Genomic DNA, 56,718 nt, shown 5'->3' on the forward strand with positions numbered 1-56,718 from the left:
TGCTTAATCTCAAATATTTTCATCATTTGAAGTTTGTCTTTTCTAAACTCAGCACTGCTGAGCCATTTCTTGCTGCTTAGTCTAAACTCCAGTAACTAGAGTGATCGCCTGCAAAACTCCAGCGTGCGATCGCTCTTTTCTTCCTATGTGTCCTCTGCGCCTAGAAAGGTTCGTTAAAAAGAGCGATCGCTCTGCAATATAATTAAGACTACGGTGTAACACTGCGCGGATCAACAACTAAAATCGCAGAAAAACGTTTAAAGTCATCAATATTAAATGTAAGTAGATGTGTAATCTGGTGTGTTATCATCGCCGCAACTAAACGTGCATCATGCACCTTTTTTCCCATGACTTGGTATTTAACAATTAGAGATTCCCACTCACCAAAAATAGCAGGTGTATCAAGGTGTAGTATAAATATTTTTTTGAGTTTATCAGTTTCTTCTACTGCTTGAGCCGTGGATAAACCTAAACCATTACTATTAATTGGTCTTGTCACAACAGCCCAAAACTCAATGAGATTCTGTGGAATTATATATAATAATTCCCCTTGTCTCTTAAGTATTAATATCGCTCTTTGAGTATCAAAGTGCATTGGGCTATTCTTCTGCACCAAACGCAGCAAAATATTAGTATCCACCAAATAGCTCATAACATTTCATCTTCTCTGGTGTAAATACTATCTCGACTAATTGCTTCATCTGAAAGTGCTGGTGCTAAAGAAAAAGCAGGACTATTTATTAAATCTGTTAATATAGCTTCCCATTCTTCCTGAGTTGATACTTGATAAAAAAAACTTTTTTCATGGCTGGTTAAACTGTTTTCAATCAGAGATGCAAGATAAGCTTCTACCGATAAACCTTGTGCAGCAGCTTCAGCAATGAGACGAGCCTCTATTTCTGGTTTCAATTGTAGCTGTATGGTCATTTGTTGTCTCCTAATTCCTTAAGTTGTAGAAGTCTTCATCTGGATAATCGCAAAAGTCTTCTCCCTCTAACTCTGAGAATATATTTAATTCACTACCAGGTGCATAATCTGCAATAGCTGTGATTGCGGCTAGTGTTGATTGGCATTTTTGCTCATCTTTGGTAATTGAGTGTTTTTCTTGAAGAACCAATTGCAGGGCTGATTCAGCTATCTTCAGGCGATCGCTTATGCTCAAGCTTGGGAGTGCTTGGAGAATTTCTTTAGTTTCCATATTAATTCATAGAGCAACTTATATTACTAATGGTAGTGAAATTATGATAAGCGATCGCCTGCAAAATCTTCACCGTGCGATCGGCTCTTCTGTTCTTCCTTTGTGTCTTTGTGGTTCGTTAAAAAAGCGTAGGCGAAGTCCGCCGTTCGCGTAGCGTCTCGTAGAGAAGGCATTGCCTGCAAAATCTCCACCGTACGATGGTCTCTTCTTCCTTTGTGTCTTAGTCTGTTTGTGGTTCGTTAACAAATAATTTGGTAACTGAGATAAACCAGTTGTAAGACGCGAAAAGGTAGTGATGTGATTAGACAAAACACCCCACTCCACATTAGCCTCAGCCAAAGTGAAATGAGGTGCTTTTATTATCGGTAATTAAACAGACTTTAAAATTAATCCAATGACTTGCCAGCCCTACTTAAAAGCTTACCCAATCTTTGAATTGGTCCCTTAAATCCCCTTGGGGCTTCAGTTGCAGCTTGTTGAGTTTGTTCACTCAGTTTCGTCAGCACCTCGGCAAAGTCAGCAGCTTTGGCGGTTTTGCGCTTCAAGAGTTGCTTAAGTTCTTTAAGTCCATTAGCAACTTCTTGGAGATTCTCGTTTTCAGACTTATGCAATAAGGTGTACCACGTATCAATCGCACCTTGCGCCGCCTCCGATTCAATTTTAGTCAAGTCTCCTTCAAGGGTTTCTATTACTGATTCTATGTGTTCAATCTGTTCGCGGTCTTCCGCCTTACCTAGTGAAACACCTATATTGCGAAGTTGCTTACCCAACTTCTGTAACGGAGTTTTTAGTTCCTTATCAGTATCAGAAGTAACATTACTTGTTTGCTCACCAATTTCAGTTAGCACTTCACCAATTTCATGACCTGTGGCCTTACCACTTTTCACTAGTTGCTTGAGTTGCTTGAGGTTATCGGCAATTTCTTTGATTTCTGGCTCTTTAGCTTTGTGTAAATAAGTATACCACTCATCGATTAAGCCAATAGCAGTTTCGCTATCAAGAGCAGTCAAGTCTCCTTCTAGTGCAGAAACAAGTGAATCTAAATCCAAGTTATCAGCTTTATCAGCTTTTTTAGCTGCTGTGCTTTCTTTCTTGGCAGCAGTCTCCCCTTGTTTACTATTGGATTTTTGTTGAGAACTCATGGTGTAATTTCCGTAACAATAACTGTACAGGTATTACTTTATAAAGACTCTACGGAATTGCCCTCATTCTTAAGTAAGACTTACGCACTATATAAATCTATAATTATATATATTAATAAGAATCAAACTTTTCTGACCCTTAGTGAAAGCGCAACAATAAGTAGTATTCACTTTTTCTGTAAGCTTTCCTATAGAGTAGCTGTTCTTGAAACTAGGGGCTGATTGTAGCATAGGTGTAAAAGTACTAATAAATATTTCTACCTGTGAGCGAAATATAAAAAAATTATCGTCATCTGACAGTGCTGTGTTGGGCTTGGAGTTCTTCTAGCTAACTCACAGTTTACTGGGAATTTGGATACAGAACTCAGAGCCGTTACCAGGTTCAGAAACATACTTGAGTTGGCCGCCGTGTTTTTCCACAATAATTTGGTAGCTAATAGATAGACCTAAACCAGTACCTTGACCAGGTTGTTTGGTGGTAAAGAAAGGTTCAAAAATACGCGATCGCACAATCTCTGGAATCCCACAACCATTGTCAGCAATCCAAATCAGAACAGTATTGCCTTCTATGACTTCTGTACGTATGCAAATTTTAGGATTTTCAATTATTTTTCCACTAGTTACTGAGTTTTCCAGTGCATCGATCGCATTGTTGAGAATATTCATAAACACCTGATTCATCTGGGCTGCATAGCAGACTACTGGAGGTAATTCACCATACTGTTTAACTATCTCAATAGCAAAAGAATTAGTTTGGGGTTGCAGTCGATGTTGTAAAATTAGCAAAGTACTATCGATACCTTCATGAAGGTCAACGTGCTTCATTCCTGCTTCGTCAAGTCGAGAAAAACTTCGTAACGACAAGACTAATTGAGAGATCCGCTCTGCCCCCAACTTCATTGAAGTCAGAATTTTGGGCAAGTCATCACTAATGAAATCTAAATCTACTGCTGCTGTTTGTTTTTGAATTTCTCCTGTTGCTTTAGGATACTGTTTCTGATAAAGGCGCAGTAATTTAAATAAATTTTCGGTATGTTCAGTAACATAAGTGATATTCCCATAAATGAAACTAATCGGGTTATTAATTTCATGTGCTACACCAGCAACTAACTGCCCTAAGCCTGCCATTTTCTCACTTTGAATTAACTGGCTCTGAGTATGCTGTAATTCTTTAAGAGTCTGGGTGATTTCTTCTTTTTGAAGTTGAGTTTGTTCCAGTAATTCTGCTTGCTGAAGTCCTACGCCTAACTGAGTACCAATTTGCATCAACAAATCTACCTCATCTTCTTGCCAATCACGGGGTTTGATATTTTGATAAGCTGCTAGCAATCCCCAAAGTTTCTCACCCTGAAAAATTGGCACAATCATATATGCCCTAGCCTCCATTAGTTCAATCAGGGCAATATAAGGAATAGAATCATCGGTGCTGTAAATATCCTTAATCACAAGAGTTTTACCATTAGCAAAATCCCCGCCTTGGTTTTCTTGCAAGTAATTACCTGAGGCAGCTACGCCCGCACTTCTCTGCGAGACGCTCCGCGTAGCTTGCTTCCACGAAGTGGTACGACTTGGCTCAGTGACCATCGTAGACATCGCAGGTACAATTTCCTTTACTGGTATCCAACCTTGGGCTAAAGACTCAGCAACAAATTCGCCACTCCAATCAGTCCCGAATCGATAGATTGTCACTCGGTCAACTTCCAATAGTCGTCGGACTTCTTCTGTACTGGTAGCAAAAATGGTGTCAATATCAAGAGAGTGGCGAATTTTCTCCACCGTTGCGGCTAGGGCCATCTGCCTTTCGGCTACTTTCCGTTCTCGTTCGGCGGCTTTAGCCAGTTTTTGGGCTTGCACCTGCATCTGTGTCAAGGACTCAGCTTGCTGTAATGCTACCCCCAATTGAACCCCAACTTGTGCTAGCAAGTTGATTTCTTCATCTTGCCAATAACGAGGCTGGGAATTTTGATAAGCTACTAGCAATCCCCACAACTTCTCGCCCTGAGAAATTGGGACAAAAACTTCATTACGTGCATATTTACCTACTTGTTTTCCTTGCACAAGAACGCGTTCTGTCACAGGCTGCGGCTTAACCATTGGTGTCCAGCCATCAACAATAGAATCAGCCACAAATTCGCCACTCCAATCAGGATAGAAGCGATAAATTGCAACTCGTTCAACTTCTAATAACCGACGAACTTCTTGAGTAGTGGTTTTAAATATGGCTTCAATATCAAGAGACTGACGAATTTTTTCGACCGTGTTTGCTAATGCCCTTTGCCTTTGGGCAGCTTTACTGATGTCTGCTGCTTGGATTTGCATTTGTTGGATAAATTCTGCTTGCTGCAAAGCCACACCTAGTTGTGTGCCCACTTGAGTAAGCAAGTAAACCTCATCTTTTTGCCAATCACGACATCCAGCATTTTGGTACGCTGCTAGCATGCCCCAGAGTTTCTGACCGTGGTAAATGGCAATGATCGCATAAGCTCTTGCTTGATATATCTCTAAGATTTTAATGTAGCAGTTGCTAAAGCCTGCACTGTAAATGTCATTACAAATCCGGTACACTTCACACTGACTGAAGCTACCACCCTCTGTATCTTGTAAGTAGGTATCAGCAACTGGGGGTTTAGCTAAATCTTTGGTGCTACATTCGCTGACGTTCTCTTTCAATTCTGGCCGTTGCGACTGTCTCTCTATGAGGGAAACCCAACCCTCTGCGACTGATTCAAACACGAATTCACCACTCCAATCGGGATTGAAGCGATAAATAGCCACGCGATCGGCATTTAGCAGCTGCCTAAGTTCTGCAGTGGTTGTGTGGAAAATGCTTTCCAAATCTAGGGACTGACGAATTTTCTCAATGGTAATGGCTATAGTTTTCTGCCATTGGGCTGCTTTTTCTCTAGCTTTTGCTTGTGCTAGTTCTGCTGATTGTAGTTTGACTTGTTCCAGGAAATCTGATTGCTGTAAAGCAACTGCTAGATGTTCGGCGATTAATTGCACAAACTCAATTTCTGATGCTTCCCATTGTCGAGGACTACCACACTGATGAATACACAACAATCCCCATAAATCTTTACCTTTGATCAAGGGGGCAGTTATATTGGCACGTACTTGAAATTTTTCTAGAATCTGGATGTAGCAATCACTGGCATTAACTTGATAAATATCAGCTATTGCTCTAATTCGACCTTGCTGATAAAGTTCTGCGAACTCCTCACTAAAGCAGTGGTCACGCAGTTTGGCTGCTAATGCCGAATCCCATTCTGTTGCCACATCTTCATAGATAAATTCTCCTTCCCATGCCAAATCAGGATAAAAACGAAACACGCTAACCCGATCGCTTTTCAGAAGTTGGCGGACTTCAGTGACTGTAATTTTGAAGATAGTTTCTATGTCTAGAGACTCCCGAATACGGGCAATAACTCCAGATAAGGCTTTTTGTTGCTCATTCTGACGCAAGGAGAATGTCACGTCTGAATAAGATTCTTGCCGTTGTGAATTTGGTTGTATGGGTTGAGTAGTAGAGGAGTTTTCCATTCCCAGTGGGACTTTAAATATTGAAAGTCTTCTATCTCATGATTCCCGTTGCGATCGCAAAGGTAACAGTTATTTCCTGGGAATGTCATAAAAAACATTGTAGGGACACGATAGTATCCAGTGGTGTCAACTTAACGTGAAATGGGCGGTTAGAAACCGCACGCCAGGTGCTTCTCCCAAAGGGAGACGCTGCGCGAACAAGTGAGGCATTGCCCGCCCAACGCACTGGCTCGTCTACACAAACAAAACCCACCTCCGTGGGTTTCAAAACTTTGATTTTCCGTTAGTTTGCGGTGGCGGACGAGAGCCTGTGTAGCCGCCAATGGAATGAGCCTTGGCTTAAGTTGACACGTATAGATAGTATCGCGTCCCTACAAAAAGATTTTTCAATCACGAGAAAATTATCGCCGCTTGGGAGTGGCGCTGCGGGTGGTGCGTTTTTCTTCATCTCGGCGACGGCGATCGCGCCAATCTGCCAGGGTCAAATAACCAATACCACCAGTGACTACTACGAGCAGCACTACAGCAAATAAAGCCAAAATACTCAAAAATGGACTTTCCACAATGCCTCTACAGTCCGTTACGTCCCCACACTACCATTGCAATTGACCAAGTGAACACAACTAACAACGATACCCAACCTAGTGTCAAAATCTCCATAGTCCCATTTTTCAAATAATTACAAAAGGTTTCTAATATTTATCATACAGGGATTGGGCAGGCTGAGATTTTTTTATCAATGACATTGTAAGTTTTGCGATCGCAAACCAGACACCATCTTTTATTGATACCTCGTACTCTACGTAATAATGAAAATTAATATAAAAAAGTAGCGATCGCGCTTTTCCACTTGATTATTTGGGAATACTAGAGTCCTGGGTATATCTTTCAAATCCAGCAATCCCTAATATCATGCCAATATTTTTTAACTATCCTTTCCACTCTAACGGTTTTATTCCCCACGGACATTGTTATCTCTGGCAAACTGGATTAGTTTGGCTGCACATTATTTCTGATGCCACGATCGCTCTTGCCTATTATTCCATTCCCTTCCTACTAATTTACTTTATTTCCAAGCGCAAAGACGTTCCTTTCAATGGAGTCTTTTTGTTATTTGGTGCTTTTATCATTGCCTGCGGTACTGGACACTTGATGGATATTTGGACGCTTTGGCATCCAGACTATTGGATTACAGGTGGTTTAAAAGCTCTAACTGCCATTATTTCGATATATACGGCATTTGCATTATTTTATCTCATGCCTCAAGCTCTGACGCTACCTAGCCCTGCCCAGTTAGAAGCTATCAATTGTGTGCTTTCAACTGAAATTGTCGAGCGCAAGCGCATTGAGCAAGAACTACGCCTTGCAGAAGAAGTCGCTCAAAACTCCAGCCAAGCCAAGAGTGAATTTCTCGCCAATATGAGTCATGAACTACGCACACCTCTCAACGGCATCTTGGGCTATACACAAATTCTCCAACGCACAGAATCGTTGAGTGAGAAAGGACGTAAAGGAGTCAGTATTATTTACCAATGTGGTTCCCATCTTTTAACTCTAATTAATGATGTCCTGGATCTCTCCAAAATAGAAGCCCGGAAACTAGAATTGTATGCTGTTGATTTCTACTTGCCTGCCTTTATAGATAGCGTGGCTGAAATTTGCCGCATCCGGGCAGAACAAAAGGTGATCGCATTTCACATTCAACTTGATCCTGATTTGCCAACGGGTATTCATGCTGATGAAAAACGCTTGCGGCAAGTATTAATTAACTTGCTTAGTAATGCGATTAAATTTACTCATCAAGGCAGTGTCACTTTCAAAGTTCAGGTGATTGGTCAAGAATCAAACGCCAATGGACAAACTAACTACAAAATTCGCTTTCAGGTAGTAGATACCGGCACGGGTATAAGCCCTGAACAAGCCGAGAAAATCTTCCAGCCCTTTGAGCAAGTGGGAAATCAAAAACGACAATCTGAAGGTACAGGCTTGGGATTAGCAATCAGCCAAAAAATTGTTTTGCTGATGGGTGGTGAAATTCAGGTGCAAAGTGAATTTGGTAAAGGTAGCACTTTCTGGTTTGAAGCAAAATTGCCAGAATCTAAAGACTGGGCAAAGGTTTCTAGAGTGGTTGAGCAAGGAACTATTATTGGTTATCAAGGACAAAGGCGCACCATTTTGATTGCAGATGACAAATGGGAAAACAGATCGGTAATTGTAAATTTACTAGAGCCTGTTGGGTTTACTGTGGTAGAAGCTAGCCAGGGTCAGGAAGCATGGGAACAGGCTCTAGCCTACAAACCAGATATGATTATCACTGACCTCGTGATGCCTATTTTGACTGGATTTGAATTGATCGAGCGTTTGCGTAAGCCTGGGCCATTTAAAGAGATTGCTGTCATAGCTTCGTCAGCTAGCGTGTTTGCAATCGACCAGCACAAAAGTATTGATGTCGGTGCAGATGCATTTTTACCAAAGCCTGTAGAAGCTGAAACGCTGTTGGAAATGTTACGACAATTTTTGCATCTAGAATGGATTTTTGATGTTAAGGTAGACGCAATCAAAAAAACCTATACAGGTGGTTTGGATCAACAAAATGAGGAGATGATTTATCCTGCCAAAGAGGTTTTACAAAAGTTACTCGAACTGACAGAAGACGGCGATATCCAAAAAATATTGGAGCTGGCTGAGGAACTTTCTGCATCCGATCAGCAGTTAAGCGTTTTTGCCCAGCAACTCGTCCAGCTTGCTAGTAATTTCCAACTCAAACGTTTGGAAAGTTTTATTCAAGAATACATCAATTAATTGGAGTAGAATTTTAATTTTTAATTCATTATGAACAAAATTCAAAATGACGGATTTATTTTGATTGTGGATGATAATCCGACAAATTTATCTGTCGTATGTGAAGCACTCAATAGTGAGGGTTTTCGCTTTCGGGTTGCAGTCGATGGAGAAAGTGCGATCGCTCAAGCCGAACGCAATCAGCCAGAGTTGATTTTGCTGGATGTACAAATGCCCGGTATTGACGGATTTGAAACTTGTCGCCGCCTGAAAGTCAATCCTGTTACCCAAAACATTCCGATTATTTTCACTACTGCTTTAGCAGATACAGAAAGCAAAACGAAGGGATTTTCTCTTGGTGCAGTAGATTATATCCCTAAACCATTTGCACAAGAGGAAGTCATTGCGAGAGTGCGCGTACATTTACAACTCAAACAATTGACTGAATCTTTGGAACAACAAGTTAGCGATCGCACCAAAGCTTTGCAAAAAGCCCAAGTCCAACTAGTGCAGCAAGAGAAACTATCAACACTCGGAGAGTTAATCGCTGGTGTTGGCCATGAAATTAATAACCCTATCAACTTTATTTCCAGCAATATTCCACCCTTGCAAGAACACATTGCAGGAGTAACCAAGTTGTTCCTACTATATGAACAAGAGTATCCAAACCCAACTGCTAAAATTACCAATGTCATTGAGGACTTGGATCTAAATTTTGTTCTCGAAGATATGGTAAAAATCTTGAACTCACTCCAGCTAGGAAGTGAACGAATTAGGAACATTTCTGATTCACTCCGCAACTTCTGTCGTTCAGACAGGGATGCCAAAATATCTGCTGATTTGCACCAAGGACTAGATAGTACACTAATGATTTTGCAACACCGCCTCAATGCTAATGGCAATCGTCCCCGCATTGAAGTTATTAAAAGTTATGGAGTATTACCAAAGGTCAGATGCTATCTAGGGGAAATGAATCAAGTATTTATGAATATTCTGGCAAATGCAGTTGATGCCCTTGATGAAGCTATAATGCAAGGCAAAATGAACGATCTAATTCCTCAGATTAAAATTGCAACAGAAATAGATTCTGAACAATTAGTTATAATTCGGATTGCTGACAATGGGATTGGTATTCCTGAACGGCTTAAAAAACGCTTGTTTGAGCCGTTGTTTACGACAAAAACTGTTGGAAAAGGCACTGGACTTGGCTTGTCTATCGCATATCAAATAGTTGTAGAGAAACACAAAGGTATTTTAGAAGTGAATTCTCAACCTGGTATGGGAACCGAGTTTATCATCAAAATTCCTACATGAGAACAATATTTAATTGATTACAAAACTGCTCTAGCATTTATCATATTGGAGACTGGGAAAGAGTTTTCCCAATACCCAATACCTAATTTATATATAGAGTGAACCCAACTTTAGATCCTCAATTCATGGCAGAACGTATAGAATCCCTCAAGGCTGGAATAATTGGGGGATTATCTATGTGTCTTAGCTTTGCGATTGCTAGTCTGTTGAATACTTTAGTACTAGCAACGTATTTTCAGATACTTGTATGTCTGCAAAGTGATCTTAACTGGCACTTGTGGGTAAGTGGTGCAGTTGCAACTTTTACTGGTTTCCTATTTGGTGTCACCTACCGCTATATCATCCGCTCAGATCAAAATCCCCAACTCAAAGCCGGTGGTGTGCTGGCCTTTGGCTTGGTGCGGGGATTAACTCAAATAGAACTTGGGTGGAATTCTCACAGCACAATTTGGCCTTTTTTAGTGTTGGCTTTTGAAAGTGTGTTGTGGTTTGGAATAGCTGCGAGCGCTCTTAATATCGCTATTCAATTCCGTTGGGTTAAACCTTTTTCATCAATCTAAATTCCCTTTCCCTAAGTTGTGAAGTTGTGGTCTATTCTCTGTGAAGTTACACATTATTTTCACCCCTCCCAACCTCCCCTTACCAAGGGGAGGTGCCGTAGACGGTGAGGTTATTTCTATGCATCTTTATAAAGAATTGGTCTTACAGCTAGCTGTAGTTCAAATAAATCAAAAAGGCTGTAAGCATCACACTTTTGTAATATAATAAATACAATAAGCTTACACACTTCATTGTGTAATTATTCAAAATAATGTATAAATAATTACTAACTTTAATTATCATTACTCTATTACATAATATGAATACTAAAATATCCCACTATTATCTGATAGTTGATTTGGAAGCTACATGCTGTAACAGTAAAACTATTCCCCGTCACCAAATGGAAATTATTGAAATCGGTGCTGTGATGCTCAATCGAACAACATGGGAAATTGATTCAGATTTTCAGCAATTCATCCAACCTGTGAGACATCCGCAACTGACAGGTTTTTGCACAGAATTGACTAGCATTCGACAGCAAGATGTTGACGAAGCACCAAAATTTTTAGAGGCAATTTCTCGCTTCAAAGACTGGATTAATTTATTTCCTAACTATATTTTTTGTTCTTGGGGTAATTACGACAAAAAGCAATTTATTCAAGATTGTGCGTTTCATAATTTTCCTTATCCTTTTACTTCAGAACATATAAATATCAAAGAGGAATTTTCGGAATATCTTGGCGTATCTAAAAAATTTGGCATGGCGCAGGCTCTCAATGAGTTGGGGATAGAATTAAAAGGCACACACCATCGTGGCATTGATGATGCCCGCAATATTGCAGCTATTTACAGACAGATGAAAAACAAAAACTGAGCTAAATAATATAAAATTTTTAGTAGCATAGCCCAGCTAAAATAGTGAATAAAATTTAGCTATGATGATGTAAACAAGATGTTCACACGGGCGGAGTAAACGCCATAGCACAATAAAAATTAAGAGTTTTATTAATAATTATTATTCTTAGCCAAAGGATTTTTTAGTTACATGGTTTGAATTATAGGTTTAGAAAATAAAATTTCAGCTATGTCTATCTTTATTTGAATTAACTGACAACTAAGGTAATATATATAATATTTGGCTTAATGTAACTACAAAATAACAGTCTACGATCGGGTTATAAGCCAATAATATTGATTTTGAGGCGACAATTTATGATCGGATTTTGGCGAAGAACAATAGTTTTTTTCTTCACAACAATCGTGTTAACAATTCTGCTAATTTATCACGAACCAGTACCAATAGCTGAGGCACAATTTTTTACACCAACACCTACTAGACCGTTTGCCACTGTAGCTTATCCTAATAGGTCATTAAGTGCTTCTCCCGCACAGCTACCACCATTGCCTTATGCTTATGGGGCACTAGGAAAAGCGATTGATGCTGAAACTATGAAATTGCATCATGATGCACATCATGCTAGCTACGTCAAGAACTTAAATGATGCATTGAAGCAGTATCCAGATTTGCAAAAAAGAAGTGTTGAAGGTTTGCTAGTGGATTTGAACAGCGTACCTGAAGATATTCGGACAAAGGTACGCAATAACGCAGGTGGTCATCTTAACCATACGATTTTTTGGCAACTGATGAGTCCTCAAGGTGGTGGACAACCATCAGGCGCGATCGCTCAAGAAATTAACCAAACTTTTGGCAGTTTTGATGCCTTTAAAAAACAGTTTAACGCAGCGGGTGCAGCGCGTTTCGGTAGTGGTTGGGTTTGGTTAGTAGGCAATTCCCAAAAGCAACTCCAGATTGTCACCACAGCAAATCAGGATAACCCAATTATGGAGGGTTCATATCCGATTATGGGTAACGATCTGTGGGAACACGCTTATTACCTAAAATATCGCAACCGTCGAGCTGAGTATTTGGATAATTGGTGGAATGTGGTGAATTGGCCGCAGATTAACAGGCGATACCTTTCCTTCTCTACGGGACGCTCCCCGAACTGAATGCTATGCCAAAGGGCTGGTAAACTACCCGATTTTCATCATGTTTTGCTATGCACCTTATCCACTAGTCTAGTTTGTAACTTTTTTGTTACCCCTTCAGCTAAACCATCTTTAACATGAATAATCCGGTTAGTTTGCTCGGCGACATCCATTTCATGGGTAACAATGACAATCGTGATGCCTTGACTATTTAACTCAGTTAACAAATCCATCACTTCCTGAGAGGTTTCACTGTCTAACGCTCCAGTGGGTTCGTCTGCTAGAACAAGTGCAGGGCGATTAACTAGGGCACGGGCGATCGCCACTCGCTGTTGCTGTCCACCAGACATCTGGTTGGGACGGTTTAACATTCGCTCTGCCAAGCCAACACGAGTTAAAGCTGACTCTGCGCGTTTTCTACGTTCTGATTTGGGAACACCTGCATAGACCATTGGCAGCATCACGTTTTCTAAAGCCGTAGAACGAGCCAACAAATTAAACTGCTGAAACACAAAACCGATGCGGCGATTGCGGATATATGCCAACTCATCATCGGTTAGCGTCGTCAGGTTTCTGCCTTCTAAAACATAATGTCCAGATGTGGGGCGATCGAGGCAACCGATGATGTTCATCAGCGTAGACTTTCCCGAACCAGACATCCCCATAATTGAAACGTATTCGCCTTCCTGAATAGACAAGTCAATACCCTTGAGTATCGGAATCTCGACTTCTCCAAGACGATATGTTTTCTGAATTTCTTCCATCCAAATCATGGTTGCCATATTAGTAATTCTCTACTTTAAAAATGTTTTAATCACTTCTGAGCGCCGTAATTGGGTCAAGACTGGCAGCATTACGAGCCGGAATTACGCCAGCCAGTAACCCAATTACAAACGTTAAACCAAAGCCGAACAGTATTGACCAGAGCGAAATCACCAAGGGAAATTTAAACAAATTTGAGGCGGCAAAAGCGATCGCAATTCCCAGTCCAATACCAATTACCCCTCCAATTACCGCAATCACAACTGCCTCGGCTAAAAACTGGCTCAAAATCGCAGTGCTAGTCGCTCCAATCGCTTTGCGAATCCCAATTTCTCGCGTTCGTTCCACCACTGACACAAGCATGATATTGGCAATACCAATACCGCCAACAATTAAAGAAATTACCGCAACCGCCACTATCATTACGGTAAAAAGCTTAGATGTACTAGTCAGCGTGTTGATGATATCAGCCGAATTTACAGTCCGAAAATCATCTTTATCTCCTTTCTCTGGATAAATGCCATGTCTTACCCGCAAGAGATTTGTAGTTTGATACTGAGCAGCGTCTAGCTGTTCCTGGCTTTTGACTTTGACATAAATTCCTCGAATGGCAATTCCCTTAACAGCATTATTTCCTACTAGCCGAGCAGACATATTGGTAAGCGGAATATAAATTTGTTCATCCGGGTTTTGTGGCCCCTGCGCTCCCTTCGTCTCCATAACGCCAATCACATCATAGGTTTGTCCAGAGATGCGGATTTGTGCGCCTTCTGCAATACTTCCTGACCCCAGCAGTTCATCGCGGGCGGTGGGGCCTAAAACTGCCAAAGGTTTTGCCGCTTTGACTTCCTCCTCAGTAAAAAACCTGCCTGTTTGAGGATGGGTGTTGCGTACATCTGGATAATTGACATCAGTTCCAATAATCGTCATCGAGTCGTTGTTTTCGCCATAGACGACTTGGGCAGACTGTTGCAGAATAGCCGACACCCGCTCAACCCCTAAAACCTGTTGCGCGATCGCTTCAGCATCTTCTAAAGTCAATGTTGTAGCACTCCCAGCACCCTGTTGCACCGCGCCACTTCTAGATGCACCTGCTTGCACTTGCAAAATGTCGGTTCCGAGTGATTGTAGTTGTTGCTCAGTTGCTTTTTGAGTGCCTTGACCAATGGCGGTGACAGCAATCACTGCCATAATCCCAATGATAATACCCAGCATTGTGAGCGCAGTGCGGAGTTTATTACTCCACAATGTCTCGAACGCCATTGTCAAAATTTCAACGGCTGATACCGAAGAACTGCGGATTAAAGTAGATGCCTGTTTAACCAGTGGTTTACGATTGCGTGATTTGATCATTGCTAAACTTTGCTTGTGATACTAAATTTAAGTACAGCATTTTATTAATTCGTAGCTAATTAAATTTGGTCATACTCTGCAATGCCATTTATCGGACGCGTTGTTAATGCGTTGGCTTGCGTTGTTAATGCGTTGGCTTGCGTTGTTAATGCGTTGGCTTGCGTTGTTAATGCGTTCTCCTGTATTAAAAGCGCTATGCTTTTAGGCAAAACTGTAGTTATACTAAGGGCCACCAGGAGGAGGGCCACCCATACCGCCAGGAGAAATACCTCTGTTAGTATTACTATTTTTGTTAGAATTCGATGGCGCACTCACCAAAACCTTTTCATTTCCTTGTAAACCGGATTGGACAACGGTTTTGTTATTTACCGTAGCTCCAGTTTTAATTGGCACAAATCGAGTGCTGCCATTTTCCGTAAGCACCTGTACTCCAGTGCCATTACTCTGACGAGCGATCGCTACTGTTGGTACAACAAGCACATTGTTTAATTCGCCTGCATCGAATTTCGCATCAACATTCATGCTTGGAAGCAAGAGAGTTTCAGGGTCAGTGAAATCCACTTTGACTTTAACGCTGGTAACATTGGTTGCCACAGTTGCCTGAGCCGCAACCTGGGCAACCTTTCCCTTAAAGGTTTTGTCAGGATACGCATCGGCTGTAATGCTTACCGACTGCCCTACCTTAATTTTGCTAATATCGGTTTCGGCAATATTTGCCACAACCTGATAAGTTGATGCCAGCGACAGAATCGAAGAAGAGGTCGATCCCGAAACCGAACTCCCAGATGTAGTAGGTGTAACGAAATCACCTGGATCGGAATACTTGGAAGTCACAATACCAGTAAATGGGGCACGAATTGCTGTGTCTTGGATTTGTGTTTGAATCGTTTTTAGGCTACCCTGTTCCTGAAGCACTTGAGCGCGTGCAGCATCAATATCTTCCTGGCGGTTTCCTGCTTTTAGTAGTGCTAAAGCTTGCTGTTTTTCCTCAACCACAGCCTTTAGTTGCTCGATATCTTCTTTGCGTGACCCAGCTTTTTGCAATGCCAGCGCTTGCTGGGTTTCATTTACGGAAGCTTTAGCACTATCCTTGTCGGCGCGTTTTTGGTTTAAAGTCTGAAGGGAAATAGCACCAGCATTGTATAGTTGCTGATTGCGGCTCAAATCATCTTCGGCTTTTGTTAAACTTGCTTGAGCGCTTTTTAAACGTGCATCAGCCTGAGCAATATCTTGAGAGCGATTACCTGCTTCTGCTTTTTCTAAAGTCGCTTGGGCTTGTTTTAATTGCGCCTGTGAAGCAGCAATATCTTGAGGACGATTGCCAGCGATCGCTTTTTGCAAATTCGCTTGAGCTGAAGCCAGAGATCCCTGTGCTTGAATTAGTTGCCCTTGCAGATTTGAATCATCCATGTATGCGAGGATTTGTCCCGCTTTCACAGAGTCACCTTCATCTACCAGCAATTTCTTTAGCTGTCCAGAACTTTTGGGGCTGACGTTGGTCGATTGTTTGGCTTCAACAGTACCGTTGGCTGAGATTGTAATCGGTAAGGTTTCTCGCTCGACTGGGACTGTCTGCATTTTGCTTCTGGCTGACTGAGTGGAGGAAATCACCGTCTGACGGTAAACGAGGTATCCACCGCCTGTGAGTGAACTGAGTATCAATAGCCCCATCAGCCATTTCGTCAGTTTGCCTTTTATCAAACCTTCTTTAAAAGGCTTGAGTGTAATTTGTTGGGGAGAATTAAGTGTCATACGCTATGAATGCACCTTGGTTGTAAACAACAATTGAGTTTTTGCGATCGATTCCTATAAGCAATTGATTAATTGCTCGGAGGACGTGCTGGAATCCCCAACGCTTCTCGCAATTTTTCTTCGGTAACACCAAGTTTTGTCGCTGCGGCTTTCAGATCGGGACGGCGACGCTCTCCATCTGGTGGATTGGTTGGATTAGTGGGTACTCCCAAAGCTTCTTTTAACTTGGCTTCGGTAACGCCAAGTTTTTGAGCTGCTGCTGTAAAATCTATATGGCGGTGCGATCGCCTCCCAAGCGGTATTTGCTCACTCGTTTGAGGGGGGTTTTGGGCGGTCAGGTTTGGGTTACTGCCTGCTTGACCACAGGCTGCAAGGATGAGGGAAATGGCTGCCAAGGCTAGAAATTGACGAATAATCATAACAATCAATCTTGTTTTGCTGAGATTGGAAAGAGTTGATAGTTTTAATTACAACAGCCCAATATGACAGCTTTCCCTTTGTCTGAATTACAAAATTGTAATAATAGCGATTCTCATTTGAATGAGTTACACGGGTAAGGTAGCACAGTTAGCTGTGCTACCCCAAGTGGTTAATTAATTATTTCTTTCTAAGCCTGATGCTCGTAGACGTAGCCTGCACTTTTCTACGTTCGCGCAGCGTGTCGCAGACAGACGCTCTTGCTAGCTTGCTTCCACGTTCGCGTAGCGTCCCGTAGGAAAGTGGTACGGCAACTCAGTGAATCATCGTAGACATCGCTGGAAACTAGCGCTCCAACTTTTCGCTAAATCCCCTTATGTAACATAATTACGAATGACGGATTTTTAAAGTTCGGTGTTTGTTACCGACTATCCATAGTAGAACAATTAGCAATACAAGCGCTTTGATCGTTGATGGCTCCATTACCTTTTTCACTTCCGTAGGGCTTTGAGGAGTCACACTACATGGAATTTCAATTATCTGTGTGTGATTGGAACCATTACCACTGGGAGTCAGATCGCATTCGCCTTTGTTGTTGAGAGACAAAGGTGCATTTCCTGGAGAAACAGGTGCAGGTGGTTGAGGAGATGAAGAAACAGGTGGTTGAGCTGAAGAACTATCACCACCCAGTAGTAGAAGCAGAATTAAACCAAGACCCCCAACGCCGATTATTGGCCAAAGTGGAAAGGAATTAGAACTATCTGGTACCAAGACATCTCCCGCAGAGCTAGGGAAAGCATCAAAAGCTATTGTTTCTCCATCCAAGGCTAGTGGATTGTCACTCAGCAAAGTATCTCCTGCGATATCTTCTCCTAAGAGCTGATTAAATTCCGCTGGAATCGCATTATTAGGGCGTCCGAGTTCCCCACCATCTTCGGAGTATGGAAAGGATAGTACTTCAAAAATCTTCTGTTGGAGTTGAGTCTGATCTCCAGAACTCAATGCATCCAAGCCTGTAGAGATTTTATCTAAATAAAAATTTGTCATTTCTGGCGACAGACCTAGAGACTGAATCTGCTCTTGAATGTTGGAAATTTGTGAGGCCTCTTCAAACAGCAGTCGTCCGTATGACAATTTCAGGTCTAGTAATCCATTACGGAGGCTAACAGAGTTATTGACTCCTGAGTATGGTGCCCAGTAGAACTGCTTGGTTACAAGTCCGAGTCCTTCTACTGGATTGCGACCAAAAGGTTGTCCAAGAAGGTATTGAGATCCATCCATGATTGTGGGAGATGCGTTTCTCCAAAATGAGGCGTAAGGCACCGCAGAGAGATTGGGATTATTACCGTAGAAGCTAGCAAAATTCTGGAAGTTTTTTTCCCCACCGGCTGCTCGGATCAGAAGGTTTTGATAACTAGTCCCATTGTTTAACTCCACTAATTGTTGGATTACCGATCCAGTCTTATTGCAGGTCAGACCAAATCCCACATCACATCCAGGAATGACTCGCATCTGGCTCAAATTATGGTTATTAATTTGGTACTGGAGATACTCAGACTCCAGTCCTTGTTGGATACCATAGCGTCCAACATTTAGCTGTGCAAAAGCAGATTGACACGTAGTGAGTACTACTGCAACAGATGAAAATGCGATCGCTGCAAAGCGAACTACCTTCGGCATCGCAATTCTTTGAACAATTGATTTAGACAAAATGCACCTCCACTAAACGACAGCAATTTAATTGGGCATGGGGGAGGCAGTGCTCCACTTGGGGAAACCCCAAGTGGAGCACTGCCGTCATTGGGGATTGGGCATTGGTTAATTATTCTCCCTCTGCTTCCCCTACTTCCCCTGCTCACTCCCCATTGCCCAATTCAACTCTTAGGTAAATAAATGTTGATCGTGATTCCCGTACCTTTAAGGTTTCCTGATGAGAGTGGGTGATATAAGACCAATGCCCGGTTTGGTTGGTCAAAAAGATACCCACGACGTGTAGGTTTGATCTTCCCTTCCTTAACTAAGGAAACGAAGGCTTGTAGATATCTACGTATACCTTGACGGTTCTCTTTAGTAGTACTCGTATGACGCTCAATCAGCATCATAAAGAAGTCCAAGCTACGATTTTCCTGCCCTTGAATCAGACTCCCTTCATCTAGGAAAGAACTTGCTATGAGCCTGCTATTAACTTGTTTGACCTTAAATAAAGTAAAATAACGTCCCTCTTTTTTAGGATCGTTGGCATAACAGACCCAAGAACCCTCTTTATTTTGTGTAAAACCCTGTTCAGCAAGGTAAGAAAGCAAAGAATTACTTGCTTTAGTTTGTGGTGGAGGTAATAAATCTTCAATGGGATCTAAAGAGCAAATCCTCTGTGTTGTTTTCCGTGGATAAACAGCAGGAGTCTGCTGGGTATTGACGCGAAAGGGCTGTATTGTTTTACGTGGATAAACAGCAGGAGTCTGCTGGGTATTGACGCGAAAGGGCTTGTCATCAGACATTGCCATGCTAGACATTGCAGCCAATGCAGATACTTGGAGAACGATCGCTCCAAACAAACGAACTATGATATTCATGTTTTTCCTGTTACTCTTACTGACTTTGTGAATAATCGAATTTTTACTAGATCGAGATTGATCTAGCAGTCCTAAATTATTTGTTAAATTTAAGTGTTTGCCTGATTTGATCGAGGGTAGCTTAAGTTTTCACTAATCAAATAGGACTTTTATATATAGGTAACTAAGCACAAAGAGAATCAATATCTAAATAAAACACACAATGTTAATGTCTTCTTGGCAGTAAAAATTAGGCTTTTTGATATTTTTACATATACAAAAAACTATTGACATTGTGTCAAAACTTTTCTATTTACTCTTGTCTAATTTTTTGCCATCCTAAGAGGGTTTTATGCCTTTATCGCTGGCTATGATGATTTCTAAAAAAGAGCTTTAGTTAGCTCTTCAGTACCTTATATAAGCAGAGTTTCAAAAGCTCTGTGCTTTGCACGTTAGGGCTTTTGTTGATTTCCTGGGTAGGTTGAATAATTTTTTGTTTTTTGGAGGTAGCACACCTAACTAGCTGTTTCAGCATGGTTACAAATTGATGTATAAAATAATATCTCCCTGACAGTAAGATAATATTACCATGAGCTTGAGACATGCAACAGTATTGTGGACAGTTATCAAAGTTGTACACTGAAAATCGTAACTACCTCTTGATTAAATTTCATCGCAAATAGGTGAGAGGCAAACTGAATATATTTACACACTACTAGTATTTAAGAGCTTAATACTATTGTTAGTAAACCACTACTTATATGTATTCAATGTAACTTTAATTTCAATAAAACACGTATAACTAATAGATTGCGATCGCTAACCCAAGTTTTTAATTATCCTGCCAGACGATATCTATGATGGGCTACGCCTATGCACCAAACAAAGTTAAATTAGATTACAAGTATAAAATTTGCGATTTAGCACGCTGTTGCTGTTGTTGCCACACACCTTATAAGCCTGTAAGGCAGAGATTTACGACTTTTCTAATACCAATTCAAAAAATGTTTGCAACAGATAGGGCATCCAATATAAAATCATAGCCTCAACATTATCAACCTGAATAATGTTGAGGCTATCAGCACGACAAGCAGCAAATTTTGTCAAGAATTGTTGATAAATAAAACTTACGCATTGACAGGTAAGACAAAAAGTGCGTAATTTCTAAATTAGTTAATTCAATTTAATTTATTACAAAGCACTGCGGCTAGTTAACGCATTCCACAAGAAGACTGCAACAATTGCACCCAGAACTGCCACTGCAATACCGGGAATACTCAAAGAGGGAGCCGCTAGAGCAAAGCTTCCTGTACTGAAGAATACACCTAAACTACCACCAATAAAAGCACCAACGATTCCTAATAAAATTGTTGCTAAAATTCCGCCGCCTTGATGACCGGGGTAAATAGCCTTTGCGATCGCACCAGCAATTAGACCTAAAACAATCCAAGCAAGAATATTCATTGTTTTTATTTGATAAACGTTTTCTAGTGACAAATACACAATAGCAATCCAAATATTGACATTCAATCTACCAACAGATGCAATGATCGATAGCCTTGAGGATGAACGCTATTACTTCTTATGATGAATTCCTTTAATTAAAGATAGATAATAAAAAAAAGCTCCTAGTAGGTCTAAAACTAGGAGCTAATAAATTCATTGCTTGATAATTGCAGTATATGCGTTTTTAATGAGTGTTCTCATCTACTTGAAGAATTAAGCTCAGGTTTGAAAGCAGATACTTTTGTAGGTTCGCACTTAAGTTTACTCAACTTGTAGAACTTTGGTGCTGAAAGAGGTTTGTGCTTAAGAATTGGCGTAGCATTTGTAGTAAAGGGCAATTACCTGTACTTGCATTAATGTTAAACAATAAAACCAACTGCTTTACCAATTTATCGTTCTTGCATTTCTTGCTGACGCATGGGCATAGCGTCAATTTGCTCAAAAATTGCTGTCGCTTGCACTGGTGTAGTTTCTTGGCGCTTAACACCACCATCTTTGCCGATCAAAATGACACGAAAATTTTCTCGCTCAACCCCAAAACGATTTCGCAAATTGGCAACAGAAGACTCATCTATTAACTGTCCGTTGGCATAGCTTTTATCTGTTGCCAAAACTTGAACGAGAACTAAATCCCGATCTTTAAAATCGTTTTGGTGCTGGTTAAATACCTGCATCTGTTGCTGATAGTTCTGGTTATCAACAGATGGTGCAAAGAGTAGTAGCACCCGGTTTTGCCATTTTTGAGAATTGAGGTTAAATGAAGACATTTTGATAGTATGGGTTGAACCTTGGACAGTACCAGCAATGCTGACGGGCGATAGGACTATAGATGCAGTGATAGTTAGGGCGATTAATACTGAGTTATTCACTTTGGAGGTTATTAGGCTCATAATGACAATGACATGAACGAGGTTTGATGAAATGTCAGAAGCTTGGACAGACTCTTCTCAACTACAACAGTGGCATCAAGGTATTGAAATGGCTAACCGCAATAACATTTTGTGTCATTGTCGTAATTGTAGTTATGAATGGGTAGACTCTATGATTGATGCAGTTTGTAGTCAATGCGGTAGCAAAGATATTGAACATATCTCGTGCTGGCAGTTTCCAGATGATTGAATGAGTATCCAGATATGTAGTCGATAAAACAGCGATCGCTACTTTTGACATTTCCTCTGAGAATTCTGGGTGATTACTTTGTTAAGCTGCGGTAATATCTGCTTGTGCATCGAAAGCGAAATTTGAAAAAATACTCCAGCACTCAGATAGATCAACGATTAACAGTACTCATGTCAGGATAACGTTCACCTGCTGCCACATTTTTTGGTGCAACTGTTTCAAGTCGATTCAAATCTTGTTCAGTCAGGGTAATTTCAGTAGCTGCAATATTCTCCTCCAAGTAAGTACGGCGTTTTGTACCAGGGATTGGGACAATATCTTCTCCTTGAGCGAATAGCCATGCTAAAGCAAGCTGACTAGAAGTTACTCCTTTTTCGCTAGCGATCGCTTTGACTTGCTCTACTAATTGCAGATTTTTATAAAAATTCTCACCTTGAAAGCGAGGAGAATTTCTTCGATAGTCATCAGGTGCAAGATCGTCAGGGGTAGCGATCGCACCTGATAAAAATCCTCTTCCTAATGGGCTATAGGGAACAAACCCAATTCCTAATTCCCGCACGGTAGGTAAAATTTCATCCTCTGGCTCTCGACTCCAAAGAGAGTATTCTGTTTGCAGTGCAGTAATGGGGTGAACTGCTACAGCCCGTCGAATCGTCGCTGGGGCAGCTTCCGAAAGCCCCAAATAACGCACTTTTCCCAGCTTGACTAACTCTGCCATTGCCCCGACAGTATCTTCAATGGGGACAGTTGGATCTACTCGATGTTGATAATAAAGGTCAATCACTTCCACTCCCAGACGTTTTAGCGAGGCATCACAAGCTTGATGTACATATTCTGGTCTGCCATTAACCCCTTTAAAACCACCATCTTCAGTACGGACATTGCCAAATTTAGTTGCTAAAACTACTCGATCTCGGCGCTCTTTAATTGCTCTGCCTACTAGTTGCTCGTTGGTAAACGGCCCATACATATCAGCAGTATCAAGAAAATTCACTCCGAGTTCTAATGCTCGATGAATTGTAGCGATCGCCTCAATTTCATCCCGACCGCTATAGAACTCAGACATTCCCATGCAACCAAGTCCGATAGTTGAAACTTCTAACCCTTGTTTGCCTAGCTTTCTGGTTCTCATAAAATAATCTTCTACTCAGTAATTGGTCTTAGAATATTACGCCTTTCAGCATTATCCCTTTCCCTTCCATCAAGTCATCTATTATCAGAAGTATTTACTGATATAAGTACGTTGATTTGCGGGTACTTCACATTTATTTTACCAGCAGTGTTAAGACAGCTTTCTAGCCTACACACTTTTACTATGGGTTTTCTAGTAAATTACTAGCCAGTTGTAACGTTCGCGCAGCGTCTCGTAGAGAAGCGATGACCAAACGCTATGAATTGGCTGCTGAGTTATTTTACAGCGTTGGGTCAACAACTGGCGATTTGTGGTTGTTCTGTTCTGTTGATATCTTATTTAAACCGCAAAATATAGAGTTGTGATGCCAAATTGCCAGAACTTTTTAACCTGGCATTGTCACTTCAACTTTTTCTTAGAGGAGAAAGTGGATAGAGTTGACAGCAGTTTGGTTAAATAGCTCCACTAATTCAAGAGACAACTTTTAGCAAGCGTTCGTTAAGCACCCACAATAATGGTCGGTTGTTACACACACCAGTCTGATTGTTATTAGTCAGAATGTAGTGGTGCAATATAATATTGCACTCTAACAAAAGCTAAGTATAGAGGTAAAATATGTTTCCTTTTTGGGGTAATCCATGTTACGGAAGCGAACCCATTTCGCACAAAACTAGCTTAGAGCGGAAATTAAAATTCTTGATTTGGATGCGAGATGATTTAGAGTCAAAACTAGCTGGTATTAATGCTTCTATTAATACCATTCGTCAGCAAATAGAACGTTCCGACTCACCTACTTAGAACTGTAGCTGATACAGCAATTCATCTCATCACCTACCCAATAGGCAGGTGATGAGATGAATTGCAACTGAGTTGACAACTATTAACCAGTCAACTTAATGACACCTTGGCTCACTAGAGATTCAAGCTGAGAATGATGCTGTGTTTGCTCTCGTAGCAACTTGAGTTGCTCGTAACTGAGAATGTGTAATCCTGGGCGGACAACATAACCTTCAATGGTAATGCTTTGTGGCTGCTGGCTGTCGGTGCGGTTGTAGTTAATTGAAGGCATATTTACAAAGGGCAAGTCAGAACTAAGTAGTAGAAGAGAGTTTGATTCTTCACTCTCTTACAGCTTCACACAAGTTTCTTTTAAAGGGTGACTAAGAATTGCGTTTGGCTTCCAGTATTGGAAGAAACTATGGAAGTTATCGCCAAAGATATATAAAAATTCTTCTAGATAGTGATCCATCAGGTTGCTCAACCCTGGTTGAATGGAATGGTTGTACTCTCCTGCAACAACCATAAAACCGTCTGCGGTTCGGATATGTTCTGCCAGTTCTTCCATCTTTCTTTGCAGGAGCCTGACCTTTGCCATATTCTTTATACATCCGGTCTAGATAGCAAAGTCATACTCCTTCGCATCTGCAAAAATCACCTTATGGTTTCTTTGCTTAAGCTGGTCAATCATGAATCTGGCAGCTTTGATGCCCTGGCGATCGCTCCTGTAGGAACCATAGAAGACTATTGTTTTGAATTTCACGATCAATTATATTACCAGTGATTGACACCAAATCATCCCTCAACCTAAAGAGTGCAGCTTGAAATCTACCTTTCTCAATAACTTTTTTGCGATGCCTACAGTGGGCTATGCCTATGGTTTAGCTATTTTATTGTCAAGTCAATCTCTGTGATTAATAGGCGTGAGCTTTCTTCTCTTCTATACACTCTATGCCGTACATCAATATGGGATGGGAGAAGCATCTGTTGGGTTAATTATGACTTTATTGATGATAACACAAACTATTGCTGGGTTGGTTAGGCGATCGCACAGGTTGCAAGTTTATTTGACAAATTGGTTGTGTCGCCTGTGCGTTCAGTTCAGTTTTAGCTTGTTTAGCATCAAATGCCAACTGGTTCTACTTGGTATTTATAGGAGAGGGAATAGGTATGATAGCTCTGCAAAATATTGCTGCGGTAATGACCTTAGAGTTTGGAAACCAACACCAACGACCAGCCTATATTGGTCTTGGTAATACTCTTATTGCCACTGCTAGCATCCTTGCTCCCCTGCTAGGTGGATGGATAGTGGAGAATATTGACTATAGAACTACCTTCTTGGTAGCAGCTATCTGTGCATTAGTTGCAGCACTACTTTTGCAGGTAGGAGTAAGCGATCCACGCTATCTTGAACCAAATTTTAGTAACGATTCAGTTAATGTTTTGCCTGAGTAGTAAGCATTTGATATTAATTTGTAATCCCTAATGCGAATGCGCTAACATGCTGTAGGCTCATGCACCTATCACTAACACACCCCTACTGAAAAGTTGTTAATTAATAAAAATCAGGAGGTAGAGGGAATATTTTTTATTAATAGTTATTTTTGCCAATCTACACTGTTTATCAACTAACTCAGCATTTTTATCACCCCTAAAACACTGTATAAATCATTCTTGGGAGTGAAAGTTGATAATTCTAACTTATGGTATGAAACTAAAAACAGTTAACAAAGCATTGCAAGGTTTAGGCTCATGATATTCATGCCTCATAATTTTCTGCTTGTATGGCTGTTTCAACTGCTGTCTGTTGGGGTACTTGGCGGGGGGATCTACATTCTTTATGAGTGGTATGAACGAGAACTTGTAGGAACGTTCTACTTAGTAGCTGGACTAGTAATGTTTCTGTGGTCTTTTGGCGGTCGTTTTATCAGTTTGCCACTGCTGCGCCGTCCTGGAGGTGAGGAACCCAAGTTTATGCGTAGTAAAACCGTGCAGCGCTTGCTACGTCCAGATGGGAGCGTGTTGCAAGTAGAGTTTTTTGGCCCTGAAGATGGTCAACCAATTATCTTGTCACACGGTTGGGGGCCAAACAGTACTGTATGGTATTATGCTAAACGACAACTAAGCGATCGCTTCCGAGTCATTGTTTGGGATCTACCAGGGTTAGGAAAATCCGCTAAACCGAAAAACAACGATCACTCTATAGAAAAATATGCCCGTGACTTGGAAGCTGTTGTCGCCATAGCAGGGGATGAACCTGTTATCTTGTTGGGACACAGCATGGGCGGAATGATTAACCTGACATTCTGTCGCCTGTTTCCAGAGCAATTGGGGAGTCGAGTTGCTAGCTTAATTCTTGTAGATACTACTTACACCAATCCGGGAAAAACTTGTATCTTTAGCAATGTGGTACGTAAATTGCAGAAACCCCTACTTGAACCTATATTGTACCTAACTATCGTGCTGTGGCCGATTTTTTGGTTGATGACTTGGCTCTCGTATTTGAATGGTTCGCTGTACATCACCGTGGAACTATCTGGATTCACAGGTACTGAAACACGCGGTCAACTCAGTTTTGCAGGTCTATTATCAGCATTGGGTTCGCCTGGTGTTCTGGCTCGTGGCACACTGGCAATGTTCAACTTTGACGAAACAGACACACTTGCAACTATTAACGTTCCTGTATTGGTTATTTGCGGCGCTTCAGATATAGCGACAAAACCTGTGGCGAGCGATCTGCATGAAAGCAGAATTACCTTACTCTGAAAGAGTCACCCTAGAACCAGGCGGACACATGGCATTGATGGAACAAAACCAGCAGTTTGCCGAAGCAGTTAGCACATTTTCTGCTGGCTGCTCATAACTAGGAGGCAGCAGAAGACAGGAGGGAAATATACAAGGCTAAAATTCAGGTAAATTAAATGAAGTTTCTAAGTATTCCTAAGTATTGGATCAACTTTTGTCTGGTTTGGGCTGTAGTTGTTCATCTGTTTTTCCTAATAGCTGAGATGTTTTTGTGGCAAACCTCTTTCGTGCAAGAAACCTTGCTTGGAGGTTTCACAATCGCGCAGAAAGCCGAAATCCTTGCTCACAATGTAGGACTCTACAATGGTTTTCTCAGTGCTGGTGCACTCTGGGGATTACTAGCGATGAATCCTAAAATACCAAAAGTCAAGCCTGCGGTCTTTATTCTGGTGTGTGCATTTGTCGCAGGAATCTACGGCAGCATTAGCTTAGAACGCCCAACAGCTTTTCTACTTCAGTCATTGCCTGGTATTATTGCTCTACCTCTCATCTGGTTGGATAATCATGAGGGATAGCAATGAATTACAGCAGAATTCAGAATTCAGAATGGGCTACGCCCCGCTGCGCTAACAAGTATTCACTACAAGATGAATGCTTCTAAAATATAGAATTTTTGATTGGGATTATTTGCAATTGTCAAGATAAATTTGACTCGCTAGGATGATATTAGCAATTTATAGCATTTGAGTATGACCAAGCAAGACACTCCACTTACGGGAGACGCGCCCATTAAAGAAGTCTGTCGGCGGATTCGAGTAGCCCGCAGCTATTGGGATGCTCACAATAATGCTGCTTGTCGGGGCGAACGCGATCGCGCCTTAGCCCTTTACAACACTCTGACTAAGGAACAAAAAGACCAGATTCCGCAAGTGTTGCGGGTGTGGTTGCGTTACCGGAGTGAGAAATATTTTGGCGCTCACCGAACGCCGCCAAAGTCAGCACGAAAATCAAAATATATCTAATCTCTAACTATCAAATACTATAGTCACTCACCTGAAGACCAGCGTATAGGTAACAGTGTACCCACGCTAAAAACCACAGCTAACCCACCCATACCAAACATTCCCCAAGGTACTAAGCCTTCCAGCGGATTCACCACACGCGCAGTGTTTATGGGTTGTTTAGGAGTGTAACGTACCACCACCATCTGGCCGTTGCTGGAGCGGTAGGACTCATAATTGCCTGTAAAGCGAGTGCGTTTACCGTTGGCTAGAAACTCGATAACTGGCGCATAGGTTTCTTTTTGCTCATTGTTGTTCGTACTGCTGCGATCGCGACGACTGATGCTGTCTACCACCCTACCAGGTGTTTCGTTTAGCGTTGCACCTTCGTGGACGATTATGTTACGTACCCAAAAACCGCCCCCAATGAACAACAATCCAATGGCCAGACCAATACTTGCACTTAGTTTGTCGTCAAAAGTATTTTGGTGAGGTTTGAAATTCATGGGTTTGAGGATGGTACAACAATAAATTTCATCACAGACATCTCGCATTGCCTCAATTAGCCTAACTACAGCTTACATTTGAAACATTTCTCTTTGGCACTACTAACCTTATAACTGCGTCAAATATCTTGCAGCTAAATTACTGCATCAGTTTTCCTGGTGTAGCAATTTAATGTTTTTATAGTATTAAATATAACCAATTAACCTCATTTAGTAAGCAGAAGTAATGACAATTCAGTTTTGGGAAAAAAGTAGAAAAATTAATGCAACTCTAACTAACTTACTATTTAAGCCTGTACACAGACAAGTACTACTAGGTCTAAGCAAGCTACACGTAGCGAGTCAAGAGACATCGCCGTGGCTTTTGAAAAAGCGTCTGCTGCCATTATTATGTCTGATATCATTCTTTCTGGTATTGCTACTCAACAGCTTTGCCCCTGCTGTTGCCCAACTACCTCCTCAACCTCGTCAGGAAATTCGGGGAGTATGGCTAAGTGGTAACGATTTTAGCGTTTTTAGAAATCGTTCACAGGTGCAAGCAGCCATGAGCCAACTGCGGCAGTTAAACTTTAATACTGTTTATCCCGTAGTCTGGAATGATGGTTATACACAATACCCCAGTGCCATCATGCAGAAAATGGGTATTCCCTTTTTCTTCAAGGGAATAGATGGACAAGATGTAATTGCAGACATTATTACTCAAGCCCATAGCCAAGGGTTACTAGCAATACCCTGGTTTGAATTTGGTTTTATGGTTCCTCTAACTTCAGAACTTGCATCACAGCATCCAGATTGGCTAACCCAAAAAGGGGATGGGACTCAAACTTCAATTAGTGCTGCGGGTGAAGTAGCGTGGTTGAATCCCTTTCACCCAGAAGTGCAAAATTTTATCAGGGAACTTGTCGTGGAAGTTATCGCTAAATACGATGCTGATGGCGTTCAATTTGACGACCATACGAGTTTACCTGGGGATTTTGGTTACGATAAGTACACGATAAGTCTATATACTCAAGAAACTGGCAATCCTCCTCCACCCAATCCCCTAGCTCAAGCATGGATAAAATGGCGGGCAGATAAAATTACTGCCTTCATGGTAGACCTTTACCAAACCGTGAAAGCTAGAAAACCGAATGCTATTTTTTCAGTTGCTCCTAATTACTATAATTTCGCCTATAAAATGCAACTGCAAGACTGGCTCAACTGGGTACGGTTGGGTATTGTTGATGAGTTGGTTATGCAGGTGTACCGTAATGATGTGGAAAGTTTTATCGCTCAAATTACCCGTCCAGAAATTTTAGAAACCCAACAAATCATCCCAACTGGTATCGGTATTATGGCGGGGTTACGAAATCGCCCAGTTGCCATACCACAAATCCAATCTCAGGTAGAAGCAGCGCAACAACGCGGTTTAGGTATCGGCTTTTTCTACTACGAAAGCCTTTGGGATATCGCCCCTGAACCAGCAGCGCAACGCCAGTCGGCATTTGCGGCTCTTTTCCCAAATTCAGCATTGCGCGATATCTCGCAAAATATACCCCGCAAGCCAACTTTTAACACCATAAGCTTACCTTTATATCCAAAACCTTCCCTTGGGCAACGTGTTCGCGGCTATTTTTTAGAAGTTGCGATCGCAAATGGTCAACCAAAACGTATTTTATTAGATACAGGGTCAGCAGGACTAAGAGTTCCCAAAGAGTTTTTAGGTAATTCTCCGATCCGAAGAACAGGTCAAAATATCAAGGAAGTATTAAGTGATGGTACTATCCTAGAAGGAGAATTAGTTTACACTAATGTCCGCTTTGGTTTAATTCCCACCGCCGAACCTGTTCCCGTACAGGTTGTTACTAGTCGCCAATGTACTGCCCAAAAACCTAAATGTTCAGCAAATAGTGGTGTACCATTTTTTGGAATTGTCGGTGTTAACTATTTTGAAAAATCACTTCCCTATAACCCGTTGAGAAAATTACCAGGTAATTTGAGTAACGGATTTATCGTCGTTGGCAATGGTGGTAGTAACAACAATGGCAGCCTAATTCTCGGTTTAACTGCTGAGAATCAAGCAGGTTTCAAAATGGCTTCTTGGAGTCAACAATCCGAAATTAATGGTGTACCCGGTAAAAGATGGGACTCTCGACTGAGCAAAGTTTGTTTAACTCTTGCTGGGAGTTCTGCGAAAAATTCGTGTAATAGCAGAGCGATCGCTGATACTGGAACTATTAATGGTTTGACTGAATTCAAGTCAGCTTCTACAGCAGGTAAACTCAAACCAGGAGTGTTAGGGTCAGCAAATGCTGTGAAAGTAGGAATTAATAGCATTTTTGATTACAGTTTGACACCAGGAACCCGTGACGGATTTAATCGCTGGAATTTGAGTATCTCGCCACAGGCAGAACTGACTATATTTGTAAATCCTGGAATTGCCTTGTTTGATAAATACGATGTACTCTTTGACCAAGTTAATGGTAAACAGGGTTTTCGCAGTCGGCGGTGAGAAAAAAGTAAAGACTTGCTTACTCAGATAGCGTTCAATTAACCCAAGATTTACGCAAACATGGCCGAAACCCTGATGTAGAGACGCGATTTATCGCGTCTTGAAAGACCAATTATTTACACCAATAATACCAATTCTCTAAAATGAGGCAACACATTCAAACCCCGAAAGCCATGCCATATCTGACTTTCTTAATTACGAATTACGAATTACGAATTGGTATAACCCTTAACCCAAGCGTATTGTTCTATAAGTACAGCAACAGTTTAAATTACTGTGACTTTTAGCCACAGTAAAAGTCAATCACTAAGTAGAACGTTGAAACACTACCGAAAGATTATTAGCTGGCATTTGGTAAATCTGTTGCAAGATCAGATTTTGTGCCCTAGCTACTGCTATGATATCATCCAAGTTACGCACACCCCACTCTGGGTTTTCAGTGCGTAAATATTCGTCAAAAGCTGCATTACTCGCAGCTGTATGTTCTCCACCTTGTTTGAAGGGGCCATACAAATAGAGGATACCTCCTGCTTTGAGGATACGACCTGCCCCTGCCATTAACCCTAGATAGGCTGACCGAGGTGAAATGTGAATCATATTGATGTTGACGATGGCGACAATTGGCTTCGTATTCAGCCAATCAAATTCACCATTTTCCACAGCCCAAACTGGTTCTGTTACATCTAGTTCAAGCGGTGCATAAACGTTATCACATACATTGTGTTCAGTCCATGAAATAATGCTGGCTCTTGATTGTGGATTTACATCGGTTGGGAGCCACAGATAATCTTTGAGCCTGGATGCAAAAAAGACTGCGTGTTCACCAGTACCACTTGCTATTTCTAAAATAGTGCCGCTCTCCGGCAACACTTGTAAAAGTACTTCTAGAATTGGTTCGCGGTTACGCTGGGTTGCTGGTGCGTATTTTCGTGCGTCTTGTGGTGTCATCTGGATCGTGATATTTATAATTAATATGAATATGAAACTAATGTTGGAATGCATTGCTTTGGAGTGGAATGCCCAACAAAGTCAGATTGAACGGCCGCCAAAAGACGCAGATATAGCAGTTCTCGCTTGGGTGCAGTACAGTTTTGACCTCACTTCCATTCCTCTCTCCTAAAAGGAGAGAGGAATGGAATTTTACTCCCCAACGCTAGAAGGGAAGGGGCTGGGGGTTAGGTCTGTATTCAATGCAATTGAGAACCGCTATAAATACCTTTTGACTACAATTGTTAGTCCGCTTTTAGCGAGAGGCTTTCATTAATTTGGCTCTCTAGCTCAAAAAAAATTTTCCAGAGATTGGATCTTGCTTAAGGGATTGAATAAAATCCTTCAAAGTCATCATGCTGCCTGTTAAGGTGAACTTAGGAGTGCCATTTTGAGCAACGATTCTCACTTCACTGTCTTGGATCTGAATCTTATTTTTAATGCTATCCCATAGAGTATTGAAGCTCTCATCATCCTTACAACCATTGGCTTCAAGGAATTTTTGACGTACTTCTGTTTTTAGTGCCAGTGCTTCTGCTGCTTGAGTACGCGCCTCAAAGTGCTTAACTACATCTTCATAGGCACTTTCTCTCAAAGTTTTGTTTTCGGACTGAACTTGTTCTAACTGAGTTTTGATGGCTTTGAGTTGGGATGCTAAAGCGGCTGATTTTTGATATTCAGCTTTTAAGGCTTGCTTTGCATTGGCTAACAAGCTTTTATAATCTAGCTGATCTTGATCTTGATTTTTTTCAGATTGCATTTTTATCTCTTGATCAACACATATTGGCGATCAACTCTCGTCAGTTATATAACAAAACTGGCGAGAGCTTAGTAAATATTGTCTGTATTATCTAAGTGTCAGCTATTTCACCAATAATGGTGATTCAGAGTGAGGATTCTCCTGAATACTACTCAAACTAGAACTAATGTGGGAGCGGATAGCTCGTTCATAAACACTAGTCTGCTGAGTACGTACCCCTACAGCCTGATATATTAAGTTAACTTCTGGGAACTCAGACCAATACATCAAAAAGATGTCTTTAGCTGGAGTAATAATTTCATAATTATTCTCTTGTCTTTTCTTTCTAAGTTTACAATTATTTAGTTGTAATTTTTGTCTAAATAGTTTTTCAAATTCTGGAATTAAATCTGAAGTAGTTTTCATGGTTAATACACGTTAAAACGTGCTAATTATGCAAAGACTATCTGGTGATATTAGTAAGTATGACACTTCAGACACCTCTTACAATATAGTGTATCAGTTATCGGGTCTTTGAGAAGATTATTCAGAGGCAGGGTCACTTGTTGGCCTACTATCTCATAGAGAAGAGGCTGTGCGATCGCTGGAACCTTTTAATCAGGATTTTTGTGGTACGAATATACTATTTGCTAACTTATACTTACCAAAAGTTTGCCCACTTGTAATGTTGTGTCAGTATAGCTAGTACAGCCGGAAGTTTGCCTATCTTTAACTAGTTGCTCAGAACAACTTGTCTGCCTATTGTCTGCTGAATTGAGATGGTAGCTGGATTTACGCGCCCGCTGTACTAGTTAGCAGAAACACCCTATATAATTACACTACTAAATCATCTTTGGGGTAAAACCTTGCGAGGTATTCACTACCCAATACTGTTTGGTTAAGGCAAGAGACGTGATGAATCGCCACCTCTATAATAATCAGTCTTTCGTCTTGACAGCGATTTATCGCGTCTTTGTGATCTAGAATTTTCATCAAAAAACCTTAACCGAAGCGTATTGATTCACTACCTACAGGCTACAGCCTGGGCCTTCAAGACCCTCTGCAAAACTGATTAATTCCAAGTACTCTGGATTTTCCACAAGCTTTTTAGCAGCTAGTAATCCGGCAATGCTCCAAGTTTGATAAATTCGGGCTTCTTTGCCAATTAAACGACCATTATTGCCATCGTAGTATTCCGGGAATTTATCTCTAAATAAACGCCTTTCGGCAATAGCGATCGCTGCTTGAGCAAGTTCTGTTCGACCTGCTTTCAGTGCCGCAGCAGTAAATAACCACAGTAAAACTGGCCAGTTACCGCCGTTGTGATAAGACCAAGCCCTGTTTTTAGAGTCACATCCTGTTACAATTTTCCACTCTAAACCATCCATTGCGGGAAAGCAAATTTTAACAGGCATATAGCCGATTAAGTCTTGCCAACGTTGGGCGAATAAATTCATAATGCTTTGAGATTCTTTTTCGCTTGCTAACGAAGTTAAGATTGCCATCAGATTTCCCAGCGCAAAAAAGCGAAAATCTATCCGTCCCGGCCCCAAATTTCCCGCTAAATATCCTCCAGTTTCGGGCAACCACTCGGTCAACCAACTAGGAATTGATTCTGAGTTGATGTTGAATTTATTAACAATTTCTTTACCAAATTCGTTATCTTTGTAACGATAGATTTCCCCCAATCGCTTTAAGTCTAGCCAATAATAGTTGCGGATATGATATTTCAAAGATCCCAATCGCCTATTGACTTTGCTAAGGTAGCTATCGCCATCCCCATCTGGTAACAGCAATTCACTAGCAGCCCTCAAAGACGCGTAGAATAAGACCTGAATTTCTAAAGGATGTTCGTAAACTCCCATGCGACGGTCAATCATAAACGCGCCATCAGGAACTAACATTGTTGGATACATGGAAAACCGATGTACTAAGCAAAGATCCAAAATTAGTTTGATTCCAGCTTGAAAATCTGGCTGATGCGCTAGGGAAAAATCGCCTGTAGCTTTTTCATAAGCTCGTAGCAAGAGAATCCACCACATACAAGAATCAATTGGGGGAACACGAGCGATCGCTTGCTCTCCAAAATCAGCGACCAAAAATTCCTCATTTCCCTTAGAATGGACTTTGAAACTGGCAGGCATTAATCCCGCTCCCGGTTCAAAGCAGTCTATCTGCTTTTCATGACTTTGTAATTTCAGTGTTTCTACTAAGAAGTTACGCACAATCTCTGCTTTGCCGTGCATGAGAAACACCAAGGCAGAAGGGACAAAATCGCGGAGGAAGCACTGGTCATAATTGAGTACATCTGACACCCGATCGTGGGCGGCTACAGTCCCAATGGGTTTTCCTTGGTAATAAATTACGGACTCTTCCAATAATTCCCAGGCTTCTGTTTCCATCTGACTGTTCTTATCGATCGCGCTAGTCATGGGCGTTTAATTCCACTAATGGTATGTATCGGCTTAATGTGGAAAGTACGCCAGCCTAACCTCAAGCTGACCAAGATTCCCGGAAGTCAGCATATAGAGTCAATCCATCATCTACAAATAGCGTTTGTCTGGTGATGTAGGCGGCTTCATCCGAAGCTAAAAAAGCTACTGCGGCTGCCATCTCCTCACAGGTGCCAGCACGTCTTATTGGGATGTGACTTTCCACAATTGCCTTTTTTTCAGGATCATCTATCCAGGCTTGATTCATTCGCGTGATCGTTGCTCCGGGGCCAATAGCGTTGACACGAATACCAAGGCTTGCATATTCCAAAGCTAAAGTTTTGGTTAGGTTTCCATCCCGCCTTTGCTAATGGAATAACTGATATACATCGGTCACCCAATAATTTCGTGAACGCTAGAAATATTAACGATCGCTGCCGGACAATTAATAGACAGGAGGTGTTTAATAGTTTTACAGGCGCAGAGATCAGTACCCCGGAGATTGACTGCAATTACCCGAGCAAAGTCTGCTGTAGTAACTTCGTGAGATGGACTCTCTGTTTGAATGCCAGCATTATTAACTAGAATATCTAAACTGCCAAATTCCTTGACTACGGTGTTGACCATCTCAACAATATCTGATTCTTGGGAGATATCCCCCTAAAGCAGCAGCGACTTCACACCACAATTTTCGATATTTCCGCAGGATTTTATTTTTGCAATGCCATCTCTTCCGTGTCTGCCGCGGCTTCAGGGTATGAGCGGTAATTGATAGCGGTGTTGCACCCTTGTTGAGCGAGTCTGATAGCGATCGCCTGACCGATACCTGAAGTTGCACCTGTAATTAAAGCATTCTTTCCTTTTAAGCCTATCATATTTCCTCCCTAAGCTGCCCTTATTTGAATTTGCACTTATCAAAATTTTAAGTTGGCACTGTCAACCCTCAAGGGAGGGAATTTCAAATTTAAAAATAGGTTTTTCATGATTTTGAATTTTTGATCCTATTTGATTTGATAAAATACCTGCTACAGTTAACAATTCAAAATTCAAAATTCAAACATTTTAGATATTTTCAGACGTTCGCGTAGCGTCTCGTAGAGAAGAGAAGTGCCTTCTCCCAAGGGGAGATGCCAAGGGCGATGCGCGGGTTCCCTGCGTTGTGGCAACTTCGGGGGATTTAAACCCCGACTGAAAATGATGCTACCTGTAGAGGTAGGGATCTTAAACCCTTTGATTTCCGATAAATGTATAAGGGCGTACAGTTGTACACCCCTAGAGCCGATTTACTTGTTACAAAAATTGTTAAAAATGGTATGAACCTATCCCACTATTTTAAAAATCTCTACTTCTTTTTGTAAAATGTGCTTGAAATCTTAATTTTTCGTTTTCAGTTCTCAATAAGCTTAAGCTTTGTTGCACAGATATTATTAGTGGGATAGGTTCATTAGTCATAGCGCAAATTCGCTGGCACCTGTTCAAAAACTACTCAAAAAATTGATTTTTATGTTCCAAGGCAAAGCCGTTATCTGCCACAATAATTTTCCAGTCAACTATTGATAGTCATCATCTAACAAAAATAAAACTTCCTCCCCAGCTACCGTAGTTTAGGCTGTTCACTCCATTACGAGTCGTCCCATTGTAAGATCGTGCCCCTGGACGAATTCTAATTTTTACTTGTCCGCCATTTCTAGTTGTGATTAATCCGGCATGTACAGCCGCATTGCAAATTGAGGAATCGTCGGTATAAACGTCAGTGCCCCATACACTGTATGTATAACCATTCGGCGGGCAAATGAATGTGAAATCTTGGTTTAACTGTCCACGTAGATTTGAGGCCGTGCTATTCCATTGCAGTGATCCTGGCGATCGTCTTGAACCAGGGAAAATAAAACTTCCTCCCCAGCTACCGTAGTTTAGGCTGTTCACTCCATTACGAGTCGTCCCATTGTAAGATCGTGCCCCTGGACGAATTCTAATTTTTACTTGTCCGCCATTTCTAGTTGTGATTAATCCGGCATGTACAGCCGCATTGCAAATTGAGGAATCGTCGGTATAAACGTCAGTGCCCCATACACTGTATGTATAACCATTCGGCGGGCAAATGAATGCGAAATCTTGGTTTAACTGTCCACGTAGATTTGAGGCATTATCGCTCCAAGTTATTTGTGGTACTGCGGCTAATTGTGTTGTTCTGTGATGCCACAGTTGTGGAGTCTTTGGAGCTTTGGCTAGCGCAGAATCGACTAATGCTGTTAACGATATTACAAGCGAAACGAAAATCGTTAATCTCACGTCCACACTCCTTTCCTTAAAATCACACAATACCCTTCTGCTTCCAGAGAATACCACGTTCTTTGACCTGGTTTTTAGCGTTATCTTTTTGGGGCAGCGATGTCTACGACGGGCTGCGCCAACGCCTACTATACTTCTATTCCAAAGTTCTATTCTCTGGTTATTTAAAGCTAAGAACATCGAAAGCTGGGTGCGGAGAAACCCGCACGCCCAGATTGAACAGAGAGGTGCGGCGGACAATACCGCCCATCGACTTTACCACATATGTGTGCCCATAATTAATTAAGACAAATATATTTTGGATCTTCATTACTTATTATTATGCTAATTTTCTTTGCGAATACTGTGAAACTATTAATATAGAATAAAAATACACGTTTTTTACTAATATTTTTTGATTTGAGAAGTGATTTAGGGTTTTGACCTTGATTTTGAAGGTAAGTTTTGATATTTAACTAATAATTTGACATAAGCAGGTCTTAAAAAGCCTATATTTTTATCCTTAATCTATAATTATTTAGTATCTGCTACTAGGAAAAAGTAAAATATCTATTACCTCACCTACTACTAAACTCAATACAGCTAGGACAGTTATAACCCAAAATGAATCTAATTTATTGCAGCCAGAAAAGCGCATTTATAAATCAGCTAAAAGCGTAGTGGCTAATGGGATAATAAACAGCTTTAATAATATCAACCAAGTTACCACTAAAGCAATTGATATACTTAAAAATAAGATGACAACTAAAGTTTTTGAGCCAAACTTAACTAAACACTCTAACTAAGAAAAGCTCTTTCGTACTACAGCTATAACTATAGCAACAACAAAAGCTCCTACTAACCAAATGATATGATTAGCAGCAAGATACCATCCCAGGAGAATGTAAGCCAATAAGAGTAATACTAAAGGCATCAAAGGAATCCTGTTAAAAAATTCCATATTCATACTGTCAAGGCTTGTAAAAATACTAGGTTAATCTTTTAATTCTATTCAAAAATTGTTACTACCAAAACTTTTAGATATACCAGCCTTGCTCAGGATATTTCTCTATCTATAGAGCCAATTTTAAAGTCCATTTCAAAGTTCCTCTCCTTTGGGAGAGGGATTTAGGGTGAGGGCTTTTGATTTATGCAAGAAGTCTAATCTATAAACCAATTACCCAAAAGCGCAGCTATTTTATCTCTGGTAAATTTGATCAATTCCAGTGCAATATTCCCTACAGTGCGATCGCAGAGTTGTTCTATGGTGATTAAATCGTGTTATTTTTGATTGCACTAAATGTGAGTAGCAGTGTTAAACATCTGCAATTAGCCTTGCTTTTCTCAAAAAGAATTGGAGTACAGTCTCTTGTTTAGAAATAATATCGGCTCTGCCTTCCATTCCCATTTTAATAGAACATTGTCTGGTTTCTCTACCTAAAGACAGACCTTCAGGTTCAATTGTTACCTCATAGAAGGCCGCAGTAGCTTTGGGAGTAGTTGCAATTGTAGAAGCACCTGTAGCAGCCTGAACTAGCCGCCGCAACTCACCAGCCGGACGCAGATTTGCGTGTGCTTGAACGGTGACTTTATATTTAGTTACAGAGGCGACGGCAATTGCTATTTTCACAGTCACCAATGCAACTATACCACCAATAGTAATCCAATGACCAAGTGGTGAAAGAAAATTGGGCATTGCATAAATGCGGGATGAATCACTCAAATACAGGTATTTCACTATACTTCAAATAATGAAGTAATAATCTAATTGAGTATTTAAGCATATCCACTGATTTTGAATAGCACAGTGTTTGTCGATGTAGTCGTGCTAAGTAATGACGTAAGCGAGTGTTTTCACCTTCTACCCTCATATATGTTTTGCTCACAATATGGTCTCCTGGCTCAATAAAACTGGGATAAACTTTCCACCCATCTGTCACATAGAAATAACATTGCCAATAGAAAACAATGTCCCAAAGGGGTTTAAATGTTTCTGCACTATGATCACCCAGTACCCAAGCCAAAATACCTTCTCTTCGAGAGGCCTCGCCAACACGAAAGTGATTTACTGCTGTCCACAACCAAATTTCGTTTTTTTTGAACCGACAAAAGTTTTCAGTTCATCTAACTCTCCAACTTCTGGTATCTCGTTGATTGGCGGTGCATCTGGGAGTTTTTCGCCAATAAATTACGTTGTATGATAAACTCCCTTGGAAGGCTTGATCGCTCGAAATCCCATGCCATTCACGTATGACCTTAAACAGTCTTGTTTTATTTCATCTGAGTATCCTTTTGGTGGACTATAGGCATCGATAAATTGACGACCACATTTTACACAAATGTGATTTTGCTTACCTCTTCGTTTACCGTTTTTTCTAATCTCAGTAGAATCACAGTATGGACAATACACAGTAGAACACCTCAATTCATCCCATTATTATGCAATGCCAAAAATTAAAATCACTGTGACGCAGACATCAGTTAAATTGGAGTGCAAAGGGACTTACAAAAAATAAAATCAGCTATAAATAGAATAATAATCAATTAAAAACATGGGAAGAGGAGCAGTCAATGGCTACTCCTCCTCCCACCCATAAGTTGTAGTAAATTTAACTTAGATTCAAATTTTTGGGTGCTTGAAGTCCCTTAAGTTTGGACAATAGGGAATTGGTTAATATAACTCGAATGAGTAGCGATGCCTACGGCAACTTCGTTCAGCGATCGCTAATCAATGACTAGTGAGGTACAGATAATCGTAGGGAAAATGGCTGTACCCCTACCCGCGTACTTCTTTTACCTGAAATACGCTGTATATTCCAGCACTTTCCCATACTCCCAGCGACACACCGTTTCTACCAATATTTCTTTGTCGCTGCTAAATTCAAAACATTTATTTGCTTGTATGCTTTAGCCTAAGATTGAGTCTGAATCAAGTTCCCATTGATGTTTGAGCAATTCTTGGTAAGTCATTTCCCGAATTATCATCTGCTTATAGAGCATAAGCAAAAACTCTTGAGCTTGTTCACGAGACATCTGCTGCACTTGGTCAGCAAAAGTTCTAAGGCTAAATTCTTTTTCTAAAGATAATGTAATGGGTTGATTCATCGCAGTGTCAATCGCCCAACTAGGCGAAAACTAAAGGGTCAATGTTGGCAATCTTGAAAAGAAGCGTTCATATCTAGCTGCCGTTAGCAGTAATACACTCATCAAGCGACCTACTGGGTATTCCCTTACTTAGCGGTGTCAAACCTAAATATGAACTTCTGTTAACTAGTATAACAAAATATTTACAAAATTGAGATGATGGCATATTAATGCTTTAGTACATCCTGTGTCACTGATACCCCAAATATCCGAGTAATCATTTGTAATGAATCCTTACACTATCCTTAATCAGACCGGACTTCAGCGTGTTAGTGATGGCATGACCCGACCCCTACTAGAAAATTGCGAGACTGCCTCATATATCCTTATTTTAGTCTGGCCACAACTTGGGGATTTTGATAGTCTTGAATATGCGTGGTGGTTACAGCGCGAAGCTAAAAAATTGTCAAATAAAAAACTCGCTATTCGTGCAGTGGGAATTGGTAATCGCGCCTCTGGAACAAGATTCTGTGAATATACAGGATTTCCACCTGAAAATTTATTTGTTGAACCTAATGGAAAACTACATCACCAACTAAAACTTTATTCAGGTCTCAATCTTCCTCTGGCTGGACTTTCCCCTGCTCAGAAAGCTTGGCTAAATCTAGTGTTAATGTGTGCAGGGTTTGGAAGTCCTGGAACGTTAAGAGAAGTTTTTCGGGGATACAGGGGAGATCGTCAAGCCCCTCAACTTATTGAAGATGATGAAATTATTCAAGGTACTCCTCTACCTGCTTTTCAAGGCTCGTTTTTCCAATTAGCTGGCGGAAGTGGGTTTCAACGTCCCTTTGAATTAGCTACTCTACGGCTACGGAATATGGTAGAAGTTCTCAGCAATTGGTATACTTATGTACCTAATTCTGCCTACTTAACTCAGCGTGGTGGAACTTTTCTGTTTGATACCAAAGGCCAGTTACTTTACGAACATCGAGATCCAGGAATTCTGGGCTTTGCTGCTAATATGAGTCAGCCCCTATCGTTTTTATCCTTAATCGAAACGGATAGCTTTACCTCAACTCACTAATTCTTAATTGCTATTTCAATAATAGACCTCTTGCAAAACAAGTCCCTAACACCCCACCCCCAACCCCTCCCCGCTTGGGGGGCTACGGTGTACACACAAGTCAAATTACCCCCCTTAATCCCCCCGATATATTGGGGGGAAATAAGAAATCTTGTTGCCTCCCCAATACATACGGGGAGGGTTAGGGTGGGGTAAAACTGACGCGAAAAACCAAGTGAGTAAGCTATTTCAGACTTGTATATACACCGTAGGCTTGCGGGGAGGGGAGCGTTTGCTTTACTCAAATGCGGGGTGGGATTCTTTATTTTTGATTTATGCAAGAGGTCTAATATCTAACTCGCATTTAATTTAGTGGGGATTTTAAACCCTCTTGTTCAGACACGACGCTCGAATACTCGCTACTGCTGCGCTATCGTGGACTCGCTCAAAGCGTTGGCGTTCGCGTTAGCGTCTCTGAAAGAGAAGACAAGGCTTTACGCTACGCTATCCGCCAGTCGTACAGAATACCCAACTGAATTCTGCTGAAAATCGAGATAAGTGAGGACTTTCTAATGACGCTTGAATTTCATTTGTGCGAAGTGGTCTTCCAGTAGGAAAATAGATAAAGCAGTAGTAACCATCAAGCTATATGTTTGAAATTATGGTGTTAAATCATTTCTTGTTAAAAGAGCCTGTTTCGGTATCTTATCAACACTCCAAGCACATCAATCTACTTTTGTAAATCCAAAATCTTAAAAGAAGCTCTAATGGGTGTAAAAGTCATAATAATTCGTAATTGATAATGACGCTTACGGACTCGCTAAGGTAATTTGTAGTTGTAATCACTGCTTGCTCTGTACTCTTTTAATTATGAATTACGAATACAGCAAGTAAGGATAAAATGTCATTTATTATGCAAACTTCTGGAACTCTTGCTGGTTTAGATATCTTGGTAGTTGAGGATGATGATGATACTCGCTTTTTTATCACTACTGTCTTGGAAATGGATGGAGCAACAGTTATAGCAGTGATATCAGCAGCAGATGCACACAATGTATTGTCCGAGTTGCAACCCGACGTTTTAATTAGTGATATCGGGTTGCCTGGGGAGGATGGCTACACTTTCATCTCCAAATTCCGTGCGCTTAAACCAAATAATGTTGGACGAGTCCCGGCTATTGCTTTAACAGCTTTTGCTGATAGTGAGGCTCGTATCCGTGCCTTGGAAGCTGGCTTTGACACTCATGTATCTAAACCGGTCGCTCCAGAAGAACTAGTTGAGATAGTGGCTAATTTGGTTGCTTCTTGTCATTGGTAATTATTCTCATCGGTCTTGATAATCTTCAGAAGACTTTGGATCTAACTCCCAGCGATCGCCATCACGATCCTCTAAAATATCGTTGGTATGCAGAAACTCAGAATCAGCCATTTCTAGCCCCACTGCTGCTTCTAAGTCCTCAGTTACATTTTGATCGGGAGTGGAAGTACTACCACCAACTGCTTCATCTCCAACTGCATCTGCATCTTGCCAGTAAGCATCAACATCCCCACCAGTCAATTTCGGACTAGTTTCTGTGTATTCGTCTCTTTCATCCTGCATAGAGCGTCCGCCAATATTGTATCCCGGCAAGTCTTTCACACCAGTACCGTAGGATTCGGTAATCTCTTGCGGCAAATCATTACTTTTAATTTTGTCATTATGATTTTTTTCTGCCATGATACTAGCCCTTTTCTGCATTCTCACAATAACGTTTTCTTGTCACCAATTTGTCTAACTAGAGGTGTATAGCTGACAAAATAATCTATCCCCTGAGAACGACGCTAAACTAGCGATCGCGCCATAAGATTATAGCTAATGAATTCATGTTCAAGGAACTTGTAGTTGGAAGTTATGAGTGAAAATTTTTCAAACCGAAATTATTCATTAGCGAACTTTTTACTCAGAACTCTTTTCTGTTAGGCAAAAATAGGCAAACAAAAATAGAATTTTAATAAGTTTAGCATTTTAATTTGGCATTCAGATTTTTAACTACCTAAATGCTAAACAATTTAAGTAACGGAGGCAGATCATAATGATGATAAGTAATCCAAACTTACTTTATTCAAAAAATAATTTGTCTGTTTAACTGTGCGAGTCGATAAATATTGTTGTAGTTAGCTAAAGACTAGAGAAATAAAAACGTCACACCATTTATGACTGAACATAACAATCACTCCGATAATAAAAAAGTTGCTATCCTCATTGAACAAGCAGTAGAGGATGCAGAATTTACAGTTCCATATAATGGATTCAAACAAGCAGGAATGGAGGTAGTAGTCCTTGGTTCCCGAATGAATGAAAAGTATCAGGGTAAACGCGGCAAACTTAGTATACAAGCTGACGGTACCACAACGGAAGCGATCGCAGCCGAATTTGATGCAGTAATCATTCCCGGTGGTATGGCTCCTGACAAAATGCGGCGGAACCTTAATACAGTACGTTTCGTACAAGAGGCTATCCAACAAGGAAAATTAGTCGCTGCGGTTTGCCACGGTCCACAAGTTTTGATTGAAGGCGACTTGCTCAAAGGCAAACAAGTCACTGGCTTTAGCGCTATTGCCAAAGATATAACTAACGCTGGCGCAAATTATTTAGATGAGCCGTTGGTAGTTGACGGAAATTTGATTACATCTCGTGAACCCGGAGACTTGGCAATTTTCACCACAGCTATTTTGAGCCGTTTGGGTTATGGTGGCAAAGATGCTGCATTACCAAATGAGAAAGACACAGACGCTGAATGGTGGAAACTGGCTGATGCTTGGGGTGGCTCAACTAAAGGTGATATCAGCAAAGGTTTAAATACTGCCCTGACTGGTGAACGTTATTCGCTAGAAGCATTTGAGAAGTATTTGGAAAAGGAATCAGATAGCGAAATTAAATCGCTTTTCCAACAAATAATTAGTAATAAACAACGCCACATTGAAAAACTGGAAACCTATCTTCAGCGATTAGGCGAGAAACCCTCTTTAGGCGCAAATATTGCTAATCAGTATGCCAAGGTGAAGACTGCCTTAACAGGAAGTGATGACATATATCAGTTACGTTCCGCTTTGGGGGATGTGCAAACAGGTATTGGCGATATAGGTAATTTGTCTGCCATGTTCACTGACCCAGTAGCAACTGCTATTTTCAAACAAATTTACCAGGATTTATTGAAATCTGAACAGCAATTAGTAGAGTTGTATCGAGCGCGGATAACCGCTCAGGTTCAGCCTCCTAAGCCGACTACTGGGGCAGCTATATCAATGTAACAAACTGATTTAAACATCTGGTAAAAAAGAATGTGTAGAGATGTAGTAGTCCTACGTCTCTACAAAGGTTCTGGATAACGCATATTTAATTTCTGGAGTTATCTACTGTAATGGAGAAATAAAAAAGTGGCTTCGACATCAGATGATAAACTAAGTACCAGTCAGGGTGAAGCTAGTGAAGTAGAGCGTTGGGCATCTCTTATCGGTGGCGGTGCTATGGTGCTGATGGGTTTAAAGCAAGGTTCTTTGCGGGGAGCGCTGACGGCTTTGGCTGGTGGTGGTTTGATTTATCAAGGCGCAACTAAACAAAGTACAATCCAGCAAGCACAGGAAGCAATAGGGATAAATCAACCGATCAAAGTTGAAAAGACGGTAACAATTAATAAATCGGCAGAAGAATTGTATCGTTTTTGGCATAACTTTGAGAATCTGCCTACCTTTATGAAGCATCTCAAGTCTGTGAAAGTGTATAACGAAAAACGTTCTCACTGGATAGCCAATGCACCCTTGGGTAACAGCGTGGAATGGGATGCAGATATTCTCGAAGACCGAGAAAATGAATTTATTTCTTGGGCTTCTGTAGAAGGTGCAGATGTTGATAATTCTGGTTTTGTCCGCTTTAAAAAAGCACCAGGCGATCGCGGCACAGAAGTTAAGGTTGTTTTGGAGTATAACCCACCAGGTGGAGCGTTGGCAGCTACGGTAGCTAAACTTTTCGGTGAAGAACCAGAACAGCAAATTGGTGATGAATTGCGCCGCTTCAAGATGCTCATGGAAGCAGGCGAAATTGCAACCACTGAAGGCCAACCTTCAGGACGCAGTTAATTATTTGCCTAATGCCCAATGCCCAATGACTAATAACTATGAAAGCAGTCTGCTGGAACGGTGCTAATGATGTGCGGGTCGAGACGGTACCAGATCCGACAATCCTCAACCCGCGTGACGCAATTATTAAAATTACTTCCACAGCGATTTGTGGCTCCGATCTACATATTTATGGTGGCTATATTCCCACAGTGCAACAGGGTGACATTATCGGTCACGAATTTATGGGAGAAGTTGTGGAAGTTGGCAGAGGAGTCAACAATTTAAAAATAGGCGATCGCGTTGTTGTTCCTTCCACAATTGGCTGTGGTAATTGCCATTATTGCCAACGTGATATGTGGTCATTGTGCGATAATTCCAACCCCAAAGGTTGGATTCAAGAAAAATTGTTTGGCAATATCACCTCAGCCATTTATGGCTACTCCCACATGTTAGGTGGTTATGCAGGGGCACAAGCAGAATATATACGTGTACCCTTTGCTGATGTGGGTGTCGTCAAAGTTCCGCCAGACTTACCGGATGAGATGTTGTTATTCATCTCCGACGCTATCCCCACTGGTTATATGGGTGCAGAGTTATGTGATATTCAGCCGGGTGATACTGTAGCCGTTTGGGGTTGCGGTGCTGTTGGACAATTTGCGATGATTAGCGCCTACATGATGGGAGCCGAAAAAGTGATCGCTATTGATCGCTTTCCCGAACGCCTAGAAATGGCGAAAAAGTTTGCCAAAGCAGAAGTGATTAACTACGAAGAAGTTAATGCTGGCGAAGCGTTGAAAGAGATGACTGGTGGTCGTGGCCCCGATGCTTGCATCGATGCTGTTGGCTTAGAAGCACACGGCGTTGGTTTAGAACACTTCTACGACCAGACAAAACAAAAGCTCAGATTGGAAACCGACCGTCCCCACGTTCTGCGGGAAATGATGGTCGCCTGTCTTAAAGGCGGGACTCTTTCAATTATGGGTGTTTATGGTGGTTTTGTTGATAAAATGCCATTTGGTGCAGCCTTCAATAAAGGTCTAACTTTTAGGATGGGATAAATGCATGGACAAAAGTATATGCACTTGTTATTGGAGATGATTTTGGATGGAAAACTTGATCCATCCTTCGTTGTCACCCATCAATTACCTCTAGAACAAGCACCCCACGGCTACCACATTTTTCAACAAAAAAAGGATAACTGCATCAAAGTTGTTCTTAAACCCTGAATGGTGAATAGCCATTCAGCGTTTTGAATTGTACACCTAACATAATGCAATTGAGGTTTTTTATGAATCGAGTAATTTCATGGCTGCGGAATATTCGGATCTCCCAAATTGTTATAGTTTTCCTAGTAGGATTTATGTTTTTACTAGGTCAGGCTTTTAGCTACGTTGATGTAGCCCAAGCTGATGTGACAACTCCAGAAGGTACTTATTATAAAGGAGTACCAGATGGGACAGGTGAAATTAGAAACGATACCAATACCCAAATCAAAAATACCCAAAATCCCATAAAAGGCGCTGTTGATAATATCCGCGAAAAGTTAAACTTGGATGAAAAACCTCCTGAAGCGACAAAAGAGTTTCTTAAGTCTGCAACAAATAAAGTTGAAGAAACAGTTGAGCCAGTGACTGGAGAGAAAGAAGGTTATTACCATAATTCTCCTAAAAAATAACTGAAAAATAGAACTTGAGCTTCTAACAACTTTTGAGTCTCAATTTTTGACCCTTCGGCTTACCTCGGCTCCGCCCTTTGACTACGTTCAGCACAAGCTTGGCACGAGTCGCTCAGGGTCAACTAAATAGATTGTCGAAAAAGCTTTAAAAAGTTACTAAGACGCGATAATTATCGCGTCTTAAAATCAGGCTAAATCGAGTACTTATCTTGATATTAACTAGCCAGAAATCATCACTAAGGACTAAATAATTATGAAAGCAGTTTGCTGGCATGGAGCAAACGATGTGCGGGTAGAAACGGTTCCTGACCCCAAAATTCTTAACTCACGTGATGCCATTATTAAAATTACTTCCACAGCAATTTGTGGATCTGATTTGCATATTTACAACGGCTACATCCCCACAATGGAAAAGGGTGACATCCTTGGCCATGAATTCATGGGGGAAGTTGTAGAACTTGGAAGTGCAGTTAAAAATGTGAATGTAGGCGATCGCGTCGTTGTTCCCTTCACCATCTCCTGCGGTAACTGCTTTTTCTGCAATCGGGATTTATGGTCATTGTGCGATAACTCTAACCCCAATGCTTGGTTAGTAGAAAAGCAAATGGGCTATTCACCATCAGGTCTATTTGGCTACTCTCATTTATTCGGCGGTTATGCCGGTGGTCAAGCAGAGTATGCACGAGTGCCCTTTGCTGATGTAGGTTTGTTCAAAATCCCCGATGGTTTAACGGATGAGCAAGTACTATTTTTAACAGATATTTTCCCCACAGGCTATATGGCAGCTGAGAACTGCAACATCCAACCTGGTGATATTGTCGCCGTTTGGGGTTGTGGCCCAGTCGGACAATTTGCCATCAGAAGCGCATATATGTTAGGTGCTGAACGTGTAATCGCCTTTGACCGCATTCCTGAACGTCTGCAAATGGCTAAAGAATACGGCAAAGCTGAAGTTCTCAACTACGAAGAAGTAGATGTAGGCGAAGCACTCAAAGAAATGACTGGCGGTCGTGGCCCCGATGCTTGCATTGATGCAGTGGGGATGGAGGCACACGGCACAGATTTTATGGCGATGTACGACCAGGTAAAGCAAGCAGTACGTTTAGAAACAGACCGTCCAACGGCATTACGACAAGTAATTGTGTCTTGTCGCAAAGGTGGTCACGTATCAATTCCGGGTGTATATGGTGGCTTTATAGATAAAGTGCCGATGGGTGCTGCGATGAACAAGGGCCTAACCTTGAAAATGGGACAAACACACGTCCACAAGTATTTAAAACCTTTGCTAGAACACATCCAAAACGGTGATATCGATCCAACATTTATCATCACCCACAGTTTACCTCTAGAACAAGCGCCCCACGGCTACGAAATTTTTAAGGACAAGAAAGATAACTGCATCAAAGTTGTACTCAAACCTTAATGGGGAGTGGGGATGAGGGAGAAATAAATTCAAAATTCACACATTCAAAATTAAAGAACTTCTGCCTCCTGCCTCCTCTTTCCCAATCCCCAATGCCCAATGCTCAATGCCCCATTCCCCATGCTCAAAGTTAAAACTATAAAGAGGCAAAAAATATGTCTGATACAACTGTTAACAAAGTAGACTCTAGTCATTCTCCTAAAGGCCAACTTGGTCAAAAATATCTGGCATCTGGCAAAAGTATTTCCATGCGTCTGTGGGAAAATGAACAACCGAATGAACCTAAAGAGCCAACAGCACGAGAATATGAAACTGTTGGTTATGTAATCAATGGTCGTGCAGAATTACATATTGAAGGACAAACGATTTTACTAGAACCTGGTAATTCTTGGATAGTACCAAAAGGAGCTAGCCACACCTATAAAATTCTAGAATCATTTACTGCTGTTGAAGCAACCAGTCCACCCGCTCAAGTTCACGGGCGAGATGAAAACTGATTTGCAGTTATTTGAAATTTGGCGATCGCTAAAAACTTATAACTGCTTTCAATAGCAGAAAATATAAAGCATTCGTAGGGGAACAATATTCTTGTTCTCCTTTTTGCTGTGCTTTGCAGCTTAGGAAGCATTGCAACAAATTTTTCTGCTGACTTATTTAGCGGTAGCAAGAAACACCACACTAAATATGCTTTATTTAGTGTGGTGTTTCACTGTTTATTCTTTTGCCAGTCGAACTCAAATTTATCAAAACAGAATTCAGGAGTCAGAATTCAGAATGAATTTTGTACGACACTTCGACAAGCTCAGTGCATCGCTGGCGGATGAATAAATGAGTTTAAGACCCCCGCTAAATAGAAGATTTAGCGGTCAACAAGAAAGTGGAGGGTCTGAATACCCTATTAATTGATTCTGACCGGAGGCGGAGCGTCTCCGGCTCCGCTCCTGGATTCTGATTTCTGAATTCTTTAAGGCTTTATTCTGACGACTGGCCGCTTAATTATTTTTCATAATTATAGATAATACTTATGGCATAAACCTTCTGATAGAGAGATATAACAATATGAAATTGTATTCTATTAACAATGTTTTTCTAATAAAATACTTTTAAGAAAGTATGGGTTTCTATCAGAAATTTAAGTATAGATAATTACTCAACAGAAACAGAATGGAGTGAACAAATGAGGTTTATTTTAAGACGTCGCAAGTTTGGTCAATTGATGGTCTTCAGCACAGTAGCAGCTACGATCGCTAATTTTGTAGAGAAAGCTGTAGCAGAAACTCAAGTCAAAAAAACCACTCCAATGCTGGTAACTTCGACACCTGAAACTGTGAAAGTGACGCTGCAAGTGAACGGAACAGCACATAATTTGCAGATTGAACCGCGTGTTACCTTACTTGATGCACTTCGGGAATATATAGGACTAATTGGTACTAAAAAAGGTTGTGATCATGGTCAGTGTGGAGCTTGCACGGTGCTGGTTGATGGGCAACGGATTAATTCGTGTCTGACATTTGCGATTATGCATACTGATGCTGCGATCGCAACTATTGAAGGGCTGGAACAAGGAAACAATCTCCACCCGATGCAAGCTGCGTTTCTTGCCCACGATGCGTTTCAGTGTGGCTACTGCACACCAGGACAGATTTGTTCGGCAGTGGGTTTGGTGAACGAAGGACACGCTAAGTCAGATGCCGACATTCGGGAACTGATGAGCGGCAATATTTGCCGTTGTGGGGCTTATCCAAATATCGTGGCTGCTGTCCGCGATGTCTTAGAGGGGAAAAAAGATGCAGCCGTTTAACTATAAAAAAGCGGGACAAGCAGAGAATGCCGTAGCTTTAGTTACTCCAGATGCCCAGGCCTCGTACTTAGCTGGTGGTACCAGCCTCATCGATCTGATGAAGTTGGATGTACAAACACCAAAACAGTTAGTTGACATTAACCCACTACCGCTAACCAAGATAGAAGTGCAGGGTAACGGCGTGCGGATTGGAGCAATGGCAAGCAATAGCGATGTTGCTTATAATCCGATAATTAGCGAACGTTACCCTGTGCTGTCAGAGGCGTTGCTCTCTGGGGCATCACCACAACTGCGAAACATGGCAAGTGTGGGCGGAAATTTACTGCAACGCACCCGCTGCTACTACTTCCGCGACACCGCCTTCCCCTGCAATAAGCGTGTTCCCGGTTCAGGTTGTCCGGCAATCGAGGGTTATAACCGCATCCATGCGATTCTTGGCGGTAGCGATCGCTGTATTGCCACCCATCCTTCTGATATGGCTGTGGCAATGGTGGCACTCGATGCTGTTGTGCAAACACGCGGGCCGAGAGGAGAGCGCAGTATTCCGCTTGTAGATTTTCATCTCGTACCGGGTAATACGCCAGAAAGGGAGACGGTTCTAGAACACGGAGAGTTAATTGTTGCGGTTGACTTACCTGCTTTAAACTTCGCAAGGCGATCGCACTATTTAAAAGTCCGCGATCGCGCCTCCTATGCCTTTGCGATGACATCAGTTGCAGCGGCATTAGATATTCAAAATGGGATTATTCGCTCGGCACGCATTGCCCTTGGTGGCGTAGGAACAAAGCCTTGGCGTGCCTTTGAAGCAGAAAAAGCACTTTTGAACAAGCCTGCAAACCAGGCAACATTTCAAGCAGCAGCGTCGGCTGTGATCGCCGGAGCTAAACCTCAAAAATACAACGGCTTTAAAGTCGAACTGGCTAAACGCACAATTGTTAAGGCGCTGACAACGGTGGGAGGAATGGCATGAATACGGGGGATACAAATACAGTTCTTGGCAAACCGTTAAATCGAGTCGATGGACACCTGAAGGTGACGGGTGGCGCACGCTATTCGGCAGAGTTCCCAGTAGCAAAAATGACTTATGGCGTAACAATTCAAAGCACGATCGCTAAAGGTAAAATTGCCCAAATCGATACTAAGGCTGCGGAACAAGTACCGGGTGTATTAGCAGTTATTACCCACCTCAACGCACCCAAAGCTTCTGGAGAAAAGGGCGAGGGTCATAAGCTGCAAGTCCTGCAAGATAACGTTATCTTGTATAGCGATCAGCATATTGGTGTTGTGGTTGCTGATACCTTTGAACGAGCTATGTATGCTGCCTCCCTCATGCAAGTTCGTTATCACGAAGAGAAACCAACCATCAATATGCAAGACAACCTCACTAAGGCATACTTACCTAAAGGTAAATTGCCTGGAGAGGAACCGCCCGATTCAGCTCACGGGAATGTCAACCAGGGACTAGCAACTGCTGCTGTCCGCGTCGAGCAAACCTATACCACCCCAGTGGAAAATCACAATCCAATGGAGCCTCATGCCACAACAGCAGTCTGGCAAGGCGATGAGCTGCTGCTGTATGACGCAACTCAGGGAATCTTTTCCGCTCAAAAAAAAGTTGCGACGGTATTAGGAATTGAGCCAGAGAAAGTTCGCATTATGTCTTACTTTGTTGGCGGTGGCTTCGGTTGCAAAGGGTCGGTTTGGTCGCACGTACCGCTAGCGGCGATCGCAGCACGGCAGGTAAATCGCCCAGTGAAATTAGTTCTGGGACGCATACAGATGTATGGGCCTGTCGGCTTCCGACCAGAAACAATTCAACAGGTTTCTCTAGGTGCAACCCGTGATGGCAAATTGACTGCTCTGCGACACGCCGGGACTTCCCAAACTTCAACTTTCGATGAATTTATCGAACCTGTTGGTAAAAGCGCCCGGATGATTTATGCTTGCCCAAATATCGAAACTAGCCACCGTCTGGTGCATCTCGATGAGGGTACACCAACCTTTATGCGCGCCCCAGGCGAAGCTTCCGGGTCGTTTGCCCTAGAATCGGCAATGGACGAACTAGCTTATGCGCTGAATATTGATCCAGTGGAGCTGCGTTTGCGCAACCATGCTGATGTCGATCCGAGTAAAGGACTGCCTTGGTCGAGCAAGTCACTCATCCAGTGCTACAGATTAGGAGCAGAAAAGTTTGGCTGGCAAAAGCGCAATCCTAAACCCCGTTCAATGCGAGACGGTAATTATTTAATTGGTTGGGGTATGGCGACAGCTACTTATCCTACCAACCGTTCTCCAGCATCAGCGATCGCTCAAATTATGGCAGATGGTACAGCTGTTGTGCAGAGCGGTTCCCAAGATATTGGTACGGGAACTTATACTGTGATGACTCAAGTCGCAGCTGAGGCACTCGGTTTACCAGTTAACAAAGTCCGGTTTGAACTAGGTGATACCAAGATGCCAGAAACCCCCGTTTCTGGTGGTTCGCAAACCGCCGCCAGTGTCAGTTCAGCCGTGCATTTAGCTGGAAATCAAGCACGCAGTCAGCTTTTGCAACTAGCACTTGCCGATCAAAAATCACCGCTTTATAGTTCAAAGGTTGAGGATGTGATTGCTCAAGATGGCAGCTTTTTCTTAAAAAATAAATCCTCCGCCAGTGAAACTTATCAGGCAATCTTGACACGACACGGAAAGAAAATGATCGAAGCGCGTGCAGATGCCAAGCCTGGAGACGAAAAAAAGAAGTTCTCAATGCACGCATTTGGAGCGCAGTTTGCCGAAGTGCGCGTTGAACCTGATTTGGGTGAAGTGCGAGTGACGCGCTGGGTGGGAACTTTTGGTGTGGGACGCATACTCAACGCGAAAACAGCCAACAGTCAGCTGATCGGTGGGATTGTTTATGGCATCGGCATGGCGTTAATGGAACACACGGTAACAGACCCGAACCGAGGACGCGTTGTCAACCATGATTTAGCTGAGTATCACGTACCAGTGAATGCAGACGTTCCTGATATTGAGGTATTGTTTGTGGATGAACACGATCCGCATATCAATCCGCTTGGCGTCAAAGGAATTGGTGAAATTGGGATTACCGGAACTGCGGCGGCGATCGCTAACGCTGTCTATCATGCCACAGGTAAGCGTGTCCGCGATTTGCCAATTACATTAGACAAGCTGCTGTAGATATTGCGTAGGCGTAGCCTGCCGTAGGCATCGCCCAAACGATGAAACCTCAATCATCCAATTGGCGATCGCCTGTGTTTAAACTCAACCAAAGTTGATTAACTTGCGATCGCAATTGGCTTTTTGCGGGAAGGACGCTTGCGGTCTGATTTTTTCTTCAGTCCCACCGCTTGAGCTTGATCGCTATCTGAGCCATATTGCCCGCGCACGACTTCTTTCATCGCTAATACAGCATTATGAAATTCCCACTCTGCTAATCGCGCAGCATCAGCAGCAGCACGGTATAAAGCTAGTTTCTCGGTTTCAGTTTGCCCTGAAATCAACATCGCTTGATAAACTTCCTGTAACTTGGCAGTTGAGGCATCAGCACGAGTTGTGTTGTAGGTGCTGACAGTTTGCAAACCGTGGAATGAGTCAATATCTTGACTAATCAGTTGAGGGCGCAAACGGTTTGTTGTATTTTGGGGAGCCATACATGCATACTTAGTAAATTGTACATTTAATGTACCCATTACAACAAAAAAATTAACAGTAAGATGAAATTTTCAGATAGGGCAAGGTTATAAAGGGTGGTTTAAGATAACAGGTCGATGTATTGGCATAACAGACCGATGTATTGACATAACAGACTGATGTATTGGCATAACAGACCGATGTATTGGCATAACAGACCGATGTATTGGCATAACAGACCGATGTATTGGCATTGCAGACCGATGCAATTACAAAACCGTAAGACGACACTAATTGGCAAGTAGCGCGATCGCAATTGCGCTCTGATTTTTTCTTAAATCTAACTACTTACCAGTACAAAGGTATGGGTTATAACTTAGTAAAGCAGGATCTGAGTTATAGCTATTTGTCACGATAGTAACAGTCAGAATCTTGCCCACTTCCTTGAATAGCCCGTGTTTTTGAAAATGCCGCAAGTGAGAATCGTTATAAAAATTTTTCTTGCCTCGCCAGGTGATGTTGCTACAGAGCGTCGTCATGTGGAAAAACTAAAAGAGGAGATTAACCGAACCGTTGCGGCAAATAAGGGAATTGTGCTTGAAGTTGTTAGTTCACAGAACGCTTTTCCTAGTTACGGTAAAGATGGTCAAGCCATACTTAATGAACAAATTGGCAAGATGCAAGAGTATGAGCTGTTTATCGGCATTATGTGGAATCGGATTGGAACACCGACTCCACGTGCCAAATCTGGAACGGCAGAGGAGTTTGCACGAGCAGTCAGAAGTTTAATGCGTAAAGGAAAACCACAGGTTTGGTTCTACTTTCGTGAAGCACCAGCTCACCTTACTACAAAGGAGCAATTGAGACAACGGGAACAGGCGCTGGAGTTTAAAGATAAGTTTCGAGGCAAAGGGTTATTTCGGGAATATAAAACTCCTGCTAACTTTCGCAATCAATTGCGAGAGCATTTAACTCTCTGGCTAAACCAGTATCCAAATGCAGCGTCCCAACCTCTTACTGCCGCTAAGAAACAAAGCAAGAAGAAACCAGAAGTGAAAACAGAATCTGAATCTTCGCCTGTAGCTAGCGATCGCAAGAAAATAACATCAGCAAATAACACATCTGCAACACCTCGAAAAACTCCTGCCTCAAAAAGCAGCACTTCCCGAAGCACTGGAACTGTGAAAAACTCAGGAGATTGGGTCATGCTGAATAATAAATTTTTCCAAACTAAATCGAGTGCTACTCAACCAGATCGAAGCATTATTATTCAACTGTCACCAAAAAAGATGGAACAGGTTGCTGAGTTGAAGTCTCTTGCTCCAGGAGAATTTCACTATAAAAAGCAGATTACTTATGCTGATCAGCACGATGCTGGCATTATGGAAGTTTCGTCTGTGTTATCTGAGTCGTTGGCAGAGAAAGCTAGCTTTAATATTACGCTTAAACCAATTCAGCGATCGCACAGTAGTAGCTTTACATTGGAGGCAAATTTCAACAACTACAGTGCTGACGAAATCACTGAATTGCGTATTTGTCAAATGTTGCTAGGAGAAGCACTTCCTAAAGATATCGGACGGTTCTTTCCTACTACTCAAATTACTGCACCATACAACCATACAGTAGAAGTTAAAAAAGGAATTTTTCCAGAACTGTGGACAAAGCTTCAAAAAGAACCGAGATTATTTTTACCAAAAGCATGGCTATGGGCAGTGTATTATCTGAAGATGAGTCAACTTGTTGAAGATGTTTTAGAGTTAGAGCTTGGATCAATTAAGAACAAAGTGATACCTGTTCGATTTCGAGGAAAAAGGCGAGTATATTCCAATCAGGAACCCTGCATTATTGAAGTTTTAGGAAACTGTACTCTCAGTGCATAAATGAACGGTAATTATTCTACGAACATTGCAATGTTCTTCAAGCTTCTAACCTCTATCAAACTCAAAAAATTAGGAGCTACATCTGTTAGTATCTTCGGTGTGATCTGGCTATTTTTAGAACCAGCAGGACTTTTACTACCTGAATGGTTCAAATGGGGATGGTGGGGTTATGGTGGATTAATTTTCCTTTCCTTACTGATTGCGATCGCACTAAACTTTCCTCGCTTTTCGGTTTTCAGGTCATTGTCTTCACCCAATGCCACGATAGAGATTAAAATAGGCGACCTTTTTGATGAACCTGGGCACTTAGTAATCGGGACTAACGATGTTTTCGATACGGAATTGGGGGAGGTCATCAAACCCTCAAGTGTCCAAGGGCAATTTCTCACGGGAGTGTATCATGGCGACCAAAAACGATTGGATGCTGAGATCGATATTGCTTTAGAGCCTTTCAAGGCTGACAAAAAGAGGGAACCGAATAAAAAAAAGGGAAAATTTTGGCGATATCCAATCGGCACAACTCTTGTGTTGGGGTCGCCAGATAGACGATTCTTCTTAAATGCCTATGGTTTTATAGGGAATGATTTGAAAGTCAAAGCAACTGCTGATGATATCTGGTATTCGTTAAGTTGCCTCTGGGAAAAGGTGCGGCTAAAAGGTCATGGATTAGAGGTTACTATCCCGATAATTGGTTCCGATCTTGCTCGGACGAATCTTCCCCGCATGACTTTAATGAAATTGATTGTTATTTCCTTCATTGCTGCGTCAAAGAAAGACTTTGTAACAAAGAAATTAACAGTAGTCATCCATCCCAAAGACCTCGATTCGGTGGATTTGTATGCACTAGAAGACTTTTTGGACTCAACGTGCTTTTGAGTCAAAAGCATCTTTGACTAGACATAAAATAGCAAAGTGGGTTGATGAGATTGAACATTGAGAAGTCAATTGCAGACTAACAAGCGCGTTGCACTGGACGGACGCAAGCGCCCGGTACGGAGTTAAAAGATATTTG

At 41.6% G+C, this 56,718-nt stretch carries 62 protein-coding genes and 4 pseudogenes (1 of these 66 only partly in view); 30 read left to right on the forward strand and 36 right to left on the reverse strand.

The genetic code is table 11. From position 1 onward, the window contains the following. Positions 1-208: 208 nt before the first annotated feature. The 9 genes from V7K60_RS02305 to petN form a co-directional block, all read right to left on the reverse strand. On the reverse strand, positions 209-652 hold the full coding sequence (locus tag V7K60_RS02305; RefSeq protein WP_334922601.1) for a type II toxin-antitoxin system VapC family toxin: 444 nt from the start codon (positions 650-652) through the stop codon (positions 209-211). Further along, positions 649-927: a hypothetical protein gene (locus V7K60_RS02310; protein WP_334922602.1), complete on the reverse strand. Its 279-nt coding sequence runs from the start codon at positions 925-927 to the stop codon at positions 649-651. The genes V7K60_RS02305 and V7K60_RS02310 overlap by 4 nt, the downstream gene beginning before the upstream one ends. A 10-nt stretch (positions 928-937) precedes the next feature. Further along, positions 938-1,198 carry a hypothetical protein gene (locus tag V7K60_RS02315; protein WP_334922604.1) on the reverse strand — a complete coding sequence of 87 codons (261 nt, stop codon included), beginning with the start codon at positions 1,196-1,198 and terminating at the stop codon, positions 938-940. A gap of 41 nt (positions 1,199-1,239) precedes the next feature. Further along, complete coding sequence (locus V7K60_RS02320; protein ID WP_334922606.1) at positions 1,240-1,389, reverse strand: hypothetical protein; 150 nt, start codon at positions 1,387-1,389, stop codon at positions 1,240-1,242. 195 nt (positions 1,390-1,584) lie between these two features. Further along, positions 1,585-2,340: a hypothetical protein gene (locus tag V7K60_RS02325; RefSeq protein WP_334922608.1), complete on the reverse strand. Its 756-nt coding sequence runs from the start codon at positions 2,338-2,340 to the stop codon at positions 1,585-1,587. Between the two features lie 333 nt (positions 2,341-2,673). Further along, on the reverse strand, positions 2,674-5,880 hold the full coding sequence (locus tag V7K60_RS02330) for a GAF domain-containing sensor histidine kinase (protein ID WP_334922610.1): 3,207 nt from the start codon (positions 5,878-5,880) through the stop codon (positions 2,674-2,676). Between the two features lie 85 nt (positions 5,881-5,965). Beyond that, positions 5,966-6,148 carry a hypothetical protein gene (locus tag V7K60_RS02335; RefSeq protein WP_334922612.1) on the reverse strand — a complete coding sequence of 61 codons (183 nt, stop codon included), beginning with the start codon at positions 6,146-6,148 and terminating at the stop codon, positions 5,966-5,968. A gap of 133 nt (positions 6,149-6,281) precedes the next feature. Then, on the reverse strand, positions 6,282-6,443 hold the full coding sequence (locus V7K60_RS02340) for a hypothetical protein (RefSeq protein WP_094350864.1): 162 nt from the start codon (positions 6,441-6,443) through the stop codon (positions 6,282-6,284). A gap of 7 nt (positions 6,444-6,450) precedes the next feature. Then, positions 6,451-6,540 (reverse strand): cytochrome b6-f complex subunit PetN, encoded by a 90-nt coding sequence (gene petN, locus V7K60_RS02345; RefSeq protein WP_012408302.1) that lies wholly within the window; start codon positions 6,538-6,540, stop codon positions 6,451-6,453. 252 nt (positions 6,541-6,792) lie between these two features. Between petN and V7K60_RS02350 the strand changes: the two genes are divergently transcribed. The 5 genes from V7K60_RS02350 (at position 6,793) to V7K60_RS02370 (ending at position 12,528) form a co-directional block, all read left to right on the forward strand. Continuing rightward, complete coding sequence (locus V7K60_RS02350; RefSeq protein ID WP_334922613.1) at positions 6,793-8,682, forward strand: ATP-binding protein; 1,890 nt, start codon at positions 6,793-6,795, stop codon at positions 8,680-8,682. 30 nt (positions 8,683-8,712) lie between these two features. Next, positions 8,713-9,975 (forward strand): sensor histidine kinase, encoded by a 1,263-nt coding sequence (locus tag V7K60_RS02355; protein ID WP_334922614.1) that lies wholly within the window; start codon positions 8,713-8,715, stop codon positions 9,973-9,975. Between the two features lie 125 nt (positions 9,976-10,100). Further along, positions 10,101-10,535 carry a hypothetical protein gene (locus V7K60_RS02360; protein ID WP_334922616.1) on the forward strand — a complete coding sequence of 145 codons (435 nt, stop codon included), beginning with the start codon at positions 10,101-10,103 and terminating at the stop codon, positions 10,533-10,535. A gap of 299 nt (positions 10,536-10,834) precedes the next feature. Beyond that, positions 10,835-11,392, forward strand: coding sequence for a 3'-5' exonuclease (locus V7K60_RS02365; protein ID WP_334922617.1), 558 nt, complete (start codon positions 10,835-10,837; stop codon positions 11,390-11,392). A gap of 338 nt (positions 11,393-11,730) precedes the next feature. Continuing rightward, positions 11,731-12,528: a superoxide dismutase gene (locus tag V7K60_RS02370; RefSeq protein WP_334922619.1), complete on the forward strand. Its 798-nt coding sequence runs from the start codon at positions 11,731-11,733 to the stop codon at positions 12,526-12,528. A gap of 38 nt (positions 12,529-12,566) precedes the next feature. Here the strand turns inward: V7K60_RS02370 and V7K60_RS02375 are convergent, their stop codons facing one another. From V7K60_RS02375 to V7K60_RS02415, 9 genes are all read right to left on the reverse strand, one after another. Further along, the gene (locus V7K60_RS02375) at positions 12,567-13,289 is read right to left on the reverse strand and encodes an ABC transporter ATP-binding protein (protein ID WP_334922621.1); all 723 of its coding nucleotides are present in this window, start codon (positions 13,287-13,289) and stop codon (positions 12,567-12,569) included. Between the two features lie 28 nt (positions 13,290-13,317). Then, the gene (locus V7K60_RS02380; RefSeq protein WP_442944324.1) at positions 13,318-14,532 is read right to left on the reverse strand and encodes an ABC transporter permease; all 1,215 of its coding nucleotides are present in this window, start codon (positions 14,530-14,532) and stop codon (positions 13,318-13,320) included. A 312-nt stretch (positions 14,533-14,844) separates the two neighbouring features. Continuing rightward, the gene (locus V7K60_RS02385; protein ID WP_334922625.1) at positions 14,845-16,374 is read right to left on the reverse strand and encodes an efflux RND transporter periplasmic adaptor subunit; all 1,530 of its coding nucleotides are present in this window, start codon (positions 16,372-16,374) and stop codon (positions 14,845-14,847) included. Between the two features lie 68 nt (positions 16,375-16,442). Further along, positions 16,443-16,793 (reverse strand): hypothetical protein, encoded by a 351-nt coding sequence (locus tag V7K60_RS02390; protein ID WP_334922627.1) that lies wholly within the window; start codon positions 16,791-16,793, stop codon positions 16,443-16,445. Positions 16,794-17,178: 385 nt separating this feature from the next. Continuing rightward, positions 17,179-18,501: a hypothetical protein gene (locus V7K60_RS02395; protein WP_334922629.1), complete on the reverse strand. Its 1,323-nt coding sequence runs from the start codon at positions 18,499-18,501 to the stop codon at positions 17,179-17,181. Positions 18,502-18,665: 164 nt separating this feature from the next. After that, positions 18,666-19,364, reverse strand: a complete 699-nt coding sequence (locus tag V7K60_RS02400; RefSeq protein ID WP_334922630.1) for a hypothetical protein — start codon at positions 19,362-19,364, stop codon at positions 18,666-18,668. Positions 19,365-20,318: 954 nt separating this feature from the next. Continuing rightward, positions 20,319-20,450, reverse strand: coding sequence for a hypothetical protein (locus V7K60_RS02405; RefSeq protein WP_334922631.1), 132 nt, complete (start codon positions 20,448-20,450; stop codon positions 20,319-20,321). An 84-nt stretch (positions 20,451-20,534) separates the two neighbouring features. Continuing rightward, a complete protein-coding gene (locus tag V7K60_RS02410) occupies positions 20,535-20,807 on the reverse strand; it encodes a GlsB/YeaQ/YmgE family stress response membrane protein (protein ID WP_104909288.1) in 273 nt (90 codons plus the stop codon). Between the two features lie 431 nt (positions 20,808-21,238). Next, entirely contained in the window at positions 21,239-21,739 is a 501-nt protein-coding gene (locus V7K60_RS02415; RefSeq protein ID WP_334922633.1) for a DUF4174 domain-containing protein, read from the reverse strand. A gap of 31 nt (positions 21,740-21,770) precedes the next feature. Between V7K60_RS02415 and V7K60_RS02420 the strand changes: the two genes are divergently transcribed. Then, positions 21,771-21,968: a hypothetical protein gene (locus tag V7K60_RS02420; protein ID WP_334922635.1), complete on the forward strand. Its 198-nt coding sequence runs from the start codon at positions 21,771-21,773 to the stop codon at positions 21,966-21,968. 151 nt (positions 21,969-22,119) lie between these two features. Here the strand turns inward: V7K60_RS02420 and V7K60_RS02425 are convergent, their stop codons facing one another. Beyond that, positions 22,120-23,100 (reverse strand): aldo/keto reductase, encoded by a 981-nt coding sequence (locus tag V7K60_RS02425; protein WP_334922637.1) that lies wholly within the window; start codon positions 23,098-23,100, stop codon positions 22,120-22,122. Between the two features lie 615 nt (positions 23,101-23,715). On the opposite strand from V7K60_RS02425, the gene V7K60_RS02430 reads away from it, so the two are divergent. Next, the gene (locus V7K60_RS02430) at positions 23,716-23,898 is read left to right on the forward strand and encodes a hypothetical protein (protein ID WP_292867934.1); all 183 of its coding nucleotides are present in this window, start codon (positions 23,716-23,718) and stop codon (positions 23,896-23,898) included. An 82-nt stretch (positions 23,899-23,980) separates the two neighbouring features. Here V7K60_RS02430 and V7K60_RS02435 read toward each other — a convergent pair whose 3' ends face one another. Then, a complete protein-coding gene (locus V7K60_RS02435) occupies positions 23,981-24,169 on the reverse strand; it encodes a hypothetical protein (protein ID WP_334922638.1) in 189 nt (62 codons plus the stop codon). Positions 24,170-24,226: 57 nt separating this feature from the next. Beyond that, positions 24,227-24,475, reverse strand: a complete 249-nt coding sequence (locus tag V7K60_RS02440; RefSeq protein WP_334922640.1) for an NADPH-dependent FMN reductase — start codon at positions 24,473-24,475, stop codon at positions 24,227-24,229. A 63-nt stretch (positions 24,476-24,538) separates the two neighbouring features. Between V7K60_RS02440 and V7K60_RS02445 the strand changes: the two genes are divergently transcribed. Further along, entirely contained in the window at positions 24,539-24,661 is a 123-nt protein-coding gene (locus V7K60_RS02445) for a hypothetical protein (RefSeq protein WP_334922641.1), read from the forward strand. Positions 24,662-24,881: 220 nt separating this feature from the next. On the opposite strand, the gene V7K60_RS02450 is transcribed toward V7K60_RS02445, so the two are convergent. Further along, positions 24,882-25,010 carry a hypothetical protein gene (locus tag V7K60_RS02450; RefSeq protein ID WP_334922643.1) on the reverse strand — a complete coding sequence of 43 codons (129 nt, stop codon included), beginning with the start codon at positions 25,008-25,010 and terminating at the stop codon, positions 24,882-24,884. Between V7K60_RS02450 and V7K60_RS02455 the strand changes: the two genes are divergently transcribed. The 5 genes from V7K60_RS02455 (at position 24,952) to V7K60_RS02475 (ending at position 27,644) form a co-directional block, all read left to right on the forward strand. Then, positions 24,952-25,332 carry an MFS transporter gene (locus V7K60_RS02455; protein ID WP_334922753.1) on the forward strand — a complete coding sequence of 127 codons (381 nt, stop codon included), beginning with the start codon at positions 24,952-24,954 and terminating at the stop codon, positions 25,330-25,332. The two genes, V7K60_RS02450 and V7K60_RS02455, sit on opposite strands and share 59 nt — an antisense overlap. Positions 25,333-25,638: 306 nt before the next feature. Next, entirely contained in the window at positions 25,639-26,643 is a 1,005-nt protein-coding gene (locus V7K60_RS02460) for an alpha/beta fold hydrolase (protein WP_334922645.1), read from the forward strand. Beyond that, on the forward strand, positions 26,618-26,740 hold the full coding sequence (locus tag V7K60_RS02465; protein WP_334922647.1) for an alpha/beta fold hydrolase: 123 nt from the start codon (positions 26,618-26,620) through the stop codon (positions 26,738-26,740). Before V7K60_RS02460 ends, V7K60_RS02465 begins: the two co-directional genes overlap by 26 nt. A gap of 58 nt (positions 26,741-26,798) precedes the next feature. Then, entirely contained in the window at positions 26,799-27,197 is a 399-nt protein-coding gene (locus V7K60_RS02470; protein ID WP_334922649.1) for a DUF1304 domain-containing protein, read from the forward strand. Between the two features lie 174 nt (positions 27,198-27,371). Further along, a complete protein-coding gene (locus V7K60_RS02475; protein WP_334922651.1) occupies positions 27,372-27,644 on the forward strand; it encodes a Precorrin-3B methylase in 273 nt (90 codons plus the stop codon). A 23-nt stretch (positions 27,645-27,667) separates the two neighbouring features. On the opposite strand, the gene V7K60_RS02480 is transcribed toward V7K60_RS02475, so the two are convergent. Further along, the gene (locus V7K60_RS02480; RefSeq protein ID WP_334922653.1) at positions 27,668-28,129 is read right to left on the reverse strand and encodes a DUF3592 domain-containing protein; all 462 of its coding nucleotides are present in this window, start codon (positions 28,127-28,129) and stop codon (positions 27,668-27,670) included. Between the two features lie 226 nt (positions 28,130-28,355). Between V7K60_RS02480 and V7K60_RS02485 the strand changes: the two genes are divergently transcribed. Continuing rightward, positions 28,356-30,620 carry a glycoside hydrolase family 10 protein gene (locus V7K60_RS02485; protein WP_334922655.1) on the forward strand — a complete coding sequence of 755 codons (2,265 nt, stop codon included), beginning with the start codon at positions 28,356-28,358 and terminating at the stop codon, positions 30,618-30,620. 306 nt (positions 30,621-30,926) lie between these two features. Here V7K60_RS02485 and V7K60_RS02490 read toward each other — a convergent pair whose 3' ends face one another. Then, positions 30,927-31,568 carry a DUF938 domain-containing protein gene (locus V7K60_RS02490; RefSeq protein ID WP_334922657.1) on the reverse strand — a complete coding sequence of 214 codons (642 nt, stop codon included), beginning with the start codon at positions 31,566-31,568 and terminating at the stop codon, positions 30,927-30,929. A 25-nt stretch (positions 31,569-31,593) separates the two neighbouring features. Between V7K60_RS02490 and V7K60_RS02495 the strand changes: the two genes are divergently transcribed. Further along, positions 31,594-31,740, forward strand: a complete 147-nt coding sequence (locus V7K60_RS02495) for a hypothetical protein (protein WP_334922659.1) — start codon at positions 31,594-31,596, stop codon at positions 31,738-31,740. A gap of 153 nt (positions 31,741-31,893) precedes the next feature. On the opposite strand, the gene V7K60_RS02500 is transcribed toward V7K60_RS02495, so the two are convergent. The 7 genes and pseudogenes from V7K60_RS02500 to V7K60_RS02530 all read right to left on the reverse strand — a co-directional run bounded on the left by V7K60_RS02500 (position 31,894) and on the right by V7K60_RS02530 (position 38,016). Then, complete coding sequence (locus tag V7K60_RS02500; protein ID WP_334922661.1) at positions 31,894-32,367, reverse strand: hypothetical protein; 474 nt, start codon at positions 32,365-32,367, stop codon at positions 31,894-31,896. Positions 32,368-32,469: 102 nt separating this feature from the next. Next, the gene (locus tag V7K60_RS02505; protein WP_292810531.1) at positions 32,470-32,772 is read right to left on the reverse strand and encodes a hypothetical protein; all 303 of its coding nucleotides are present in this window, start codon (positions 32,770-32,772) and stop codon (positions 32,470-32,472) included. Between the two features lie 408 nt (positions 32,773-33,180). Continuing rightward, positions 33,181-33,339 carry a hypothetical protein gene (locus V7K60_RS02510; protein ID WP_334922663.1) on the reverse strand — a complete coding sequence of 53 codons (159 nt, stop codon included), beginning with the start codon at positions 33,337-33,339 and terminating at the stop codon, positions 33,181-33,183. Between the two features lie 35 nt (positions 33,340-33,374). Next, a complete protein-coding gene (locus V7K60_RS02515; protein WP_334922665.1) occupies positions 33,375-34,778 on the reverse strand; it encodes a glycoside hydrolase 100 family protein in 1,404 nt (467 codons plus the stop codon). A 61-nt stretch (positions 34,779-34,839) separates the two neighbouring features. Then, a pseudogene (locus V7K60_RS02520) lies at positions 34,840-35,653 on the reverse strand (SDR family oxidoreductase). Positions 35,654-36,341: 688 nt separating this feature from the next. Then, complete coding sequence (locus tag V7K60_RS02525) at positions 36,342-37,070, reverse strand: LCCL domain-containing protein (RefSeq protein ID WP_334922666.1); 729 nt, start codon at positions 37,068-37,070, stop codon at positions 36,342-36,344. A gap of 517 nt (positions 37,071-37,587) precedes the next feature. Then, positions 37,588-38,016: pseudogene (locus V7K60_RS02530) on the reverse strand (hypothetical protein). A gap of 176 nt (positions 38,017-38,192) precedes the next feature. On the opposite strand from V7K60_RS02530, the gene V7K60_RS02535 reads away from it, so the two are divergent. Continuing rightward, positions 38,193-38,324, forward strand: a complete 132-nt coding sequence (locus V7K60_RS02535) for a hypothetical protein (RefSeq protein WP_334922668.1) — start codon at positions 38,193-38,195, stop codon at positions 38,322-38,324. 40 nt (positions 38,325-38,364) lie between these two features. Here the strand turns inward: V7K60_RS02535 and V7K60_RS35015 are convergent, their stop codons facing one another. The 3 genes and pseudogenes from V7K60_RS35015 to V7K60_RS02550 form a co-directional block, all read right to left on the reverse strand. Then, positions 38,365-38,787: a hypothetical protein gene (locus V7K60_RS35015; protein WP_442944327.1), complete on the reverse strand. Its 423-nt coding sequence runs from the start codon at positions 38,785-38,787 to the stop codon at positions 38,365-38,367. Then, positions 38,765-39,459, reverse strand: a pseudogene (locus V7K60_RS02545) (IS1 family transposase). The gene V7K60_RS35015 and the pseudogene V7K60_RS02545 overlap by 23 nt, the downstream one beginning before the upstream one ends. Before the next feature lie 497 nt (positions 39,460-39,956). Beyond that, a complete protein-coding gene (locus V7K60_RS02550; RefSeq protein ID WP_334814899.1) occupies positions 39,957-40,154 on the reverse strand; it encodes an NblA/ycf18 family protein in 198 nt (65 codons plus the stop codon). Positions 40,155-40,419: 265 nt separating this feature from the next. Between V7K60_RS02550 and V7K60_RS02555 the strand changes: the two genes are divergently transcribed. Next, positions 40,420-41,217 (forward strand): peroxiredoxin-like family protein, encoded by a 798-nt coding sequence (locus V7K60_RS02555; protein ID WP_334922670.1) that lies wholly within the window; start codon positions 40,420-40,422, stop codon positions 41,215-41,217. Positions 41,218-42,109: 892 nt separating this feature from the next. Further along, on the forward strand, positions 42,110-42,514 hold the full coding sequence (locus V7K60_RS02560) for a response regulator (protein WP_442944325.1): 405 nt from the start codon (positions 42,110-42,112) through the stop codon (positions 42,512-42,514). Between the two features lie 6 nt (positions 42,515-42,520). Here V7K60_RS02560 and V7K60_RS02565 read toward each other — a convergent pair whose 3' ends face one another. After that, positions 42,521-42,913, reverse strand: coding sequence for a DUF6335 family protein (locus V7K60_RS02565; protein WP_292783360.1), 393 nt, complete (start codon positions 42,911-42,913; stop codon positions 42,521-42,523). Between the two features lie 476 nt (positions 42,914-43,389). Between V7K60_RS02565 and V7K60_RS02570 the strand changes: the two genes are divergently transcribed. The 9 genes and pseudogenes from V7K60_RS02570 to V7K60_RS02610 all read left to right on the forward strand — a co-directional run bounded on the left by V7K60_RS02570 (position 43,390) and on the right by V7K60_RS02610 (position 53,373). After that, complete coding sequence (locus tag V7K60_RS02570) at positions 43,390-44,487, forward strand: DJ-1/PfpI/YhbO family deglycase/protease (protein WP_334922674.1); 1,098 nt, start codon at positions 43,390-43,392, stop codon at positions 44,485-44,487. Between the two features lie 126 nt (positions 44,488-44,613). Then, the gene (locus V7K60_RS02575; RefSeq protein ID WP_334922676.1) at positions 44,614-45,312 is read left to right on the forward strand and encodes an SRPBCC family protein; all 699 of its coding nucleotides are present in this window, start codon (positions 44,614-44,616) and stop codon (positions 45,310-45,312) included. Positions 45,313-45,350: 38 nt separating this feature from the next. Next, positions 45,351-46,520, forward strand: a pseudogene (locus V7K60_RS02580) (zinc-dependent alcohol dehydrogenase). A gap of 62 nt (positions 46,521-46,582) precedes the next feature. Continuing rightward, positions 46,583-46,969: a hypothetical protein gene (locus V7K60_RS02585; protein WP_334922677.1), complete on the forward strand. Its 387-nt coding sequence runs from the start codon at positions 46,583-46,585 to the stop codon at positions 46,967-46,969. 253 nt (positions 46,970-47,222) lie between these two features. Further along, positions 47,223-48,392, forward strand: a complete 1,170-nt coding sequence (locus V7K60_RS02590; RefSeq protein ID WP_334922678.1) for a zinc-dependent alcohol dehydrogenase — start codon at positions 47,223-47,225, stop codon at positions 48,390-48,392. A 155-nt stretch (positions 48,393-48,547) separates the two neighbouring features. After that, a complete protein-coding gene (locus tag V7K60_RS02595) occupies positions 48,548-48,889 on the forward strand; it encodes a cupin domain-containing protein (protein ID WP_334922680.1) in 342 nt (113 codons plus the stop codon). Between the two features lie 680 nt (positions 48,890-49,569). Continuing rightward, positions 49,570-50,193: a (2Fe-2S)-binding protein gene (locus tag V7K60_RS02600; protein WP_334922682.1), complete on the forward strand. Its 624-nt coding sequence runs from the start codon at positions 49,570-49,572 to the stop codon at positions 50,191-50,193. Next, entirely contained in the window at positions 50,180-51,163 is a 984-nt protein-coding gene (locus V7K60_RS02605; protein ID WP_334922684.1) for an FAD binding domain-containing protein, read from the forward strand. Before V7K60_RS02600 ends, V7K60_RS02605 begins: the two co-directional genes overlap by 14 nt. Further along, positions 51,160-53,373, forward strand: coding sequence for a xanthine dehydrogenase family protein molybdopterin-binding subunit (locus tag V7K60_RS02610; RefSeq protein ID WP_334922685.1), 2,214 nt, complete (start codon positions 51,160-51,162; stop codon positions 53,371-53,373). Before V7K60_RS02605 ends, V7K60_RS02610 begins: the two co-directional genes overlap by 4 nt. A gap of 98 nt (positions 53,374-53,471) precedes the next feature. On the opposite strand, the gene V7K60_RS02615 is transcribed toward V7K60_RS02610, so the two are convergent. Continuing rightward, on the reverse strand, positions 53,472-53,846 hold the full coding sequence (locus V7K60_RS02615; RefSeq protein ID WP_334922687.1) for a hypothetical protein: 375 nt from the start codon (positions 53,844-53,846) through the stop codon (positions 53,472-53,474). A 456-nt stretch (positions 53,847-54,302) separates the two neighbouring features. On the opposite strand from V7K60_RS02615, the gene V7K60_RS02620 reads away from it, so the two are divergent. The 3 genes from V7K60_RS02620 to V7K60_RS02630 all read left to right on the forward strand — a co-directional run. Further along, on the forward strand, positions 54,303-55,706 hold the full coding sequence (locus V7K60_RS02620) for a hypothetical protein (protein ID WP_334922689.1): 1,404 nt from the start codon (positions 54,303-54,305) through the stop codon (positions 55,704-55,706). 30 nt (positions 55,707-55,736) lie between these two features. Further along, positions 55,737-56,582 carry a macro domain-containing protein gene (locus tag V7K60_RS02625; RefSeq protein ID WP_334922690.1) on the forward strand — a complete coding sequence of 282 codons (846 nt, stop codon included), beginning with the start codon at positions 55,737-55,739 and terminating at the stop codon, positions 56,580-56,582. A gap of 133 nt (positions 56,583-56,715) precedes the next feature. Beyond that, positions 56,716-56,718, forward strand: the 5' end (the start) of a protein-coding gene (locus tag V7K60_RS02630; RefSeq protein ID WP_334922692.1) for a hypothetical protein. Its footprint extends 138 nt past the window's final position; only the first 3 of its 141 coding nucleotides appear in the window; it begins with the start codon at positions 56,716-56,718; its stop codon lies off the right edge, out of view.

This window comes from Nostoc sp. (assembly GCF_036917555.1).
Classification (GTDB): Bacteria; Cyanobacteriota; Cyanobacteriia; order Cyanobacteriales; family Nostocaceae; genus Nostoc.

Excerpts from the sequence above, each read along its gene's own strand:
- V7K60_RS02555 (WP_334922670.1), top strand. The coding sequence starts at position 40,420 with ATGAATCCTTACACTATCCTTAATCAGACCGGACTTCAGCGTGTTAGT.
- V7K60_RS02590 (WP_334922678.1), top strand. The coding sequence starts at position 47,223 with ATGAAAGCAGTTTGCTGGCATGGAGCAAACGATGTGCGGGTAGAAACG.
- V7K60_RS02360 (WP_334922616.1), top strand. The coding sequence starts at position 10,101 with ATGGCAGAACGTATAGAATCCCTCAAGGCTGGAATAATTGGGGGATTA.
- V7K60_RS02415 (WP_334922633.1), bottom strand. The coding sequence starts at position 21,739 with ATGAGCCTAATAACCTCCAAAGTGAATAACTCAGTATTAATCGCCCTA.
- V7K60_RS02605 (WP_334922684.1), top strand. The coding sequence starts at position 50,180 with ATGCAGCCGTTTAACTATAAAAAAGCGGGACAAGCAGAGAATGCCGTA.
- V7K60_RS02570 (WP_334922674.1), top strand. The coding sequence starts at position 43,390 with ATGACTGAACATAACAATCACTCCGATAATAAAAAAGTTGCTATCCTC.
- V7K60_RS02485 (WP_334922655.1), top strand. The coding sequence starts at position 28,356 with ATGACAATTCAGTTTTGGGAAAAAAGTAGAAAAATTAATGCAACTCTA.
- V7K60_RS02490 (WP_334922657.1), bottom strand. The coding sequence starts at position 31,568 with ATGACACCACAAGACGCACGAAAATACGCACCAGCAACCCAGCGTAAC.
- V7K60_RS02375 (WP_334922621.1), bottom strand. The coding sequence starts at position 13,289 with ATGGCAACCATGATTTGGATGGAAGAAATTCAGAAAACATATCGTCTT.
- V7K60_RS02600 (WP_334922682.1), top strand. The coding sequence starts at position 49,570 with ATGAGGTTTATTTTAAGACGTCGCAAGTTTGGTCAATTGATGGTCTTC.
- V7K60_RS02420 (WP_334922635.1), top strand. The coding sequence starts at position 21,771 with ATGTCAGAAGCTTGGACAGACTCTTCTCAACTACAACAGTGGCATCAA.
- V7K60_RS02610 (WP_334922685.1), top strand. The coding sequence starts at position 51,160 with ATGAATACGGGGGATACAAATACAGTTCTTGGCAAACCGTTAAATCGA.
- V7K60_RS02475 (WP_334922651.1), top strand. The coding sequence starts at position 27,372 with ATGACCAAGCAAGACACTCCACTTACGGGAGACGCGCCCATTAAAGAA.
- V7K60_RS02440 (WP_334922640.1), bottom strand. The coding sequence starts at position 24,475 with ATGGCAAAGGTCAGGCTCCTGCAAAGAAAGATGGAAGAACTGGCAGAA.
- V7K60_RS02380 (WP_442944324.1), bottom strand. The coding sequence starts at position 14,532 with ATGGCGTTCGAGACATTGTGGAGTAATAAACTCCGCACTGCGCTCACA.
- V7K60_RS02410 (WP_104909288.1), bottom strand. The coding sequence starts at position 20,807 with ATGAATATTCTTGCTTGGATTGTTTTAGGTCTAATTGCTGGTGCGATC.
- V7K60_RS02595 (WP_334922680.1), top strand. The coding sequence starts at position 48,548 with ATGTCTGATACAACTGTTAACAAAGTAGACTCTAGTCATTCTCCTAAA.
- V7K60_RS02425 (WP_334922637.1), bottom strand. The coding sequence starts at position 23,100 with ATGAGAACCAGAAAGCTAGGCAAACAAGGGTTAGAAGTTTCAACTATC.
- V7K60_RS02330 (WP_334922610.1), bottom strand. The coding sequence starts at position 5,880 with ATGGAAAACTCCTCTACTACTCAACCCATACAACCAAATTCACAACGG.
- V7K60_RS02400 (WP_334922630.1), bottom strand. The coding sequence starts at position 19,364 with ATGAATATCATAGTTCGTTTGTTTGGAGCGATCGTTCTCCAAGTATCT.
- V7K60_RS02460 (WP_334922645.1), top strand. The coding sequence starts at position 25,639 with ATGCCTCATAATTTTCTGCTTGTATGGCTGTTTCAACTGCTGTCTGTT.
- V7K60_RS02325 (WP_334922608.1), bottom strand. The coding sequence starts at position 2,340 with ATGAGTTCTCAACAAAAATCCAATAGTAAACAAGGGGAGACTGCTGCC.
- V7K60_RS02305 (WP_334922601.1), bottom strand. The coding sequence starts at position 652 with ATGAGCTATTTGGTGGATACTAATATTTTGCTGCGTTTGGTGCAGAAG.
- petN (WP_012408302.1), bottom strand. The coding sequence starts at position 6,540 with ATGGAGATTTTGACACTAGGTTGGGTATCGTTGTTAGTTGTGTTCACT.
- V7K60_RS02615 (WP_334922687.1), bottom strand. The coding sequence starts at position 53,846 with ATGGCTCCCCAAAATACAACAAACCGTTTGCGCCCTCAACTGATTAGT.
- V7K60_RS02365 (WP_334922617.1), top strand. The coding sequence starts at position 10,835 with ATGAATACTAAAATATCCCACTATTATCTGATAGTTGATTTGGAAGCT.
- V7K60_RS02445 (WP_334922641.1), top strand. The coding sequence starts at position 24,539 with ATGGTTTCTTTGCTTAAGCTGGTCAATCATGAATCTGGCAGCTTTGAT.
- V7K60_RS02510 (WP_334922663.1), bottom strand. The coding sequence starts at position 33,339 with ATGAAAATTCTAGATCACAAAGACGCGATAAATCGCTGTCAAGACGAA.
- V7K60_RS02315 (WP_334922604.1), bottom strand. The coding sequence starts at position 1,198 with ATGGAAACTAAAGAAATTCTCCAAGCACTCCCAAGCTTGAGCATAAGC.
- V7K60_RS02515 (WP_334922665.1), bottom strand. The coding sequence starts at position 34,778 with ATGACTAGCGCGATCGATAAGAACAGTCAGATGGAAACAGAAGCCTGG.
- V7K60_RS02430 (WP_292867934.1), top strand. The coding sequence starts at position 23,716 with ATGTTTCCTTTTTGGGGTAATCCATGTTACGGAAGCGAACCCATTTCG.
- V7K60_RS02350 (WP_334922613.1), top strand. The coding sequence starts at position 6,793 with ATGCCAATATTTTTTAACTATCCTTTCCACTCTAACGGTTTTATTCCC.
- V7K60_RS02500 (WP_334922661.1), bottom strand. The coding sequence starts at position 32,367 with ATGCAATCTGAAAAAAATCAAGATCAAGATCAGCTAGATTATAAAAGC.
- V7K60_RS02585 (WP_334922677.1), top strand. The coding sequence starts at position 46,583 with ATGAATCGAGTAATTTCATGGCTGCGGAATATTCGGATCTCCCAAATT.
- V7K60_RS02390 (WP_334922627.1), bottom strand. The coding sequence starts at position 16,793 with ATGATTATTCGTCAATTTCTAGCCTTGGCAGCCATTTCCCTCATCCTT.
- V7K60_RS02310 (WP_334922602.1), bottom strand. The coding sequence starts at position 927 with ATGACCATACAGCTACAATTGAAACCAGAAATAGAGGCTCGTCTCATT.
- V7K60_RS02370 (WP_334922619.1), top strand. The coding sequence starts at position 11,731 with ATGATCGGATTTTGGCGAAGAACAATAGTTTTTTTCTTCACAACAATC.
- V7K60_RS02465 (WP_334922647.1), top strand. The coding sequence starts at position 26,618 with ATGAAAGCAGAATTACCTTACTCTGAAAGAGTCACCCTAGAACCAGGC.
- V7K60_RS02470 (WP_334922649.1), top strand. The coding sequence starts at position 26,799 with ATGAAGTTTCTAAGTATTCCTAAGTATTGGATCAACTTTTGTCTGGTT.
- V7K60_RS02565 (WP_292783360.1), bottom strand. The coding sequence starts at position 42,913 with ATGGCAGAAAAAAATCATAATGACAAAATTAAAAGTAATGATTTGCCG.
- V7K60_RS02480 (WP_334922653.1), bottom strand. The coding sequence starts at position 28,129 with ATGAATTTCAAACCTCACCAAAATACTTTTGACGACAAACTAAGTGCA.
- V7K60_RS02385 (WP_334922625.1), bottom strand. The coding sequence starts at position 16,374 with ATGACACTTAATTCTCCCCAACAAATTACACTCAAGCCTTTTAAAGAA.
- V7K60_RS02355 (WP_334922614.1), top strand. The coding sequence starts at position 8,713 with ATGAACAAAATTCAAAATGACGGATTTATTTTGATTGTGGATGATAAT.
- V7K60_RS02625 (WP_334922690.1), top strand. The coding sequence starts at position 55,737 with ATGTTCTTCAAGCTTCTAACCTCTATCAAACTCAAAAAATTAGGAGCT.
- V7K60_RS02550 (WP_334814899.1), bottom strand. The coding sequence starts at position 40,154 with ATGAATCAACCCATTACATTATCTTTAGAAAAAGAATTTAGCCTTAGA.
- V7K60_RS02495 (WP_334922659.1), top strand. The coding sequence starts at position 31,594 with ATGAATATGAAACTAATGTTGGAATGCATTGCTTTGGAGTGGAATGCC.
- V7K60_RS02435 (WP_334922638.1), bottom strand. The coding sequence starts at position 24,169 with ATGCCTTCAATTAACTACAACCGCACCGACAGCCAGCAGCCACAAAGC.
- V7K60_RS02560 (WP_442944325.1), top strand. The coding sequence starts at position 42,110 with ATGCAAACTTCTGGAACTCTTGCTGGTTTAGATATCTTGGTAGTTGAG.
- V7K60_RS02505 (WP_292810531.1), bottom strand. The coding sequence starts at position 32,772 with ATGAAAACTACTTCAGATTTAATTCCAGAATTTGAAAAACTATTTAGA.